This is a genomic window from Prosthecobacter sp. (assembly GCF_014879935.1).
Lineage (GTDB): Bacteria > Verrucomicrobiota > Verrucomicrobiia > Verrucomicrobiales > Verrucomicrobiaceae > Prosthecobacter.
This window is the reverse complement of sequence record NZ_JACSRD010000100.1, coordinates 1-45,984: the sequence shown is the minus strand read 5'-3', so window position 1 is coordinate 45,984 and position 45,984 is coordinate 1. Positions and strand designations below refer to the sequence as shown.

General features: G+C 60.4%; 30 protein-coding genes and 1 pseudogene. 15 read left to right on the top strand and 16 right to left on the bottom strand.

The window, feature by feature from the left end:
• Nucleotides 1-144 precede the first annotated feature (144 nt).
• From IAE77_RS06505 to IAE77_RS06495, 3 genes are all read left to right on the top strand, one after another.
• On the top strand, nucleotides 145-750 hold the full coding sequence (locus IAE77_RS06505; RefSeq protein WP_294223551.1) for a hypothetical protein: 606 nt from the start codon (nucleotides 145-147) through the stop codon (nucleotides 748-750).
• Nucleotides 751-845: 95 nt separating this feature from the next.
• Nucleotides 846-2,429, top strand: a complete 1,584-nt coding sequence (locus IAE77_RS06500) for a hypothetical protein (protein ID WP_294223548.1) — start codon at nucleotides 846-848, stop codon at nucleotides 2,427-2,429.
• A gap of 45 nt (nucleotides 2,430-2,474) precedes the next feature.
• Entirely contained in the window at nucleotides 2,475-4,148 is a 1,674-nt protein-coding gene (locus tag IAE77_RS06495; protein WP_294223545.1) for an FAD-dependent oxidoreductase, read from the top strand.
• A 22-nt stretch (nucleotides 4,149-4,170) separates the two neighbouring features.
• Here IAE77_RS06495 and IAE77_RS06490 read toward each other — a convergent pair whose 3' ends face one another.
• The 7 genes from IAE77_RS06490 to IAE77_RS06460 form a co-directional block, all read right to left on the bottom strand.
• Nucleotides 4,171-7,932: a WD40 repeat domain-containing serine/threonine-protein kinase gene (locus IAE77_RS06490; RefSeq protein ID WP_294223542.1), complete on the bottom strand. Its 3,762-nt coding sequence runs from the start codon at nucleotides 7,930-7,932 to the stop codon at nucleotides 4,171-4,173.
• A 23-nt stretch (nucleotides 7,933-7,955) separates the two neighbouring features.
• Complete coding sequence (locus IAE77_RS06485; RefSeq protein ID WP_294223539.1) at nucleotides 7,956-8,702, bottom strand: sigma-70 family RNA polymerase sigma factor; 747 nt, start codon at nucleotides 8,700-8,702, stop codon at nucleotides 7,956-7,958.
• A 120-nt stretch (nucleotides 8,703-8,822) separates the two neighbouring features.
• Entirely contained in the window at nucleotides 8,823-9,215 is a 393-nt protein-coding gene (locus tag IAE77_RS06480; RefSeq protein WP_294223536.1) for a type II toxin-antitoxin system VapC family toxin, read from the bottom strand.
• On the bottom strand, nucleotides 9,208-9,432 hold the full coding sequence (locus IAE77_RS06475) for a hypothetical protein (protein WP_294223533.1): 225 nt from the start codon (nucleotides 9,430-9,432) through the stop codon (nucleotides 9,208-9,210). Before IAE77_RS06475 ends, IAE77_RS06480 begins: the two co-directional genes overlap by 8 nt.
• A 41-nt stretch (nucleotides 9,433-9,473) precedes the next feature.
• Nucleotides 9,474-13,007: a hypothetical protein gene (locus tag IAE77_RS06470; protein WP_294223531.1), complete on the bottom strand. Its 3,534-nt coding sequence runs from the start codon at nucleotides 13,005-13,007 to the stop codon at nucleotides 9,474-9,476.
• A complete protein-coding gene (locus tag IAE77_RS06465) occupies nucleotides 13,004-16,414 on the bottom strand; it encodes a hypothetical protein (protein WP_294223524.1) in 3,411 nt (1,136 codons plus the stop codon). The genes IAE77_RS06470 and IAE77_RS06465 overlap by 4 nt, the downstream gene beginning before the upstream one ends.
• A 22-nt stretch (nucleotides 16,415-16,436) precedes the next feature.
• The gene (locus IAE77_RS06460; protein ID WP_294223522.1) at nucleotides 16,437-20,498 is read right to left on the bottom strand and encodes a hypothetical protein; all 4,062 of its coding nucleotides are present in this window, start codon (nucleotides 20,496-20,498) and stop codon (nucleotides 16,437-16,439) included.
• A gap of 203 nt (nucleotides 20,499-20,701) precedes the next feature.
• Between IAE77_RS06460 and IAE77_RS06455 the strand changes: the two genes are divergently transcribed.
• Nucleotides 20,702-24,130, top strand: coding sequence for an FAD-dependent oxidoreductase (locus IAE77_RS06455; RefSeq protein ID WP_294223520.1), 3,429 nt, complete (start codon nucleotides 20,702-20,704; stop codon nucleotides 24,128-24,130).
• A gap of 47 nt (nucleotides 24,131-24,177) precedes the next feature.
• On the opposite strand, the gene IAE77_RS06450 is transcribed toward IAE77_RS06455, so the two are convergent.
• Genes IAE77_RS06450 through IAE77_RS06440 form a run of 3 tightly spaced genes read right to left on the bottom strand, consistent with a single transcriptional unit; the run spans nucleotide 24,178 to nucleotide 27,805 of the window.
• Nucleotides 24,178-26,316 carry a protein kinase gene (locus tag IAE77_RS06450; RefSeq protein WP_294223518.1) on the bottom strand — a complete coding sequence of 713 codons (2,139 nt, stop codon included), beginning with the start codon at nucleotides 26,314-26,316 and terminating at the stop codon, nucleotides 24,178-24,180.
• Nucleotides 26,303-27,070 (bottom strand): PP2C family serine/threonine-protein phosphatase, encoded by a 768-nt coding sequence (locus tag IAE77_RS06445; RefSeq protein ID WP_294223516.1) that lies wholly within the window; start codon nucleotides 27,068-27,070, stop codon nucleotides 26,303-26,305. Before IAE77_RS06445 ends, IAE77_RS06450 begins: the two co-directional genes overlap by 14 nt.
• Nucleotides 27,071-27,076: 6 nt before the next feature.
• Nucleotides 27,077-27,805 carry a VWA domain-containing protein gene (locus IAE77_RS06440; protein WP_294223513.1) on the bottom strand — a complete coding sequence of 243 codons (729 nt, stop codon included), beginning with the start codon at nucleotides 27,803-27,805 and terminating at the stop codon, nucleotides 27,077-27,079.
• A 91-nt stretch (nucleotides 27,806-27,896) separates the two neighbouring features.
• On the opposite strand from IAE77_RS06440, the gene IAE77_RS06435 reads away from it, so the two are divergent.
• Nucleotides 27,897-28,025: a DUF1016 N-terminal domain-containing protein gene (locus IAE77_RS06435; RefSeq protein ID WP_294223511.1), complete on the top strand. Its 129-nt coding sequence runs from the start codon at nucleotides 27,897-27,899 to the stop codon at nucleotides 28,023-28,025.
• A 37-nt stretch (nucleotides 28,026-28,062) separates the two neighbouring features.
• On the opposite strand, the gene IAE77_RS06430 is transcribed toward IAE77_RS06435, so the two are convergent.
• From IAE77_RS06430 to IAE77_RS06420, 3 genes are read right to left on the bottom strand one after another with little or no spacing between them, the layout of a single operon-like run.
• On the bottom strand, nucleotides 28,063-28,236 hold the full coding sequence (locus IAE77_RS06430) for a hypothetical protein (RefSeq protein WP_294223508.1): 174 nt from the start codon (nucleotides 28,234-28,236) through the stop codon (nucleotides 28,063-28,065).
• A 43-nt stretch (nucleotides 28,237-28,279) separates the two neighbouring features.
• On the bottom strand, nucleotides 28,280-28,531 hold the full coding sequence (locus IAE77_RS06425) for a hypothetical protein (RefSeq protein ID WP_294223507.1): 252 nt from the start codon (nucleotides 28,529-28,531) through the stop codon (nucleotides 28,280-28,282).
• A complete protein-coding gene (locus IAE77_RS06420; RefSeq protein ID WP_294223504.1) occupies nucleotides 28,528-29,148 on the bottom strand; it encodes a hypothetical protein in 621 nt (206 codons plus the stop codon). The genes IAE77_RS06425 and IAE77_RS06420 overlap by 4 nt, the downstream gene beginning before the upstream one ends.
• 319 nt (nucleotides 29,149-29,467) lie before the next feature.
• Between IAE77_RS06420 and IAE77_RS06415 the strand changes: the two genes are divergently transcribed.
• From IAE77_RS06415 to IAE77_RS06370, 10 genes are all read left to right on the top strand, one after another.
• Complete coding sequence (locus tag IAE77_RS06415) at nucleotides 29,468-30,844, top strand: right-handed parallel beta-helix repeat-containing protein (RefSeq protein WP_294223501.1); 1,377 nt, start codon at nucleotides 29,468-29,470, stop codon at nucleotides 30,842-30,844.
• Entirely contained in the window at nucleotides 30,841-32,373 is a 1,533-nt protein-coding gene (locus IAE77_RS06410; RefSeq protein WP_294223498.1) for a hypothetical protein, read from the top strand. The genes IAE77_RS06415 and IAE77_RS06410 overlap by 4 nt, the downstream gene beginning before the upstream one ends.
• 3 nt (nucleotides 32,374-32,376) lie before the next feature.
• A complete protein-coding gene (locus tag IAE77_RS06405; RefSeq protein WP_294223496.1) occupies nucleotides 32,377-33,603 on the top strand; it encodes a sialidase family protein in 1,227 nt (408 codons plus the stop codon).
• Between the two features lies 1 nt (nucleotide 33,604).
• Entirely contained in the window at nucleotides 33,605-35,461 is a 1,857-nt protein-coding gene (locus IAE77_RS06400) for an FAD-dependent oxidoreductase (protein ID WP_294223494.1), read from the top strand.
• 112 nt (nucleotides 35,462-35,573) lie between these two features.
• Nucleotides 35,574-35,786, top strand: coding sequence for a hypothetical protein (locus IAE77_RS06395; protein WP_294223491.1), 213 nt, complete (start codon nucleotides 35,574-35,576; stop codon nucleotides 35,784-35,786).
• A gap of 48 nt (nucleotides 35,787-35,834) precedes the next feature.
• The gene (locus tag IAE77_RS06390) at nucleotides 35,835-35,990 is read left to right on the top strand and encodes a hypothetical protein (protein ID WP_294223489.1); all 156 of its coding nucleotides are present in this window, start codon (nucleotides 35,835-35,837) and stop codon (nucleotides 35,988-35,990) included.
• Between the two features lie 128 nt (nucleotides 35,991-36,118).
• Entirely contained in the window at nucleotides 36,119-37,360 is a 1,242-nt protein-coding gene (locus tag IAE77_RS06385; protein WP_294223486.1) for a site-specific integrase, read from the top strand.
• Between the two features lie 36 nt (nucleotides 37,361-37,396).
• Entirely contained in the window at nucleotides 37,397-38,323 is a 927-nt protein-coding gene (locus IAE77_RS06380; RefSeq protein WP_294223483.1) for a hypothetical protein, read from the top strand.
• 606 nt (nucleotides 38,324-38,929) lie between these two features.
• The gene (locus IAE77_RS06375; RefSeq protein WP_294223481.1) at nucleotides 38,930-43,372 is read left to right on the top strand and encodes a DNA polymerase; all 4,443 of its coding nucleotides are present in this window, start codon (nucleotides 38,930-38,932) and stop codon (nucleotides 43,370-43,372) included.
• A 34-nt stretch (nucleotides 43,373-43,406) separates the two neighbouring features.
• Nucleotides 43,407-43,928, top strand: coding sequence for a hypothetical protein (locus IAE77_RS06370; protein ID WP_294223478.1), 522 nt, complete (start codon nucleotides 43,407-43,409; stop codon nucleotides 43,926-43,928).
• Nucleotides 43,929-44,416: 488 nt separating this feature from the next.
• Here the strand turns inward: IAE77_RS06370 and IAE77_RS06365 are convergent, their stop codons facing one another.
• The 3 genes and pseudogenes from IAE77_RS06365 to IAE77_RS30895 form a co-directional block, all read right to left on the bottom strand.
• A complete protein-coding gene (locus IAE77_RS06365) occupies nucleotides 44,417-45,337 on the bottom strand; it encodes a nucleotidyl transferase AbiEii/AbiGii toxin family protein (RefSeq protein WP_294223476.1) in 921 nt (306 codons plus the stop codon).
• Complete coding sequence (locus IAE77_RS06360) at nucleotides 45,334-45,768, bottom strand: type IV toxin-antitoxin system AbiEi family antitoxin (protein WP_294223474.1); 435 nt, start codon at nucleotides 45,766-45,768, stop codon at nucleotides 45,334-45,336. Before IAE77_RS06360 ends, IAE77_RS06365 begins: the two co-directional genes overlap by 4 nt.
• Nucleotides 45,769-45,792: 24 nt before the next feature.
• Nucleotides 45,793-45,939 (bottom strand): annotated as a pseudogene (locus IAE77_RS30895) (type IV toxin-antitoxin system AbiEi family antitoxin domain-containing protein); the annotation flags it as partial.
• Nucleotides 45,940-45,984: the final 45 nt, after the last annotated feature.

The window sequence follows — 45,984 nt, the reverse complement described above, 5'->3', positions numbered from 1 at the left end:
ATCCGTTATCCAACCCGTGAGTACAACTTCTTTCTCTCGCCTTTTGAGGTTTTAAAACACTGCCTAGGCTTTAGCCGATCAATGACATCCCGAACGTGCCAAACCGTCGGCTAAAGCCTAGACTCCAACTCACCCATTCGACCCATGTATCGCTGGCGAAAACTCAATGAGGAAGAGCGTGTCGCAACGCTCGCTTGGCGTCGGCAGATGAAGCGTCCGCCGCACAGCCCGCCTCATCTCGATAGCGGTCAGCGGCATTACTTGATCACCGCCGCCTGCTATGAGCATCGGCCGCATATCGGTCACACGGTGGAGCGCATGAATGCGTTCGCCGCAGCGTGGCTCGACGCTCTCCAGGAGCACAGCATTGGCATCGCTGCCTCGGTGGTGCTGCCGAATCACTATCACGCGCTCGTCTGCACTTCCGAGGTGAACATGCTTCTCAAGCGACTCGGCCGGCTTCACGGCCGCTGCTCCTTCGAATGGAACGGTCAGGAAAACACGAGGGGCCGCCAAGTCTGGTGCAACGCCGTCGAAACCGTGATGAAGAGCACGGACCACTTCCACGCCACGGTGAATTACATCCATCACAACCCCGTGAAACACGGCTACGTCGAAAAGTGGACGGATTGGCCTTGGTCCAGCGCGTCTGATTTTCTCTCCGAAACCAACCGCGACGAAGCAGAGCGCCTGTGGAAGACCTACCCGATCGACCGCTACGGCTCTGGCTGGGACGATCCAGGAATGTGATCGCGAATTCCGACGTTGGAGTCCAGGCTTTAGCCGATCAATGACCTCCCGCACACCCCAAACCGTCGGCTAAAGCCTGGACTCCAACTCACCCCATGAAGCGCCGCCATTTCATCCACACTCTCGCCGCCACGCCGCTGCTGGCGGTGGATGCGCCGCGCAAAGCGCCGTTTCGGGTGATCTACAGCAATGACCTCACGAATATCACCTCGTGCGTGAGTCCCTTTCATGCCGCCCGGGAGCCGTTTCGGCCGGAGATGCTCGATGCGTCAATTGATGAGGTCGCTGGCTTGGTGGATGCGCACTTTCTCCAGCCGGGGCTCGGCGTGGTGCCGCTGTGGCCGAGCAAAGTGATCGACCTGAAAGAGCACTTTGCGTGGATCAAACAGCGCTATGGGCAGAAACCGGATTCGTTCAGCCAGTTCGTGCTGAATGGTGGCGACATCGTGCAACGCTTCATCGACCGCTGCCGCTCCAAGGGACAAGCGGCTTTCGTCTCGCTGCGAATGAACGACGCGCATCACAAGGAGTTCGTCGATCCGAAGCCCGGTGACAAGCCGGGCAGCAGCATCGGCATGAGCGTCACCCGCTGGTATGCCGAGCATTCCGAGCACCGCATCAAGCCGGGCTCGCTGCGCGGTGCAGACCTCGTTTTGAACTGGGCGGAGCCCGAAGTGCGGGCGCAAAAGCTCGCCATGCTCCGCGAGCTCATCGAGAACTACGACCTCGACGGCCTCGAACTCGATTTCCTGCGCTTTTACAGCTACTTCCGCCCCGAAACGCCCATCGAGCAACGACGCGTCATCATGACGAACTTCGTCCAAGACGTGCGAAAGCTCCTCGGGCCGAAAAAATGGCTCTGCGCCCGTGTTCCGTGCTACTTGCCCGCTTTGGACGAACTCGGTCTCGATCTCAAAGCTCTCGTCGCCACCGGTCTCGACATGGTGAACGCCTCCGCGCACTACTTCACCACCCAGCAGCACGATCTCGCCGCGATTCGGAAAATGACCACCGGTGCGACGCTCTACTTCGAACTCTGTCACACGATCTGGAAAGGCGACAAAGTGCAGGCCGGTTACGACGTGTTTCCCTTCCGCCGTGCCACCCGCGAGCATTTGCACACGAGCGCGCATCTCGCGTATGGTCGCGGTGCCGATGGCATCAGCCTCTTCAACTTCGCCTACTATCGCCCGCACGGCCGAGGCGAAGGCCGCGGCGAGTTCGGTGAGCCTCCGTTTGAGGCACTGAAGGCTCTGCGAGAACCGCAAACGCTGGCGAAGGAGCCACAGCACTGGTTCATAGCCTCCGGGTGGCGTTCGCCGGGCGCCAGACCGCTGCCAGTGCCACGCAAAATCGAGCTGAACAAGCCCGCGAAGTTCAACTTCGATCTTGCCGCGCCTCGCGGTGAAGCCCGAGTCCGGATTCAAACCGACAGGAGCCTCGCGGGCAGCGAGTGGACCGCCGTTTTCAATGGAGAGCCGCTCTCTGCGACCAATGACGTTTCCGAGCCCTTTGCCGTGCCCTATCCCTCCATGCTGGGCAAGCCGGAGGAACTGCGCGCATGGCAGATTCCGGCCCCCATGCTGCGCGAAGGCAAAAATAGCCTCGAAGTCACGCAAACCTCGGGAGATCCATGCTCCGTGATCTTTGTCGATCTGGCGAGTGGTCACACGCCTTGACCAGCAAGGCAGGCGCGGTTGGTTCGTCTCAAACCGACCAACCTCATGAAGACTCTTCTGTCCGCCCTTGCCCTCCTGTCGTCACTTGCCGCTGCCGCGGTGGTGGAATCGGACGTGTGTGTCTATGGCGGCACCTCCGGTGGCGTGGCGGCGGCGGTGCAGGCGGCCCGGATGGGGAAGTCGGTGGTGATTGCGGAGCCGGGACGGCATCTCGGCGGGATGACGAGCGGCGGGCTCAGTGCGGTGGACATTGGCGATCCGCGTTCCGTTGGCGGCATCGCGCGTGAGTATTTCACCAAGCTGGCAGCCACGGTGGGCGTGACACTGGCGTGGGACAAGCCGTTCGAGAGCAAGGGCGGCGGGCCGGCCACGGGCGGGGCGTATGCCATCGAACCACACAAGGCGGAGCAGGTCTTCACTGACATGGCGAAGGAAGCGGGCGTGAAGGTGCATGTCATGGCACGCTTGGCGTCTGTGAAGAAAGAGGGTGCGCGTATCACCGAATTCGTGACGGAAGATGGCACCGTGTTTCGCGCGAAGATGTTCATCGACTGCACCTACGAGGGCGATTTGATGGCGAAGGCCGGTGTGAGCTACACGATCATGCGCGAGGGCAACGCGAAGTATGGCGAGACCTACAACGGCATTCATTACAATGAGAGGTTTCTGCCGCGCACCGGGTTTGAGCAGCCGGGGCCGACTGGACGCCTGAAAAATGGCCTCGGCGCGTGGGATCGCGACTTTCCGCTCGATCCTTATGTCGTGAAAGGTGATCCAAAGAGCGGACTGCTGCCATTGATCAATGAAGGCGAGCCAGGCACGCCCGGTGATCCTGCTCCAGGAGTCCAGGCCTACTGCTACAGGCTCTGCCTGACGACGAACCCGGCGAACATGATTCCCATCACGCCACCGTCGGACTATGATCCCAAACGCTACGAGATCGTGGTGCGATTCATCGAGGCCTGCATCGCCAACGGCGACGACATGGACCTGCGCTGGTTTTCCAAGCACGATCCGCTGCCGAATGACAAGTGGGATTTCAACACGGCCACCTTCGGCGGGAACCTGCCCGGTGCTTCGTGGGCCTGGCCGGAGGCCTCGTATGCCGAGCGCGAGAAGATCGCGAAGCAGCATGAGAACTACCATCGCGGCCTGCTGCACTTCCTCGCCACCGACTCACGCGTGCCGGAAAAGGTGCGCAAGGACATGCAGCGCTTCGGTCTGCCGAAGGACGAGTTCACCGACAACGGCGGCTGGCCTCATCAAATCTATGTGCGTGAGGCCCGGCGCATGGTCAGCGACCTCGTGCTGACGGAGCATCACACGTTTGGCCTGAAGGTTGCGCCGAAATGCGTCAGCCTCGGCAGCTACGGCACGGACACGCACGAGATCCGCCGCATCGTGAAGGACGGCGTGGTGACGCGCGAGGGCAAGACAGCCGGAGGACGCGATGGAGCGCCGCCTTATCCGATCGGCTACGACGCCATCCTGCCGAAGAAGAGCGAGTGCGAGAATCTGCTCGTCACCTTCGCACTCAGCGCCAGCCACACAGCCTTCAGCAGCATTCGCATGGAGCCTGTTTTCATGTGTACCAGTCAGAGCGCAGCGACGGCCGCGGTGCAGGCGATTGAGGAGGGTGTCTCGGTGCAGGATGTGGACTATGCGAAGCTGAAACTGCGGTTGGAAAAGGACGGCCAAGTGCTGGTGTGGCACCGCTGACTGCAGCCGGGTCTGATGACGCTCACGGCGGCAGCAAATTCTTCGCAGGATCGGAGGTGAGCCAGGCGGCCCAGGCGGCGATTGTTTTGTCTGTGTCGGGCGGAGGCTGGCGGGCCGCTGCGCGGGCTTGCTCAAAGTGGGCGTAGGGCACGGATTCGAGGACGTTCTGATCGTTGAAGCGGCGGCCGAACCACGTTTCGGCGAACCGAAGGAACCATTCGGGCAGTGGCGCGGTGAGGCGGGGCAGATTCCACAGGATCGGCGGGCCTCCGGTGCGCAGGCCGAGGAGGCGGTTGCTGTCGGAATGGAAAGCGACAGCATCAATGAGGCCGCTGGCGGGCAGATGGAGCAAAAGGCGGCCGGTGGCGAGTTCGCCCACGCGGGTGGCTCCGGCGTCGTCGCCTACGGCGAACCAGGAGCCGTCACCATTGATGGCGAGGGAACGTCCGCGGGCGTTGAGGTAGAGCGGCGTGATTTGTTCGCGGCCCGTCGCGATGTCCCAGACGCGGGCGGTGAGATCGTGAGAGCCAGTGGTGACGAGGTGCCGCGCATCGGGCGTGAGGGCCACGAGGATGCCGGTGTCCTCCATGGCACGGTCACCATGGCGCAAAGGAGCAGTCACGGGGGCTCCGGTGGCGGTTTCCCAGACGCGGGCGGTGTTGTCGAGGGAGCCGGTGGCGAGGCGTTTGCCATCGACACTGAGCACGAGGTGCTGGATGGCGGCCTCGTGGCGCATGGGCGGGCCGGCGGGCTTGAAGATGGGCAGCCACCAGACCTGCGCGGTGGCGTCATCGCCTGCGGTGATGGCCTGGGTGTCGGCGGGATTCAGCAGCACGCGATTCACCCGGCCGCGATGTCCGGCCCGGCTGGCGAGCGTTTTGCCCGAGGCGGTTTGCAGGAGGGTGAGGAGGCCGTTTTCATGGCCGAGGAGGGCCAGGGTGCCATCGTGAGAGAGTGCGGCGGTCTGGATGCGGGCGGGCAATTCGATCGGCGGGCCCAAAGCGGCCCCGGTTTTCACCTGCCACGCCTGCAAATCTGCGCCGTTCCAGGAAACCAGGGTGCTGTCATCGCCCGAAACGGCGAGGCGGGCGGGATCGCCGCCGGCGTGCTGGTGCCAGGGCTTGTCCGCCTGATCGTGCAGGTGCTGCGCGGCGCGGAGACTGGTGCCGGTGGCCGTCGTCTGGCTGCCAGCGGCTGGGAACAGCCTCGCGCGGGCGGCTTTGGCGGGAATGAGGCTCTGGCGCAGGCGATGCACGGCGGCTTCTGGTCCCAAAGTGCGGCGCAGGTCCCAGAAGCGCACGAGACCATCGCGGGCGGAGGTGATGAGCGTGCGGCCCTGATCGGCGAAGACGATGGCATTCGGGCTGCGGGTGTGGGCCAGCGGCACGGGCTGGCTCACTGAGGGATCGGAGTTCCAGGCCCAGAGGCGCACGAGCATGTCCCGCGAGGCGGTGGCGAGCGTCTGGCCGTCCGGGCTGAAGACGGCGTCGTAGAGGTCATCGCCATGCAGCAGGAACTCGGAGAGCGCCTCGCCGGAGCGGGTGCTGAAGACGCGGGCAGTGTTGTCGTAGGAGGCGGTGGCAAAGCGCAATCCATCCGGACTGAAGCGGATGGCGTGGACCTCGCGCACATGGCGCGGCGTGCGGCCGATGGCGGTGTTTTTGGCCACATCCCAGAGGGCCACATTGCCCCGGGCGGTGCCGAGGGCGAGCTGGGTGCCATCGGGCGACCAGACGAGCTGCGTGATGCCGTTTGGCAATTTGTCGCGCACGACGTTCAGGAGGGCCAGCAGGCTGCCCGAGGCATCCAGCAGGACGATCCGGGCATCATTGAGGCCTGCGGCGATCCGGCCGGAGCCAGCCGGGCAGACGGCGATTTTGGTGACGCGAAGGCTCGGCAGTCCACCGGGGGCTCTTTGCAGCCAATCGGCCGTTTTGACCATCCAGCGCTGTTTGCCAGAGGCCAGATCCCAGGCCGCAAGATGGCCGGAGGCGTTCGCGGCGATGACTTGATCCGCCATGAAGGCCAGGGCGGGCCAGCGGGCGTCATTGCCGGGCAGCGCGGCATCGAGATGGAGCTGCTTTTGGCCATCGGCGATGCGCCAGACGGTGAGGCGGTTCGTGGTGGCCATGCCGCCGAGCCATTGGCCGTCGGGGCTGAGGTCCAGGGCCTCGATGTAGGGAAAGGGCAGCTTCAGACGCGGCTCGTTGCCAAAAGGGGTCGTCCAGAGCCAGAGGTGGCCATCGCTGCAATGGGTGACGATGTGCTGCTCGTCCTTCGTCATGCGCATGGCCATCACCGTGGTGGGATGCTGCAAGGGGGCGCGGAGCACCTGTGGCGTGGAAACAGAGGCCAGGGTGGCGATGAGGCGCGTGGCGGCTGCGGTGTTCGCGGGATTCGTGCGCAGGGAGCGGCAGAGGTGCGCCACGGCATCGCTGGCACGCTCACTGGCCATGAGTTCCTCCGCCATGCGGAAGTCGGCCTGGCTGTACACCTCCCGCATCCGCTGCTGGGCAGATTCGGCTTCGGCACGGGCTGTTTCTGCCTTCACCGCCATGCGCTGGCTGACGAAGGCGGCGGCGATGAGGGAGCTGGCGGTCAAAATGATGCCCGCGGCCATGGCGCGATGCCTGCGGGTGAATTTCACCAACTGATAAAGCGTGCTCGGCGGCCGGGCGGTGACGGGCCGGTGCTCCAGGTAGGCGCGCACATCCTCGGCCAGGGCACCTGCGGAGGCGTAGCGGCGGTCACGCTCCTTCATCAGGGCCTTCAGCACGATCCAGTCGAGCTCGCCACGCAGGCTGCGGGCGGCGTTTTTGCGCAAAACGAGGGCCACACGGCTGGTGGCCGGCCCCTCCGAGGTGCCGACGCGGGTGGAGGGGCGCGGCGGGTCCTCTTCGCGCTGGCGGCGCAGCAGCTCGGCCTCGCTCACGGGCGTGCCCAGTGTCGGGCGAAAGGGCGTGGTGCCGGTCAGCAGCTCGTAAAGCACCACGCCGAGCGAATACACATCGCTGCGCACATCCACATCCACGCCGCCGGACACGGCCTGCTCCGGGCTCATGTATTCCGGCGTGCCGAGCACATGATGAAAGCGGGTCAGCAGCGTGCGCTCCGTCAGCGTTTGGGAAAGAGCGCGGGCGATGCCGAAGTCGATCAGCTTCACCACGGGCTCACCACCCTGCTCACCACGCACCACGATGATGTTTGAGGGCTTCAGGTCGCGATGAATGACGCCTTTTTGATGCGCATGATGCACGGCATCGCAGACCTGGAGGAAGATGAGCAGCCGGTCACGCAGCGCTGGATGATGCTCCTCGCAGAAGGTGGAGAGCGCCTGGCCGGGCACATACTCCATCACAAAGTAGGGCCGGCCCTCCTCCGTGGCACCGGCGTCAAAAACCCGCGCGATGCCGGGGTGATCCATCAGCGCCAGGGCCTGCCGTTCGGCCTCGAAGCGGGCGATCACCTGCCGTGTGTCCATGCCGGGCTTCAGCACCTTCAGCGCCACGATGCGGCGCACGGGGCGGAGCTGCTCCGCTTTGAAAACCTCGCCAAAACCACCTTCGCCGAGCCTGTCCCGCAGCTCGTAGGGGCCGATGCAGCGCGTGCCGTTGTCGCCAAAGCCCACCGACGTCTCGTCTGTCTCCGCCACATCGGAAAAGACGGACTCAAACATCCTCGCGGCCACACAGGCGGGGCACAATTGCTCCCGAGCATCCGCCGGCAGCGGCTTTCCACAGGTGGGGCAGATGGCGGACGCGACGGTGGCAGCTTGGGTGGACATGCGCGGGATGTTTTGCAGGTCTCTCAGGCGCCCTCGGCCACCACCGTCATCAGGTAGCGCATCTCGTCCGCCACATCGGCTGGGTTTTGCACCGTCTGGGCCACTTCCTCCTCCAAAATGGCCCGCAGGTGCTGGCGCAGGCGGTGGGCAGCCACGCGGGCCGCGCCCTCGCTCATGCCCGTGGCCTCCGCGATGGTTTGGAAAGAGGTCTGTGCCCCGGTGAGAGCCAGCGTGGGCTTCAGCGCATCGAAGAGCGCACCTTTGCCCGCGGCCTCATACTCCTCGCGCAGGCGTTTGATGCACAGGTCGAGCCAGGCCATGGCCCAACGCTTCTCAAAGAGCCGCTCCGGCGTGGCGTGGTCCGCCGGTTCGCTGAGATAGGCGGCCTCCGCAGCCTCGGAATCCAGCGAGACAAGCGGCTCGATGCCCGCGTGGCGCTGCGGAGCCTGGCGGGTCCACTGCTTCGCGGCGAAATTCCCCAGCGCGGTGAGCAGGTAGGACCTCAGGCGGCCCTTGCTGCCATCGGTGCTGATGTTTTCCAGACGGTCCCCGGAGAGCATGCGGGCAAAGAAGCTCTGCGTGAGATCCTCCGCGTCCTCCGGGCTATGGCCGCGACGCCGCAGGAAGGCGTAAAAAGGCATCCAATACATGCGGCAGAAGGCATCCAGCGCCTTTTGCCGCGTCGTCGCATCCGCGCTGCGGGCATCCAGCAGCACACTCCAGCGGGTGGCTGGGAGCTGGGACGAGCCTGCGGCGGTGGTGGCGGCCATGATGCCCGCAACCATAGCGTGGGTGACGGTGCGGCAAAAGTGAATGCTCCTTGATTCGTGCATGCCAAGCGAAGAGAGCAAGGCTCGGCTCCACATCCTCCACATCCCGTTTATGCCCAGTTACCACATCTCGTGGTTCAGCCCGTCGATGCGCTGGTAGTGCGCGTCCGTAGTGGCCACGGTCAGGCCCAGATGCATCGCACATGCGGCGATCCACATGTCATTGAGCGGGATGGGCTGGCCTTTTGCAGCGAGGCTCGCACTGATCTGCGCATAATACTTCGCTGTTTCATCATCGACGTTGACGAGGGTGACACCGCCAAGAAACTCGTCGATTTGGGCCAGATGTTTGGCGGGTCGTGCGGAGCGATATGCTCCGTCGTAAAGCTCGCCAAGGGCGATGCTGGGAAGGTAACGTTCGGAGAGTGCGGCAAGTCGTGAACTGATCTCCCCGCCTTGGCGAAAGTGGCGGATCACCACGCTGCTGTCCAGCAAACGGATGTCGTCATTCATGGGCATCAATGCGGTCGGCAGTTTCACGCACGGCACGCTCAAAGTCCTCGCCTTCCTGGCCTGTCATGCAGCCAGCGGTGGCCAGGATGGCGGCACGCTGACGGCTGGCGTTTTCGTTGCTGGGATGCAGCGAGTGGATGTAACGCGAGACTTCCACCAGCTTGGTGGCTGGCATTTCGCGAAGGTCGCGCACGATGGAGTCAAAGATGCTCGTCATGGTCAGATTCTAAGTGGCATCGGTTCTCTTTTCAATCGGCCTCAACGCAGTCGCGTGACCACGCGGAAGAACTTCCTCATCGCGGTGCCGCGGGGGATGTTGAGCGAAAACTCACCGGGCGTGGCTTCGGTGCCTTCGCGGCCGCTTTCGCCGAAGCTGCTCAGGTCTGCCGACTCCTGGATGCCGAAGCGGAAGTAGCCGCCGTAGCCGGCGGGGAACCTCCAGCGCAGGTCGATGCCTGGCCCGGCGTCTGGCGTTACTTCCAGGCCGGAGATGAGGAGGTCCACGGGCGGGTAGGCGGGCTGGTCGTTGGTGAGGTCGGGATCACTGCCGAGGAGGTATTCCTGGAGCAGCGAGTGCGCGGAGCCGGGGGCACGCGAGAGCGGGTCAAAACCGGTGGAGCCGAGGAAATAGCGCTCCCAGGCATCGGCGAGCAGATTACCATCGAGATCGACAGGCGCACCGAGGTCGAAGCTGGTCACGCGGGCTGCGATGACCTCCAGATTCTCCCGCCCGGCCGTGCTGCCCATGTCCGCAAAGGCGGTGACCTCCACCTGCGTGCTGGCGGTGAGGCCAAAGCTGCCCGGAAAGAGCCATTGGGAGCCGTTCGGCTTCACGAGGTTCCAATCCGTGCCGCTGCGGAAGGTGGTGTGCAGCGTTTCATCGACCGCGGGCAGGTGCGGCGTGCCCGTGCCCTGAAACACTGGCCGCGTTGGGGCGGCAAAGGTGATGGCATACATGCCAGCCATCACGCTCATGCGTCTCGCTTCCGGCACGGTGCTGAGCGTGGCATAGGTGGCATCGAGCATGCCATGGGAGACAAACTCCCGCAGCACGTCGAACGGCGGGCGGTAGTGGCCGGGGTTGGCGTTGTTGTAGGTGGCGCTGATGCGGTAGATGTCCTCCGCCACATCCAGCACGGCTTTGAGCGGATCAGCGGCGGTGTCCACGAGGATGGAGTCGATGTGCGCGACGAGATCGGCGATGCGCCAGGCGCGGATGTCCGTGGTGCTGGACCAAAAGGTGGGCGCGGCGGCCAGTGCTTCCATGGCGGCAAAGGACAGGCCTTTTTGATCCGCCGGGAGCATGTCGAGATCCCGGAAAGGCGTGAGCGTGCCGTTGAAAAACACGCCGTGCATGGGGCCGAGATCATGTAGGAAGCGCTCCAGCATCACGAGCCGGGCCGTGGTGCGGTGGTCGATGGTCACCTCCTGGGCAGGACGCTGCGGCGGGGCGGCGGCACGGCGGGCGGTGATCCAGCGCTGCGCCTCCGCAGCGGCATCAGTGGTGGCATTGTAGCTGAAGGTGAAGGCGGTGGGCACCACGGCAGGCACGCGCACCACGCCGAAGGTTTCGCGCCCGGCTGGGCTGGGTTCACCAACGGCGGCTGGAAGCGTGAAGATCGGCTGCGTGCTGACGATGAGGATGCGCTGGCGGTCATGGATGCCGGTGCAGACGAGATCGCAGCGGCGCTCGCCACTGATGACTTCCACGGTGCCTGTGCCGAGCAGGACGCCGGTGGTGTCATGCACCCGCACCTCGGTGCCAACGGCGGCGGCTCCCGTGCCGATGATGCCACCTGCGGCATTCACGCGGTTGCCACGCGGGATGATGGTGAGCGCAAGTGTGTCGCCCGCAGCGGTTCGTGCCGTTTCGGCGGGTTTCGCGGCTGGATTGGCGGGATCGGCAGTGCCTCCGGCGAGGATTTCATCCAGATCGCTGAAGCCATCGCCATCGTAGTCGCTGGGCGTGCCGTTTTCTGTGAGCGAGCCATCGGGGTCGAGGCCCAGCGCACGCTCGACGAAGTCCGGCACGCCATCGCCATCGCTGTCCTGATCCTCCGGGGTGCGGCGGAAGGTGTAGCTGGCAGTCTGGCGCGGGGTGAGCGTGCCATCTGCGGCGCGGCCGTAGAACTCCAGCGTGGTGTCCGTGACGAAGGGCGAAGGCTGCGCTCCGCTTTGGAAGGCGGAGGTGGGAGAGGTGCGCCAGTAAAGCGTGGTGGTGCCATTGCGGGCGCTGAGGGTCACCTGCACGCTGGTGTCGTAGTCGCCGCCGGGCGGATCGGCGCTGACTTCGTCGCCCGTGGTGCCGAGCGTGGCATCCAGGGTGAAAAAGGAGAGATCGGCGGTGATTTGGTTCGTGATGGGGATCTTCGGCGGTGGCGGTGGAAAGCGCCCTATGATGCGCGGATCGCCGAGGCCGCCGTTGGCGCTCTGATAAGCCTCGGCGGTGACGTTGATGCTGCCATCGCCCTGCGCCACGGCGTTGCTGCTCCAGTGGCGGGCGCGTTCGGCGCTGAGCAAGCGGGCGCTGCTGTCGGCGAGCGGGTGTTTGTCATAAAACAGCACGTTCCCGGCGAGCTGCGTGGCATTCACCACCGGCAGCGTGCCCTGCCAGGTCTGCACATAGCCGCTGCCATCATGCTGGAAGCGACGCGCGATGCCAGAGAGGCCGCTGCTGTCTCCCGAGGCCGGCGAGAGGGCAATGAAGCCCGCGTCATGCAGCGGCACCGCGCCGGAGACGCCGAGACCGGTCACGGGGAGCGATTGCTGGGGCGAAAAGCCTCCTGCGGCGGTGAAAGTCTGGATTTGGGCACTTTGATCCGTGAAGAGCACGAGCAACTCCGTCTCCGCACCACGCGAGAGCGTGTAGATGGACTGCACGGGCTTGGAAAAGCTCCATGAAGCCGGGGCGCTCATCGTGTAGAGGCCCCAGATGAAGGAGGAGATGCGGCTGGTGCGGACCGTGGAGCTACCACGCACATAAAAGACCACATCCGTGGCCGTGGTCTCCAGCGGACCGCTGGTGAAGCGGCAGTTCGCAGGCAGGCCGGTGACGCTGGCGGAGGTCGTGAGCGCATCCGTGCCAGCGGTCCACAGCTCAAAGCGGCTGCCAGTGCCGTCCGCCAGGATGGCTCCGAGCGCCCGGGTGTCTGCCGTGGCCAGGATACGGCTGAGGCGCAGCGGCCGCCGCGTCATCGTCGTGCTGCCGGAGGGAGTCCAAGCACCGCCGGCATCCTGGCGCAGGATGTGGCGCGGGTAGTTGCCTGAAATGCCGAGGTCGCAGGCCAGGTTCACCTCTTCGAGGGCATTGTTCACCGCGCCGGGCACATCCAGCGGGCCGACCACTGCCGGACCAGCCGAGGGCAGCGTGACGACGACCGGCTGCGGTGCTTCCTCGTTCATCGCGAGCAGATGCATCCGGTTGGCCGTTGGCGAGGCCACACCGAGGGCGGGATGGTTCACGTCGAGGAAATTTCCCACCGCCATGCCGCTGATGCCCGTCATGCCGGCGGACTGCACCTCGCCGAAGGTGAACCCGGCACCCGCCGCATTCGCCAGCGCCATGCGCCAGGCTCCGGTGGCCTTGTCCAGCACCAGGAAGTCCACGCGGCCATCGCCGTTGAAGTCGGTATTGGCGGCAAATTCGCCCGTGAGACTGCCATCGGGGCCGTTGTCGTAGGTTTGGCCGCAATCCGGGCACACCGGGATGGGTGGAGCCGGGCAGATGCGCGGCAGCAACACGCACAGCAGGAGCAGGAAACCGCGAGGAAGAGGCAAAACGGAGGTTTTCATGGCGGCGGTGAGATGGTGACGGTGTTCGTGGGGATCACGGCGCGGACCTCGTGGGTCGTTTTGTTGTAAAAGACGACGTAGTATTGGTATTGGGCGTCCTTCACGACGGGATGGCGGTCCACGATCCAGAGGCTGCCCTTCAGCTCATCACCCGAGCGCGGCAGCAGGGCCATGACCCACGGATCATGGATGATGGTGTGCGGCTGGTTTTCAGGAGCCGGGCCAGCGGGTTCGTGGCTGTAGGCGATGTCCTCGATCAGGGGCGTGACCTGCACGATCTCGCCATTTGGCAGACGACGGCGGTAAAGCGCACAGGGCAGGGGCGTGACGCGGTCGGTGAAGTCGCCGAGCATCCCGGTCGTGTTTGAGCCCATGAGGCCATACTTTTTGGTCACGTAGTCCAGCGGGTTCACATGGCCGTGGAGGTAGCTGGTGAGCACGGAGCCACTTCTTCGGGCTCCGCCCCAGGTGGTGTGGGTGAGGACTCCCCACTCGCCGATCTTCACCCGCGGCCCCACGCGCACCTGGCTCATGGATTGGTTGATCACCTCGTCATACTTGGCCTCCAGGCCTTCGGAGTTTGGCAGCACGGGAGCCAGCGGTCGCGCAGGCCAGGCCAGGTCTCCCTGCGGGACGACCGGCTGCGGCTCGGAGGCGGAGACCCAGCGATGCAGTAGCATCTCGCTGAACTCACCGGCTGGGCGGCCCTCCACCGCGTCAGCAGGGTCCGTGGGCTCCATGACATCGACAAACGGCCCGGGACCCACGGCACGGACAGCCACGAGATAGTTCCGGTTTTCCTCAATAGGGATGGTGGCGGTGAACTTATCCGAAGGGCCGGTGGCCACCTGGACGACAGCCACGCGCGGCGTTTCATACGCGCCCATGGGAATGCTGAAATCGCCGGTGCTGCCGTAGGGCGGGAGGTTGGGGCGCAGATTGGCGGAAAGCTGGTTTCCGGCGGCTGCGGGTGGATTTGAGGCCTCCTTGGCCAGCCAGACCTCAAAGCGCTCCACACCGTGCGGCGGGCACACCCAGTCCAGCCGCATCGCCGGGGCGTTCCCGTCCGTGGTGGTGGAGGTGATGGGCTTGAGCTGCACCTGCGGCAGGCTGCCGGAGCGGGATTCGAGGCACTTGATGAGCGCCAGCGGCGAGAAATGGCCGTGCAGGTCATCCACCTGCGCGTAGTAGCAAAGCCGGGCGCTGTGCGCGGGCGGGTTCTTGTCCAGCAGGGTGACGTTTTCGTTGTTCACCGGCCTTGTGCCCTGGTGAATGAGCGTGAGCGGGCCTTCGTTGACGCGGCGGTAGAGGCGGTAGCGCTTGCCCTCGGCCCCGCACATCAAGTCGATCTCCGGCCCGACGAGCGTCTTTCCATCCAACCCCGGCCCGACGTGGTGAACGACGTGATCATCCGCCCCGGCGGGCACATCCACCGACGCCACCGTGAGCTCCCACGGCACGATGGTCATGGTGCTGCCGACATTCGCGGGCATGGCGAGACTGGGTTCCTTCGCCGTGGTGATGCCGACCCGCAGTCGGGCGCGGCACCAGAGCTTGTCTCCGCCTGCGGCGTTCACAATCGGCACTGGCACCGTGATGGAGGCCACCTGGCCGTTCATGGGGGCCGAGCCGACAAAGTGCTGGCTGGCGTCATAAAACTCCACGCTTTCCACCAGGGGCGCGGCAGTGCTGGTGCATTGGAAGATGACGTAGCGCACGTTCCCGGCGGGATATTCAGGCGGGATGATGACCGAGCCCTGAAGCGGCTTCGCCACGAGTGACGCCGTGAAGCGTTTCACGTTCACCGTGCCGATGGGTGGATCGATGAGGCCCAGATTCGGCAGATGGCCGACGCTGGGGGCGGAGTTCTCGGAGATGTTGGGGCCGCACACGCCATTGTCCACGGCACGGACGCTGTAAACCCAGGGCTGGCCGGCATTGGTGGGCGTGACGGGTGCTTTGGCACCAGTGTCCTCATACACATACCGCAGGGTGGCACCCACATGCGGCACGAAGGCGATGCGTCCCGTGCCCACGGGCACCGGGTCACCCACGGGCGCGTGGATCAGGCCATCCGACTGCACCATCGGGGCGAAGTGCTGCATCTGCTCGACGCTCTGCCAGCGATAGACGTGATACCCGGCGATGGCGCCGATGCCTTCTCCCGGCTCCGCAGGCAACCAGCGCAGGCGGAAGTGCTGGTGGCCGGTCTTGGTGACCGTGTTGTAGTCGTAGAGCGGCTCCACCCGCAGGTCCTCCGGCGGAAACGGCGGCATCCAGCCGCACACGGTGACGAGCGTGCCGAGCGAGAGCTCGCCATCGCGCCCAAGGACATCACGAGCGGCGATGTAGTAGTAGAACTGCTGGCCGTCCTGGAACGGCGTGCCGCCGCCGAAACGGTCGTTGTCATCCGTGAAGAAGCTGGTGGTGGTGTCCGCGGCCTTCCAGGCATCCGCATTCGTCAGTTCGCCATCTGGGAGCACCGGCAGGCGGTTCACCCGTGCTACCTGACCCGGTGCGGCGGCCATGTGAGCCAGCAGCGTGGCCGCCGTGGTCTGGGGAGCGAGGCCCTTGGACTCGGCGTAGGCTTTCTCCACGCGATACACATTGAAGCCGAACTGGAGCAGGGACTTCACCCGCAGATCATCCGGGGTGCCCCAGCGCAGATCGACGGACAAGTGGCGCTTGCGGGCCTCCTTGCGCGTGGTGTCTCCCGCGCCCTCACGCACCAGCGGCAGCAGTTTGAAAGGCGGATCTGGCTGCGGCAGCGGCACGACCTGCCCGGCGGTGAGCGTGACACGGCCGATGACGCCCAGATCCGTGCTGCTGGCGGGGTCAAACTCCCGCAGTTCATACGTCACCTGACCCGCTGCCGGCAGTTCGCCCACATAAGCACGACCCAGCACGAGCCCGAGGCCCGGATGACGACGTGCGAGCAGCTTCAGGTTCTCCCGCAGCTCCTCCTTGTCCAAAGAGGCCTGCACGCAGAAGAGCACCTTTTCCGCGAGCTGGGTGCCGCCGGGAGGCAACACCTGGCGGAAGTTTTCCTGAAGGGCACTCTCCAAGGCACCGAGGTCCTCCCCCACATTTTGCGCCCGGCCCAGCACCGCCGTCACCATGCGCAGATCCCAGGCCGGGCCGATGACCGACTCCCGCTGGTAGGGCTGCACGGAGGCTGCATCGCCTGATTTGCGATAGATGGCCAGCGTCTTCGTGCTGAGCAGCGCCTCGTCCCCCGGCTGCCAAAGCAGGTAGGACCAGTTCCGCCCGCCGGTGGTGATGGTGGTGCCGCCAAAGAGCACGGCTTTGGAGAGATTTGTCTCCGCCGCGACCGCCAGACCGGTAGCCAGTAGCAGAGCCGCCAGCCCAGATCTCCATGGAAGGTTCCTGCGAGTGTTCGAATTCATGACAAGAAGGTGGGTGAGGGGCTCAGTAGTCCGCGTTCCAGCGCTGGTTGAGGCATTCAAAGGTCACGCTCTTGCGGAAGCGCACGCAGCACGGGCACCAGCCCGCTTTTCCACGGATGCGGCCGTGACCGCGATAGCTGAAGCCGTCCGGCGTCATGCGGCCCACCATGTCCACATCTCCCTTTACCGAGAGGGTGCAGAGCGCCTCGCCCTTCACCTCCGCATGGATGCGTCCGCCGAGGGTCGGCCCCTCCAGGAAGGCAAAGAACCCCACGCCGAGGCCTGCGGATACCCGGAAGGCGCAGGAGTAGTCCACCAGCGGCACACGGCCCTCAGCGTATTGGAAGTAACCGGTGAAGGTGGGGCTCGGCTGGCCCAGGAAGTCCGCCACGAAGGGATCAATCATGGCCAGCGGCTCCAGCGAGCGAGTCCTGCCGGCAAAGAAGCCGCCTTTCAGCCCGGCGCTGCCCATGTCCATGTCCGCTGCGGCGCTCACATACTGCTCCATCGTCGAGGCCATGAACGAACCCGTCATCTTGTTGATGGTGACGCCTCCGTTGTCCATTTTGCCGTCCAACTCCACACCGCCGCCAAAGCCGATGAAGTCCTCATTGGTATCAAAGGCCAGCTTGATGCGGATCGTGCCGGTGACGTCCTTGCCGAGGCCCGTCCAGTCCAGCGGCATCTTTTCCGTGCCAGCCTCCACGAGGTAATAATCCGCCGGAGCCGTCGCACCTCCAGTGGCCGCCGGACTGGTCACCCGCATGTCTCGCACGAGGAAGTAACCGCTGAAGGTCATGTCCTTCCCCATGGTGATCTTGAGGTTGGAGTTCACCCGCAGCTCCGCCAGCGAATCGCCGCGCATGTGCGCGTAGCCGTCCACCGCCGCCGTCGCCATCAGGCCTTCGAGCGCGTCGGTGAAGGCGGAGTCAAAACCGGGCATCGAGCGTGTGATGATCTTCACCAGCATGCCGTTGAACTGCGCCAGGAGATCGTCCAGCACCTGCCGCCAGGCGGACTCCGCCATGCTCACACGCTGGCGCATCGTCGCCTGCACGCGGCCTGTGTAGTCCGTGGTCGTCACCGCCGCGTCCATCAGCTCGCGCAGGATGATCTGCCGCCACTCCGCATCCGTGAAGTCACGCACGCCGCCGCCACGCGCCATCGCCAGCTCCACACGCTGGCGGATGCGCACCCGTGCCGCGTCCCACGCCGCGATGATGTCCGGCCGGGCGGCCGTGGCCAGATCCTTCAGCTCCTGGGAGAACTCGCCGCCTTCCATGGCGTCCTTGATCTCCTGCAGCCGGTCTTTGACGATTTTGAGCGCGTCCGTGATCTGGCCCAGCGCCGCCTGCGCATCCCCGAAGGCCCCGCTGAAGTCCGCTCCGCTGAACGCATCCGCAAACTCCGGCGCAAAAGCTCCCACGAGGCTCTGGAGCAGGCTCCGCGTCACCTCCGAGTTCAGCAGGCCGCCCCCGTCCTCCACGAGGCCCGCGATGGCATCCAGCCCCTTTTGAATGTCACCGGCACTCGCGGTCAGCACGGCGGGGGTGACATCGTTTTTCAAGCCGATGGAGGCGAAGAGCTTCTGCGTCATGGCACCGCCATCGCCTGCGGTGGAGAGATGTGCGTCCACCACATCCAGCACGTCCTGTACATCCCCGCCAGCGCCAGCGTTCTGCATGGCATTCAGCAGGTTCGTGAAGGCCGCGCCACCGAGCTCCTGCTCCAATGCCGCGCCCATGAAGGTCTCCGCCTGCTCGGAGGACACACGCTTCAACGCGTTCACGCCGGAGGTCAGCTTGGCCGCCACCGCGTCCATGGCATCCTCCAGCGATGCATTCACGCCCAGACCATCCGCCAGGGCATCGAAGCCTATGTTTGCCAGGGAGATGCGTGGGATGAGGGTGTACTCCTTGCCGAATTTGATCTCCGTGTCCTGCGGCGTGATGAAGGTCACCCGGCACTCGGCATCTTTGATCACTGAGAGCGACTGCTGCACCGGATCGACGCCTTCAAAGATATGCCGTGAGGCGTTCCACTTCAGCGGCAGATCGAAATTCGTGCCGCCGATCCAGGTTTGCAGTGCTCGTGGCAGATACGGACCATTCGCGCCGTCATGGCCCACCGTGCGATAGGCATCTCGATTTATCCCCGCAGGCACGCCGGTGTTCCCAGCGTCGGCGATCTCGCGATCGAAGAAGTGCCCGCCATCCGCATCGCGAAAACCTCCATTCGGCCAGCCGCCCATCAGGTAGAGCTGCGCCGGGTCCGTGCCTGTGCCCAGCGACCGGGCGGTCACATGCAGATGCACCGGGATGTCCTCAAAGAACGGCACATTCACCGTCGCCGCCAGATTGAAGTAGCCGCCGTGGTCCGCTCCCGCAGGCAGATGATTCAGATAAGCCCCCTCGCAGGCAGTCAGCTCGAAAGACGTGCCGTTCGGCCCCGGCAGCGTGAACTGCAAGGGCAGCGGAAAGCGCCCCGGGTTGCTCATGTCATCCATCGGCCGGCTCAGCGGACCGTTTTTCTCAAAACCCAGCTCCGCGAACAGCATCTGCGGCACAAAGGACGCCCTCGCCTTCAGGCTCACAAACAACCGCGCATCCCCGGTGCCGCACTCCGCCCCGGCGCCTTCTTTGAAACGGATCCGCGATGCCGCAAACTCCATGCCCCAGGCCAGCAACGTGTCGCCTGTATAGCTCGCCGGTGGCGTGAACTCCGTCACACCGCCCACACAGTTGAAGTTCAGCTTCTCAAACGGGATCGTGATGTCCGACGGCCTCGGCACATACAGCGTGCCCGCCACCCGCGAAGGCAGCAGCCGCCCGGAGAAGGTGTCCGTGTTCGAGTTGTCCAAAAACGCCAGGCCGAAGCTGCTGAACTGGCAGTCGTAACCATATACCGGCACCACCAATGGCACGCCCGTGTCCACCGCATTGTGCCTGCCGGAAACCCCGCCCGCCCGCACCACATACTTGCTGCGGGAAGTCAGAGCGTACACGTCCGATTCCGCCCCGCCGAGGATGCTCACCGCCTGCATCACCGATCCCGCCGGGCAGCGCAGGTTCATCCCCGCGTAGTCGCCATCCCCATTCGCATACGCCTGCGAGCCCGGCCGCTCCGCCACCAGCGTGCCCGCCTGATTGCGAAAACCCGTGAGGTGCAGCGCACACGCCAGATCCTCTGGCGACGACTGCGCCGTGCCCGGCATGCACGACCCCGCCACCACCATCGTCCCCGTTTCAAAGAAGCCTACCAGCCGGTGCGCATAGTCGGCACTTGCTGGCAGGTAGCCCCACTGAAGCGCAGCCTCTGCATTCAGCGTCCCAGGAATCCAAAGCCCGCCATCCGCCGTGACGATCGCATTGCCACCGGTCGGCGTCAGGCTGTAGCTGCCCGAGGGCGGCCCGCCCACCGGCTCATCGCATCCCGCACAGCCCTTGGTGTAGCTGATCGAGACCGCGTTCACGCCGGTGAGTTCGCTTTGAGACGACACCACCGCGTCCGAGCTCACCCGGACCGATCCTCCGCCATGGGAAATCCCCACGTTGTAAGGGAAATGCGCCGCGTAAGCCCCGCCAGCGAGCGTCAGCGTCACATTCAGCTTCGCCGAGCCATCCGAGCCCTTCGTGATCGTCGGGTGCGCATCACTCGCCGTCACGCTGTTGTAGAGAAAGGCATTCGAGCGCTTCGTCTTACCCTGGGCGTTTTCCAAATCCAACGACACCGCATTGAGATGCGCCAGCAGCGGCGTGTTCTCAGAGATCGCATCGGTGGCATCCAGCGTGAAGACGCCGGAGCTCTCATCGTAGTGAACCTTGCTCGCCTTGATGAAGACAGGCTTCGATTCCTCCGCCAGATAGATCGCGAACTGGTTCGTGCTCGTCCATGTCCCCGAACCCGCCGCGTCCTCGCTGAACTCCAGCTCCTTCTCCAAAACCGGATCATCCACACTGTTTGTCCATCCGCAGCCTGCCGGTAAAAGCATTGCCTGCAACTGGGCGGCACCGGCCACGGTGTGCCCCGTCAGCAGCAAAGTGATGACGGGCACGAAACGACGAAAACAAGAGAGGCGTGACATGTGAACGAGAAGAATTCATCCTCCCGTCACACCTGGCGATGCCGTCTCGTTACAAGATTTTGCGATTTCCCCGGGCGAAGCCACACCTTGGTAAGCTGAATTGTCCAGCAAGCCTCGTTTCACATGCTCGTTGTCCGTAAATGAACCTTTATCGGACACTCGCTGTCTTTCTCCCGGCCCTGATTTCGCTCGCAGCGGAACCATTGCCTGTCGTCGATCTTTCTCAAGACACGCAGCGCCACGTCATCATCTCCCAAGGCACGGCAGAGGTCTATCAAGGCCATCCGACGACGCTGCTGATGCCGGATGGCAAAACGATGTTCTGCGTGTGGACGCATGGGCATGGCGGCACGGCGGGGCCTCTGAAGCGCAGCGATGATGGCGGCAAGACATGGAGCGAGGAGCTGCCGGTGCCGGAGAACTGGTGGAAGGTGAAAAACTGCCCGGCGATCTATCGCCTCACCGATCCGCAGGGTGTGGCGCGGCTCATCGTGTATGCGGGTCAGGGGCCGGATGGCACGATGCAGCAGTCGGTTTCCACCGATGAAGGCAAAACGTGGTCGCCGATGCAGAGCAACGGCCTCGTGTGTGTGATGCCTTTTTGCACGATCATGCCGGTGGAGGGTGGCAAGAAGCTCATCGGCCTCTCGAACATCCGACGGCCCGGTGAAACGAAGGACAAGCGGTCGAATGTCGTCACGCAGAGCGAGTCGCTCGACGGTGGGCTGACGTGGAGCCCGTGGCGCATCCTCGTTGATCTCGGCGATTTGAAGCCCTGTGAGCCGGAGGTGATTCGTTCGCCGGACGGCAAACAACTGCTGTGCATGATGCGCGAAAACATCCGCACGGAACCTGCGCACTTCATCACGAGCGATGACGAGGGCAAAACGTGGTCTGAGGTGAAGGCGTTGCCGGTCGGTTTGCACGGTGATCGGCACAAAGCGGTGTATACGAAGGATCGGCGGCTCGTGATCGCCTTCCGCGACACCGGCTTGAAGAGTCCGACAAAGAATCACTTCGTCGCGTGGGTGGGTCGCTACGAGGACATCGTCAGCGGCAAGGACGGCGAATACAAAATCAAGCTGTTGCGCAGCTACAAAGCCAGCGATTGCGGCTATCCGGGCCTGGAACTGCTGCCGGATGGCACGCTCGTCGCGACGACCTACATCAAGTATCGCGAAGGGCCGGAGCAGAACTCAGTGGTGAACACAAGATTCACGCTCGCGGAGACGGACAAGGCCGAAAAAACCACGCCGACCTCGGTGGAACGCAAATCGGCAGGCATCGTGCTCGATGACGATGCGGCGGAATACACTGGCGCATGGAAAGTGGCCGACAAACTCCCGGCGCTCGTCGGTGCTTCGTATCGTCATGATGATCGGGCCAAGAAGTCGGACGCGGTGGCCAAGTTCACGCCGGAGATCCCAAGCAACGGCAAATACGAGGTGCGCTTGCTTTACGTGCATGCCACGAATCGCGCCCAGAAGGCGCAGATCACCATTCGCGGTGCTGACGGTGAGAGAACGGTGACGCAAAATCAACGCGAGGCGTGCCTGGAAGATGGCATACCGCGTTCGCTGGGTGTGTTCGCCTTTGCCAAAGGCAAGTCGTGCAGCATCGAGATCTCCAACGCAGGTGCGGATGGCTATGTGGTCGTCGATGGTCTGCAACTCGTGCCGGAGGCCGAGGCCATCGCGGAACGCAACACGCGAACGGATGCCGGTTTCCCGGCAACCAAGGCGAGCGAGGCCACCCCGGTGACAATTCCGCCACCGATGCTTTTGAAGAGCGCGGCGAAACCCTCGGATGTGGATGGCAAGTCGTATGACCTCGTCGTCATCGGTGGCACGCCGGGCGGCATCGCCTGCGCGGTGCGTGCGGCGCGTGAGGGCTTGAGCGTGCTGCTGGTGAATCACACGCAGCATCTCGGCGGCTTCTCCACCAGCGGCGCAGGCGGCTGGGAGGCACCGTATGACGGCCTGCGCTCGCCGATCTATGGCGAGATGATCACGGGCGCGGCTCAGTATTACGCGAAAACTTACGGCGAGAACTCACCGCAGTACATCGTCTCGATGCCGAGCAAGACGAGCCGTGCGCACATCGACCGTCCGAAGATCGAGCCGCGCATCGCGGAGATGCTTTTCAACGAGATGGTCGCGAAGCAAAAGACACTGACCGTGTTGCTCGGTCACATCGTCACTCAAGCGCAGCGCGAGGGCGCTTTGATCCAAAGCGTGACGCTCAAGCCGATGCATGGCGAGAAAGCGATCACGGTGAGCGGCAAGATTTTCGCTGACGGCATGTATGAGGGCGATTTGATGGCCGTGGCCGGTGTGAAGACTCAAATCGGCCGCGAATCCCGTGCGCAATACGGCGAGAAGCATGCTGGCGTCATCTACACGCAGGAACGCCACAAGGAACCCGGTCAGCGCGGTTTCCCCAAAGCCGCCGATGAAGGCACGCTGAACATCCGCTACAACAGTCATGCCACCGCCGACATCGTCGAAGGGCCGCAAAGCGGCGAGGCCGATGGCAGCGTGATGGCCTACAACTACCGCCTCATTCTCACACGAGAACCATCGAACCGGATCAGGGGCGAAAAGCCCGCGAACTTCGATCTCGCCATCGCCAAGCAGGCCATCGGCGGCGGCTTCGTGCCGAACCTGCCAAACAAGAAGGTCGCGTGGAACGGCGGACGCCTCATCGGCCCGCAGAACGAGTATCCCGGTGCCGATTGGCCCACGCGTGAGGCGATTTCAAAGCGTTACCTCGACGCCATGCTCATGCGTCTCTGGTGGGTGCAAAATGATCCCGAGGCTCCAGAAAAGGAGCGCAAGCAGTTCGCGAACTACGGTCTCGCTGCCGATGAGTTCCCCGACAACGGCCATGCGCCGTATGAAATCTACGTCCGCGAAGCGCGGCGGCTTGTGGGGCGTTATGTCTTCAAAGAGCAGGACAACGTCGTCGCCGCAGGCATCGCCCGCACACCAATCCACGCCGACAGCATCGCGATGACCGATTGGCCGGTCGATTCCGTCGCCTGCCTGCCGCGCAAGGCACCCGGCGGCAACACCGACGGCATTCTCTTCCTCGGCGAAGAATCCCGCCCCGCGCAGGTGCCGTATCGCTCGATTCTGACCAACGAAGTCGATAACCTCCTCGTCCCCGTCGCCATCAGCGCCTCCCACGTCGGCTGGGGCAGCATCCGCCTCGAACCCGTCTGGATGCAACTCGGCGAAAGCGCCGGATTTGCCGCTGCGCTCGCGGTGAAAGGCAAAACGACCCCTGGAAAGCTCGATTCCGATGCTTTGATCCGAAAACTCGCCTCCAGCCGCGTGATGGTCTCGTTCTTCAACGATGTCGATGTCACCTCCGATGCACCCCAAGTGGCCGCAGCCCAGTATTTCGGCACGAAGGGCTTCTTGGCGAGCTACGATGCCAAACTCGATGAACCGCTCACCGCGGCCGTGAAGGCCGCTTGGGAGAAAGGCCTCGCCGATCTCCAAAAAGGCAGGCTGGAGCCGATGAAGCTCTCGAGGGCTATGAATGTGGCTGAAGCGCAGAATTCTACGGCCATGAAGGAGACGCGGGGTGTGGCTCTCGTCACCATATGGAAGACGCTATCGCCATAGGGCATCTTAGAGAAGCACCTTTTGCGACTTCAGTCGGGAATGAACGCTCAATTCCACTTCTTGACTGGTTGTGGGCACACTTGAGCGTCAGCTATCGCTTGTGCATACAGCTTGACCTGTTCTTCCAGCTTAAGCCGCATGTCCTCGTAATCCTTTTTTGTCTTCGTGACCAACGCATCAAGATTCCGAGCCTCTTTAGCTACTGCTTCACCCAGAACTCCGTGAACACGATTCCCGTCAGCCGATTGTTGAAGGGTGATCCAGCGAGCACGGAGCTTTTGATACAATTTGAGAATTTCCTGCTCCTTTGCTTGGACGCTCTTGCGGACTTCCTGCTCAGCCGCGGAAGGCAGGGGTGCAGATGAATTGAAATGGAACCGCCCTTCAATTCGCCGCAGCCAGTCTCGTAACTCTGCGGCTCCTTGCCCCAGTCCTGGCACACCTCGCATGTGCCTCACATCCCATGCAGTAAAAATGCCATAGGATACCAGTGTGTTATAGCGGACAGGGCCGATTTGAGGAATGCCGTGACTTGGGACCCGCACACTACGCAAGTGTGCTTCGAGTTGGGCCTTTTCGGCAAACTGACGGCGCAGCGAATCCCTCAGCTTTGGGAGGCTCTTTGTCTCATCGCGAAGATTTCTCAGTTCTTGTCGCACGAGGCTTATCTGAACATCAAAATTGCGCTTCTCTTGATCGAACATGGAAGAGACCCGCTGGGCAGCTTTTTTCCTCTCATCTCTAAAATCTCCCAAACTCCGAGTGGAAAGCTGCTGCATGTATTGCAGCAGGCTTTCGAGGTCAGCCGTCATTTGAGCTGGCGCATTCTTCCGCTTCTCGATCTCCTGATTGTAGGCAGGGTTCGCCGTCCCTGGCGCGATCAACGACCAGCCCCAAACGATCCCGATAATCCAAACAAAAAAGGCCGGAGGTGCGACGAGCATCATCACCACGCTTATCAACAGCACAAAAACGCCGCCAACAAAACCCATTCGCTCCTTCGGAATCGTTGGGAACGGTGCGGCTTGAAGGGATGGCACATTCAGCGATGACAATGCAGGAACAGCTAAAGTGAACGCTTCCTTCTTTTCAAGACTCGCCCAGAGGTTCGCGGTGGTTGGGAAAGACGCAGCCTCTACAGCCGAAAGGAGCTTTTCGACTTCGGTCAGGGATGATCCCGAACCGTCACCGCTTGTGATGACCACAAAGAAGTTTCCGCCGCCATGATTCCAAATCGCACACCAAGGGCATTCATTCAGTCGTCTGTAGAAGACATGCCCCCACTGGCATTTCTTTAACTCGATCCGTTCCAGTTCACGGCACCACTCGTCTGCTGAGGGGCGAACTCTCGTGAGGAAGGCGCGCTCAAACAAGTTGGCGACTCCATCTGGAAGGGCTTGGAGCGTCAGAAATTTTGGTGGGGGCTTGAAGCTTCCACGCCTGCTTTGCGAGTATGGAAATATTGCCTGCTTAATGAGGTCTTCCAGCGAGGGTGAATTCTCCAAAAGGTGGTCGGGCGGAACCCCCGCGAATGGGTGCTTGCCCATGAAAAGGAGATGAAATATCATCACGGCAAGGCCGAACAAATCATGCTGCACCGTGCGTCGAGAAATGAGCGATGGAGCTTCTATCAATTCCGGTGGAGCCCAACCGGCTGTGAACACCGAGCAGGGAAAGACTTGCCCGTTCGCCCCTTGAATTTGGAAGGAGTCACAATCAATGAACCGCACTTCGCCGGTTTCGGCAGTAACGAACACGTTGGTCTCGTTCACATCGCCCATGATCACGTCGTGTTGATGCAAGCAGTGGAATGCGGCAGCCACGTTCCTTGCGACATCAATCAGACTTTGCCAGGTGGCCTTGGGGAAGTGATGGTTTCGATCATCCGGTCGGTATAGGAGGTGAATGCTTTTTCCCGAGATTCTCGGCATGAGAAAGCCCACGGCTTTCCCGTCACTGAAAATCAGCTTTTGAGGCCATGCGGCAATCTTCCGAACATGAGGCAGTTGTGCGGCCGTTTGGATCCTTAACTTCTCGCACTGATGCCGATCTGGCAGCCGATGCGCATGGTATATCTTTGCGACCATGTCGCTACGGCCAACAACGGCATGAGTTGTGCCCTCGCCGCCCGGGCTTCCAACGCGTTCGCCAAGAACGATACGGTTGCGATGTTCATCCAGGAGCATTGGCCGAATTCTTCCAAACTAACACCAAGGTCAAATCGTCATCTTCGCGTTCGGTAATCACCGGCGAAGTGAGCATTTGCTCGATTCTCAGGGCAATCTCTGATTCAGAGGGCTGACTTCGTAGCGCAGAAAAAATCCTCTCAACGAAAGGAAGATGAGGTTTCCGTACGGCAGCATCCAGGCAAAACATCTCCATGCCATCAGTGAAACCTAAAGCAGCAACGGCATCTTCAAAGATGGCGGGCGTCCACTTAGATTCCCAATTATCAGATGTGATGAAAGCTGTCTGATTGTTGAATTCTCCCTTGTAGGGCCAAGTGGCACATTCGATCCCTTGTGTTGTCTCGACAATCCAGGCTCCATCGCCGACCTGCCAGAAGTAGCTGCAATCATCCTCAAATGCCGCAGCCAACAGCGTGCAGGCGTAGTCACCGATCTCATTTCCATCGGCTTTGCTTTTCTCGATAAGTTCATGGCGCACCTGCCTGCCGAATTCAAGGGCCGCGACATCCGTTATGTCCTTCAAGCTGCCAGGGTGGCTGGCGATGGCGCTGATGATTGTTTCAACCGCCAGTCTCGCACCCGTTTTGCAGCATTTGGCACTGCCTGCACCGTCTGCGAGCGCTACCACACGACGGCCATCTACAACACTCGTGAGTGAAAAGAAGTCCTGACATGGCAGGCCAGCCTGGATGTGTGCGCCACCTGCAATGCTGTGACCAGCGCAACTCCATAGATTTGTTGCGATGTTCATTGAGCATTATGATTGTCCTGCTGCCCAACCCGAGATCGAAGGGAAGCTAACCTTGTCACCAGGATTGGATTGTGTGATGGCCTTCTGTGATTGGGTAATCCACTGGAAAAGTTCTCTGAATCGAACTCCTTGAAGTTTCAGCGGTGGTCGTGCCTCCTCATCTGCGGGGCGCGTCTCATCACATAGCTGTTTGAGCTTTTCCATATTCGCGCCCTCCACAGCAACAGCGAAGAACTGTGCTCGATTGTTTCTGCTCTCTCGGAGGCGGCGAACTCCCTCATGCCAAATTTCCCGTCCATCGTCCGTTGGACCTCCGTCTGTGATCAAGAAAACCCAAGGCTTGTATTGAGGAACGGCTTGGCGGCTCAATTCGATTCTTCGGTCTTTCAGCAAGTCCAACCCAGCCACAATTGCTTGGCCCATTGGTGTGTCTCCACTGGCTGAAAGCGTCGGAATCAACACTCTGTCAGGTGTGGCAAATTCTTGGACCACTTGAACCGTTCCGCCAAAAGTCACGATTGCAATTTCAAGGCGACGTTTTGCCAGACTGTCAGCGGCCACCTCATCAATGTATTGTGTCAGCCCAGCTTGAAGCTCCTCCAGCGGCTTGCCAGACATCGAACCCGAGACATCAAGCAATAGAACCGTTGGGCAACGTCGGTCAGCGTTACCATGAATGTCGCCTTCGTCATGGCCGAAGCCGACTGCTATTTTTTGATCAATCTGTTCGCTCATAAGGTTTGTTCACTTGTTGCTTTTTCCAGTTTAGCCAGTCGTGTGCTTCGATCAAGAACGATGCTCTAGCAGTGCCCTTGCCTGCTGCGAGTTGACCATCCGAGTCCGAGCTGCGCAGGTGAAGGCGGCGGTGTCGGTGAACCGGGAGTTGATTCTGCTCTACTGGCACATCGGGCAGGAGATTTTGCGGGCACAGAAGGTGGAGGGCTGGGGCGCGTAGATCGTCGAGCGGCTGTAGGTGACGTTTCTTGGGCCGCCTACTCCCTCGGTCCGAGCGGCACATGGTCCATGGGATACACGGGCACGGTGCCATCGGCGTTGAACCAGCCGAACTTGATCATCTCGGCCTTCTGCTTCTTTCTGGGCAGGGCGTCGAACTTCTTCAGATAAGCCGTGATGCGGGCGGAGAAGTCCTTCTCGCTGAGACGCATGGGGTCGGATGGGCGTTTCGGTTTCATCGCCGAGAGCGGGCCGTCAGTCCTGCGGACCATACGGCACATGGTCCATCTTGGGGCGGTTGAGCGTGCCGTCGGGGTTGAGAATCTCCATCTCAATGAGCATCTGACGCTGTTTGGCCGGGGACATGCGAAGGCGGCGGGCGCAACCTTCGGCAGAGCGGCGCTCCATTTCGGCGGGCGTGAGGTAAGGGAACCCCAGCGTCCGCGCGGGAGCGGCGGTTCTTGTCCTGGCCATGGTGCGAGAGGATGAGGAGCGGCGCTTGTTCATGGTGTGCTTAAAGAAGTTTGTAGCATGGATGAGTCTGGAAGGAAATAGCCAATGATGGCCCGCGGATCACGGACGGCGATCTGGATATGGGATTTGAGCTTGATGCCCGCGCCCTTGAACGCTGGTGCGCCTTCCTGGAACACACCTCGCACGGAGTCGAACTGGCATCCCCAGTCAACCTCAACGGCGGGAATGGCATACTTCAGGACGAAGCAGTCGCGCTCCCGCCGCAGCCAGTCGCCGTCACGGATGCCAATGCGTTGATTGCGTGGCAAGGACTGGCCCTTGCTCTCCATCATCTGCTCCAAGCTGGCGGCGTAGCGTGCGAGTTCCCTTGTGAATCTCACATCCAGCAGATCAAAGCAGGTGCCGAGCTGGATCACCGCGCCGATGACGGCAGGCTCCTTGATGTGGCTGTTTTTGCGCTTGGACTGCTGGATGGCCCACTCAAGCGCTCGCATTGGGCCGTGCTCCCAGAAGTAGATGCCACGGGCGAGCCAGTCGTAGGTGTTCTCGCTGGCGCTGAGCTTGGCCTTGCCGGTGAGGACGGCATCGGCCACGCGTTTGTCACAGCCGTGGAAACCGAAGACGGTGCGCTGGTAGGAGAGAAGGTCCATGTGTGGTAGGACGGAGGATAGCGGAGCAGGTTGAGCTGCCAAGCATGGTTTTTTGAAGCTGCGGCGAGTGGTCTGCCACACTAACCAGCAAGCCGGGTGACTTTGAGATCGTGTAATGGGCAATCTTCGCCCAGGCTCTCTGCCCATGCTCCATCGCTGCTGTTTACTCGTCCTGCTTTTCCTTCGCCTCTCACCGTTTGGCGAGAGGCCGGCTCTTCGCGCTGCTGAACTCCCCAACTTGTCGGGCCGGGCCCCCCATGCCGCAGGTCCGACTGAGCCAGCAAAAGCTCCAGCTTCGGCCAGCGGATTTGAGCTGCGGGTGTCAGCTCCAGGTCCTGATGCCATCGCTGATTCCATCCTGCAAGAGGCGATCGACAAGGTGGCTTCAGCGGGTGGCGGAGTGGTGTTGCTCGGTGCGGGGGATTTCAAGCTTTCGCGGCATGCGGATGACGAGACGGTGATCATCAAGAGCAATGTCACCCTGCGCGGCCAGGGTTACGCGACGCACATCTATCTCGATCCGAAAACGCCTCCGAATGACCTGCGCTATTTCCCCGTGCGCATCGGGACCAGCAAGGTGCCGGCGCACAATGTGGTGATCGAGCACCTGCGCTACACGGGCCATGACAAGGCCATCGGCGGCGGCTCGATCATGGGTTTCAATGCGCGACTGGATGAAAAGGAATCGCTGCTGCTGTCCTGCGACAACATCACCGTCCGCCATTGCTGGATTTATGATGCGAAGCAGGCGGCGGGCTGCACCAAGGCGGCAACGGCGATCTATCTCGCCAAGCATGTCATTCCGGCCGCGGATGCCAAGAAAGCGGCGACGGACAAGGAAATGATGCGCACGGGCTACTTCGACGCCGACCGCATGGCTGCGCAGTTCAAGAACTGGCAGGTTCACAACAACTACATCGACACCTGCGGGAACAAGGCGGTCGAACTCGCCGAGTGCAAAGGCGGCCTTATCGCGGACAATCACATCGTCAATGTCGTCGATGGCCCGCAGGTCATCTTCGGCAGCCGCAATGTGCAGATTCGCGGCAACACGGTGTATTTCACGCGGACCGGCATCAACATCACGCAGGGATCGCATCACATCCGCGTCAGTGGCAACCACGTCGAGCCAGCGCCGGACATGAAGAAAAACCCGGCGAACTCCTGCCTCCTCTTCCGCACCGAACCCTTGCCGCTGCACTCGACGGTTTCGGATGTCGTCGTCACCGGGAATGTCTTTCGCAACCAGAATGCGGCATCGCGATGCACGGTCCGTCTCCAGACGCAGGCCGAGGCGCTGTCCTGCTCCTACACGGGGATTGTTATCACGGGGAACACCTTTGACGGAGACATCGAGTTCATGGACAGGCGGAACCCCGCAAAGACGACGCTGCAGGACATTCTCTTCGCAGACAACCTCTGCAACGGCACCCTCTTCTCCGCGCCTGCGGCCACGATGGCTTCGAGCATGGTGGTGGTGCGCGGCAATCTGCTACGACATGCCGGCTCCATCACGCTGAATGCCAGCGAGTGGATCTGGGACAGCAACACGCACACCCAGGGCACGTTGAAGGTCGCTGCTGATGCGAAAGCGAATCTCTTGATGGGAAACATCACCACCTCTCCCATCATCGACGACGGCACGGAAACCATCCTGAGCGGCAATCTCGTGAAGAAGCCATCCAACAAGCCATGAAACACATTCTTTATCTCGGCGCACTGATGCTAGCCGCGCCGTTGCTCTCGCAGGAAGCCGCGCTCAAGCGTCCGCCTGCGCCGGTTTTGAAGAAGGGTGAAAAACAGCTCATGGTGGACAGCGTCATGATTCGCAGCAAGCAAGGAGTCACGCGCGTCATCCACCCGGCGAAGAAACTCGAGCACCCTGTGCTCACGGCTGAAATGCCTTGGGAAGTGAGGGCTGAGAGCGGCATCATCGACAAGCGGGTGAACATTTACGGAACAGTGCTGCGTGATGAGAAGTCCGGCTCCTTCCGAATGTGGTATGCCGATGCTGGCAGTGTGCTTTACGCCACCTCCAGCGACGGCATTCGCTGGGAGCGACCGGTCTTGAATGTGAAGGGGGCGACGAATGAAACGGATCTGCGTCTGCACAGTCCCAGCATCATTGAGGACAAGTTTGAGACGGACCCGGCGAAGCGCTTCAAGGCGGTTGGCAATGCGAGCACCGGAGTGGACGACGCCAAGCTGCAGCGGCTCAAGGGCAAGTTTGAGATGGTGGACTGGTATCGGGACAAAACGCAGCGCCTGTATTACGCGGCTCATTCGGCCGATGGCCTGCGTTGGAAGGTGGATCCCGAGCCCATCCTGCTCGGCTGCGACACCATCACGCTCTCGCAGGACCCGGTGACGGGCGAATACCTCGCCTTTCACAAGCGCCAGGGCGATCCGCGGGTAATCGGCATCCGCCACATTTTTCTCTCGGTGAGCAAGGACATGAAGCACTGGTCCGAGCCGCATCCCGTGGTGGTGGCCGATGAGGTGGACAACAAAGCGACGCGCAAGCTGAAGGGCGGCACTTACTCGGAATACTACAACCTTTCCGCCTTTCCTTATGCGGGCCAATGGTTGGGCTTTGTCACGCATTTCCGACGTGTCGAGCCGCCGTCCGCCTTGTTCGGCAATGACGAGGTGAATGGCCGCAAAAGATCCGCCACTGGCATCATCGATGTCCAGCTCGTCACCAGCCGCGATGGCCGGCATTGGCACCGCTGCTCGGATCGCAGTCCCGTGATTCCGCTGGGGCCTCATGCCTATGATGCCGGCAGCATTTTTGGCCTGTGCAACGCGCCCGTGATCGTCGGCGATGAGATGTGGATGTATTACACCGCCGCCACCACGCCGCACGGTGGTCTGGCACCGGAAAAGGAGCAGTCCATCGCCCGTGCCGCCTGGCGGATCGACGGACTGGCTTCGTTGCAGGCCAAGGGCAAGCTAGGGAGCATCGAAACGCATGATTTTGTCCCTGAAGGCAGCCAGCTCACGGTCAATGCGGATGTCAAAAGCGGCAGCCTCGCCGTGGAGGTGCTGGATGCCGACGGGAAGGTGATCGAGGGCTACGACAAAGCATCCAGCCTCATCGAAAAACAGGATGGCGTGAAGCTGGCCGTCCGCTGGAAAGATAAGATGGCTCTTCCTGCGAGCACGCCTATTCGTTTGCGGTTTCATCTCTCGAATGGAGACCTGTTCAGCTATGTGATTGATTGACTCATGAAGCCGCTCCTTATCGCCTGCCTGCTGCTCACTCCGCTACTCATTCATGCGCAGGCGAAACCGCTGGCGCAGGATTATCGCATCGTGTTTCACAATCCTGATCCTGAACGCTATGTGGAAGGGCCGGGGCTCGTGAGGCTCGATGATGGGTCGCTGCTCGCGGTGGTGCCGGTGGTGCCTCGTGAAGAATGGAGCAAGGAGCGGCGTGCCACGCAGAGTCGCACACACATTCTGCGCAGTGGCGATGGCGGGCAGAGCTGGGCGCAGGTGTCGGAGTTGCCGTATTACTCCGCTGCGCCGTGGGTGCATGGAGGTGCGTTGTATCTCTTCGCGAACAAAGGCGGCACGAGGGTCCGCAATGACGATCTGCTGCTTTTGAAGAGCACGGATGGCGGCAAGACGTGGTCGGAGCCGGTGACGTTGTTTGAAGGGCACTTCTGGAACTGCCACACGGGCATGGTGCAGAGGGCGGACCGGCTTTACTGGGCCACGGATGATCTCGCGCTCGGCAGCAAACGCGGGCCGCGTGTCATCGCGGGCGATTTGACCGGCGATCCGATGAATCCGAAGGCATGGCGCTTGTCCGAGCCGGTGCCGTTTCCCGGTGTGCCAGAGATGATGACGAATCCGCAGTTCGACAAGCTCAGCAGCCAGTATCTGGAGCCCAATGTCATCGAGGTGCGGGGCAAGCTGCGCGTGATGATGACGGTGAAGCCGAAACGCCAGTCCACCGCCGGACTCGCTGCCGTGCTCGACTTTGAGGACAAGGGCGGACCCATCGAGCTGAAGTTTACGCAGTTTCACCCGATGCCGGGCGGGCAGTTGAAGTTCTGCATCCTCTACGATGAGACATCGAAGCTGTTCTGGGCCACGGCCAATCTCGTCGTCGATGGACAAGGCGCGTTCGACTGGTTCCGCGAGGGCGAAAAGCGCGGCAATGTGCGTTACGCCAGTGGCCTCGGCGGCAACGACCGGCGCTTCCTCATGCTGCAATACAGCGTCGATGGCCTGAACTGGTTTCAAGCCGGCTGCGTGGCGCAGGCGGGCAAAATCTCGCAGTCCTTCATGTATGCGCGGCCTGTCATTGATGGCGATGACCTCGCGATCATCGCGCGCAGCAGCATCAACGCACCGAACCAGCACGATGCCGATCACGCGACGTTTCATCGCGTGAAGAACTTCCGCAGCCTCGCGCTGAAACTCACACCGGAGCCTGAGGAGTAACATGAAGGCTGTCTTTCTCGGATTCATGGTTGCCGTGGCGGCTTCTGTTCATGCAGAGACGCTCCAGGCGGACCTGTGCATCTATGAAGCCACGCCTGGCGGCATCGCGATGGCGGTGCGGGCGGCGCGCGAGGGGCTGAATGTCGTGCTGGTGAATCACAATGATCATCTCGGCGGCATCCTCGCGAATGGACTCGGCGTGTGGGACACGCTGTGGGAGGGAAAACGGGCGCCGATTTATGATGAGGTGAGGCAGGCGATCTTTGATCACTACCGCAAGACCTATGGCGAAGACTCGCGGCAGTATCGCGATGCCTTGCCCGGAAAGAGCGGGCACACGAACGGGAAGTTTGAGCCGAAGGTGGCGGAGAAGATTCTCACCGAGCTGGTGACGAAGGAAAAACGCATCCGCTTGATCACTCATCGTGTGCTGGGCGGTGTAAAGCGTGAGGGAGCTTTGATTCAATCCGCGAGCTTCATGAGCCTGTGGGGCAATGTGGAAGCCATTGAGGTGCAGGCGAAGGTTTTCGCGGATTGCAGTTACGAGGGTGATCTCGCGGCGATGGCGAAGGTGCGGTATCGGCTGGGGCGTGAGGCGCGGACTGAGTTCAATGAGCCGCACGCGGGCGTAATTTTCATGTCGCCAGTGAAGGCGGCTCCGACGCCGGAGATGGCGCGGGCGGCGGAGCTGCATCACCAGCTCAAGCTGCGGAAATTCAGCGGCTTTCAGAGCATCAAGCATCCAGAAAGCACGGGCGAGGCGGATGGCTTTGTGCAGGCATTCAACTACCGCACGATCCTCAGCTCTGATCCGGCAAACCGGCTGCCGGTCGAAAAGCCGGCGAACTACGATCCAGAGAAGCTCAAACTGCTCGAACACGGCTCCATCGTGTCGCCGATCCCGAACTCGAAGCGCGGCTGGAATCGTCCGCAGCTCGTTGGATTGCAGACGGACTATGTGGAGGCCGATTGGACCGGGCGGCAGAAGATCATGAATGCGTTTTGGGACACGACCATGGCGCTGCTGTACTTTTTGCAGAATGATCCATCCGTGGAGCCAGCGCGGCAGAAGTCGTGGCGTGAGTTTGGGCTGGCGAAGGATGAGTTCACCGACAACGGGCATCGTCCGCATGAGTTTTATGTGCGCGAGGCGCGGCGCATCACCGGGCGCTATATCTTCACGCAGCATGACGCGATGCTTGCCAACGGCCTGGAGCGTGCGCCCGTGAATGAGGACAGCATCGGCGTGACGGAGTGGTATCTCGACACGCATGCCTGCACGCCGCGCCGCATCGACGGTGCGCTGGAGGAAGGCAAGATGATGCTCGATGTGGAGACCTTTCCCGGGCAGGTGCCGTATCGGGCCATTTTACCTCGAGGCGTGGACAATCTGCTCGTGCCTGTGTGCCTGAGCAGCACGCACGTCGCGTGGGGCACGATTCGACTGGAGCCAACGTGGATGAACCTCTGCGAATCCGCCGGACACGCCGCCGCTCTCGCGATTCAAAACAAAGTCACGCCAGCGGCACTCGATCCCGACGTGCTTCTGCGCAAAATCGCCGCGAGTCATGTGATGCTGAGCTTTTTCAATGACGTGGACGTTTCCTCCGATCATCCGCGAGTCGCCGCAGCGCAGTATTTTGCCACGAAGGGCTTTTTTGCCGATTACGATGCCCGCCTCGACGAGCCGCTGACAGAAAGCGTCCTCGCGGTCTGGGAGGAAGGGCTGGCTGCGTTGCGTGAAGGCACGCTGAAGCCGATGGATGTCATGAAAAAAGTGCGCGAGGCCGGGCAGTCGGGTGTGGAGGTGTCGAAGCGCACCCGAGGCGAGACGTTGCTGCGCATGTTCGCCCGCTGAAGTGAAATCGGCGCGGGGCAGGCGCGGGTTTTCCGCATTATCAGGGAACCGTTTTCAGGGCGAAGGACGATCAAGGGGTAGGAGCGCAATCTCACTTCTGCTCCCCTCGCTTATGAAATCACCCACCCTTCTTGCGATCGTCCTGATAGTACTCGGCGTGGTCGCCCTGATTTACCAAGGCATCTCCTACACGACGAGAGAGAAGGCCGTTGACCTCGGGCCCATCCAAGTCACCGCCGAAGAGAAACACACGATTCCGCTGCCGCCTGTCGTGGGCGCGGTGGCAATCATCGCCGGCGTCGTGCTGCTGGTGCGTGCCAAGTAAGCCGCGCCGTCCGTCTCAACCTCACTCATTCAGAAAGGGAACCAGACCATGAACATCACCAAGAATCGCGGCATGCTGCTGCTCGGCATCTATCTCATCGTGATCGGGCTCATTGGAGCTTTTGACATCAGCCTCGGTGTCCTGAGCATCCTGGTGCCTGTGCTGGCGGTGGTTGCAGGCATCTTCATTTTGATGGGAAAATGAAGGGCTGGCCGGGAACGGGCCTCGTCCGCCATGAGACACGGCTGTCAGGGCCGTGGAGCGGGTGATGGGAATCGAACCCACGTTTGCCCAGGCGGTTGTTTGGGGATGTTTGGGAACGTCTGAAACCCTTGATTTACAAGGAAGAGCGCGATTTCCGAATTTCGCTGGACATCCCGAAACAAGGTTGGATGTTCTTACTCCTGTTCTTACTTTTTTCGGTTATGGCCTCTGTCTGGAAACACCCCAACTCGCCCTACTGGACGGCGTGCTTCACGGACCTTGATGGGAGGCGAAAAAAGCGCTCCACGAAAGAGACGAACCGCAGGAAGGCCGAGAAGCTGGCGGAGCAGTATGAGCAAGCTGCCCGGAAACGCCGGACGTTTAGCCAGGTGCGCACCGTCCTCCAAGATCTGCACCGGGAGATCACTGGAGAGGATTTGAAGTCTGTGACTGTCCGGGAGCATGTGAAAAACTGGCTGGCCGAGAAAAAAGACGAAACGAAGCCTGCGACCATGCACTTCTACGGGACATCCACCACGAAGCTGTTGGATTTCCTCGGAGAGCGAGCAGACCAAGAGATCTCCTTGGTGACTAGAGGCGATTTAATCGGCTACAGAAAGGCTCTCGCCTCCACCCTGTCTTCCACGAGCACCAACCATCACATCAAGTGCGCCCGAATGATGTTCAAGACGGCACGGAGGGACACTCTGATCGCAGAGAATCCGGCCGAGTTTGTGGAGCGGGTCAAAAAGAAGGGGGGCTTTGAGCGCAGGCCATTCACGCAGGAGGAGATTCGCAGTGTGCTGGCTCAAGCTGACGATGAATGGCGCTCGATGATTTTGTTTGCTCTCTACACAGGACAGAGACTCTCGGATGTGGCTGCCTTCACTTGGGCACAGGTGAACCTGGAGAAGGTTGAAATGCGCTTCGAGACGGCCAAGACAGGACGACGCATGATCATCCCCATTGCTTCGCCTCTGCTCTCCCATCTGAAGTTGCTACGCAAGAAGGATACTGGCACCGGCCCCATCCATCCTCGTGCTGCTGCCACGTTGAATAAGAACTACAAGACGAGCACTCTGAGCAACCAGTTCGCCAACCTGCTGGCGGCAGCAGGGCTGCGCGACAAGGTGAGCCACAAGAAAGAGAAGGAGAAGAATGGCCGCACAGGAGCCAAGACCGGTGCCCAGTTGTCTTTCCACAGCTTGCGTCACACCGCTGTCACGCTGCTTAAGGAAGCCGGCGTCCCTCATGCCGTGGTTCAGGAACTGATCGGGCATGACAGCGAGCAGATGTCGGAACACTACACTCACGTTGGCAGCGAGGCCCTGAAGAAGGCGGCGAGTGCGCTGCCTGATGTGACAGTGTAACACCACTTTGTTGAACACCCTGCTGATGATTTCGCCATGAGGAAAAAGCCGACAGGCAAGAAGCCACCAACGAAGGCTAAGCGCTCTAGATCCAAAGCGAAGAAAGCCACACCGACGAACACATCGCCGGAATCAAGGTCTGTGACGGTCGCGAAGAAGAACATCGGATATTTTAGAGAACTGTTTGCCGACGATCTTCCTGGGACGCTCGAAGTTCGCCCTCCGTTTCAAGATCATCCCATCGCCGTTCTGCTGCGTCACGCCGGTGAGCGGCTATTCTACAACCTTAGTTCTATGCGCCCGCCTGATTCTATCCAGGAGGATCTCATCGAGATCATGAAAGCATCTGGAGTGAAGGACATTGAACAGCAGTATGTGGAGGCTCGTCGGTCGGCTCGCGGCATTCTTTTCGACTGTGCCACAAACCAAGCCATGAGATATTTGAAGGACGAGGATGGGGCTATGAACAAGGCGCTTTATCGGGCACTGTTGATCGAAGATCCCGGCATTCAGATCAGCAGTGAAAAAGTAAGTGAGTTTCTGGCTGACGGAATAGGCAGCGGTGGCTCCAAGTTTTTGAAGCGACTGGCAGAGGACTTCAAAAACGCTGAAACGCGAGCCGATAGGCTTGGTGTTGATGACCAAAGGTGGATCATGGCAGCCAATTGGACGAACCCCCACTGTCCGCTCTGGTTGATGGAAAGACCGGCCATTTTTCAGGCATGCAAAGCTCTTCCCCCTCGAACCAATATGACTCAGGAGGCGGTCAACAACCGCCTCAGAGGAAAGAGGTTTAAGCGTAGTAGTCAGACGCCAATAACTGCCGCTCACGCACAGGCGGGAGTCTTGTCCATCAACGGATATGAGATAAAAGGAAGCGTATTCACCTCACTTCACGGGAAGGCTTATCCAGCCCCCTCGTTCCAACCGAACGGCTACCAAATAGTCGTGAGAAAAAAATAGTGCAGGATGGTCAGTGAGCTGGAACCCTTATTCTACGGGGGTTCCATCCGCGTGGGTTAATTTCACCAGGCGACGATGACCCGTGCTTCGGGCGGTGGTTCAGGCACGATAGCGTCGCCATGTTTCAGAAAATCCAAGATCACCAACGACGTTTCGCGACGATGACGGCAGCCCATCTGCCCGAGCCTTCCGTCGCCTCTCTCTCATTGCCGTTAACATCAAATGTTGGGCCGGAACTCATCCGAATACCGAGGTTACTCCCACTCAAAGAGGACTTCGACATCGCACGCTTTCTGCCCGAGTTCGTGCGTCTCCCAAAGTCAGGAACGCGCTGTCCGTGGACAGGTCTTTCAAGGTCTGCCATTTGCGAACTCATACTGCCAGCACGAGCCCCTGTAAAATCTGTTGTCCTGCGACGACGGGGAGCAACTCGAGGACAAAGACTTATCCATCTTCGCAGCCTCATCGAACACCTGCACGCTCAAGCAGCCACGGACCTTTCCGAGTCGGACCTCGCTCAAAAATCCACGCCAACCAGTTCCGCCCAATAAAAAAACGGGGCGCGCCCGCCGGTCAGCAAAACGCGCCCCATTCCTACTTCAAACGATGAAAATTTACACCAATTCAGATAAATCGCAAGGGGTCTCCAAGCAGCAGGATAGCCCAAGAATTCTCATCCCCTCAAGCTTTCCGACCAGCCCACTGGAAGCGGCGGAGATTTATGCCGACATGGGCATCACAGTCTTCCCTTTGCATCCTCCCGGTTCAGGACCTGGTCGACAGGATGGAAAGGTACCCGCCATCAAAGGTTACCGCGACCTCCAGCCCGACTGGAGCGACAGCGCAACGCAGCACCGCTACTGGGGTGGTGTGAATCCGCACAATGTAGCGATTCTTCTTCCGCCACAGCATGTCGTTGTGGATCTCGACAGTAAGGTGGACAAGGGCGCAAGCGCACGGGGTTGGGCCGATTCACGACCCGAGTTGAGGGGGGCGCTCAACGTCTCGACACGCGGCGGGCGGCACGTCTATTTCCGATGCCCGGACCTGCCCACCATACTCAAACCCGATGGCACGCCAAGAGGCACACCACTTCGTTCGATTCTGCCCGGTGCCGTAGGCGCGGAACTGTTCTTGTCGGGCATGCACATCACTGTCCCTCCATCACGGCGGGAGTGCGGTTTTGTTTACGAGTGGGTGGGGTGCGGTGAGCCCTGGGTCATTTCGTGGAAAACTCTTCAGGATGTGTTTGGCTTTGAACTTCCGCACCAAGCTCAAGATCATGGACATGACATCGAGCTTGCATGGGAACAACTTCAGAGGAACCACAAGGGAGACCTGCGAACACTCGACATTGTCGAGGTGTTCACGCGGGCAGGGAAATACGGCAAAGCGCTTGGGGGGCCTGAAAAGAAGCACACCGTGAGGTGTCCCTTTTGCGAAGAGCACGGGGACGGGGGCCTGAAATGGTCTCCCGACGACAGTTCGACTGTAGTATTTGAGGGAAATGAGGGGCGACGTGCTGCCTTCCACTGCTCACATGCGCATTGTGAATCTCGGAAACTACCGGAGGCCATCGCTGCATTCGACGCCAGCCACCCCGATCTTATCGACGACTGTTGCGGCGAGCGATACCGACCTCGCGTGATTCTTCCTGGTGAAGGGCAACCCTTGAGGCTGTTTGTGCGGGACGTTACAAAGGAGCTATCGTGCTTGTCTGGCTACTATGTGCGCGGGGAGGAGGTTGTTCAGATCCGCTCACATCCCACGAGTGGATCCAGGACCAAGCTCCAGCAACTGACTCCGAGGGCTGCCATCACGGCATTCGAGGAACACATCGAGTTTGGCATTCATAAGCCGGCGAGGGACGGAGAGTCGCGGTTCGTGCCAAAATCAATGTCCATGGATATCGCATCCACCTTGTTGGAGTCGCACTCGCTGAAGGACAAACTTCCTACCATAGGCCGCGTTCTTCAGGTTCCCATACCGGTGCAAGGAGAAGATGGGGGCATTGAGTTTCCAAGGCATGGCTATGATCCCCGGCATCAGACGTACCTTGACCCGAAAGCTCCGCAAATCGCGCAGGTCAGTTATGACGAAGCCTTGACAATCATCCACGATCTAATGGGTGATGCTGAGTCGGGTGGGTTTCCTTGGCACGATGAGCTCTCCAAAACATCAGCGATCAGCCGGTTGCTCACCCCTTTCTGCCGAGGGCTTATGCGGTGGGAGAAAACACCGGTCTTCATCATGCTGGCGAACCAACCACGGCTTGGCAAGGACACCATAGCCATGATGGTATCAACCCTTTACACAGGCGAAGGCGCAGTAGCTCCGCCGTTGGAAAAGGATGGTGACGCCGAGATGCGAAAACGCATCACATCAGCACTTCGGACAGGAAATCCGTTTTTCCATATAGCCAACCTCCGGGGCCACATCAACTACCCCTCCCTGGAAGCGGCTACCGATGCTTCACTGCTGTGGAAAGACCGCTGCCTTGGACACTCCCGCGAATTGGAGCTGCCCAATGAGGCTGAATACTCATTGTCAATGAACGTGGGGGCAACGCTTACCGTTGACCTTGATGCGCGAGCGATCTTTATACGCCTTCGCTATCCCGGGGAAAACCCGAACGCCAGAACATTCAGGCATCCCAATCTTCAACAGTGGGTCAGAGGCAACCGGCCCAGATTGCTAGGAGCTCTCTTTGCGCTTTTAAAGAGGTGGCAAGAGATGGGAAGACCTGAAGGTCCAACTCCTTTTGCCTCATTTCCAACATGGAGCAGGATAGTGGGCGGTATCATGACAGCATGCGAACTTGGTGATCCCTGCATACGACCACCAGACATCAAGACACAAATTGGCGATCGCGACACGGAAGATATGCGGAGGGTTTACCTCTCAGCGCACGAACGGTTTGGAAATGCACCCATCAACAAGACCCAACTGTACGAAATCATGCGGACCGGAGAAGAATGGCCTTTTCCCTACCTGAAGCTCGACAACAGGGACGACCAGACCAAACTGGGCAAGATTCTGGCACGTTTTGATGGGCGAGAGTTGTCCGGAATTGAGATGCGAATTGATGCCTCGGACCCACATCGCAAAAAGTTCGCTTTTGTGCGGGCCAAGGAAAATCAGGATGGGCCAGAGCCAGTCAGCCCGTCGATGCAAACCTCGCAAACCTCGCAAACATGCAATCAGGATGCTTCAGCGGTCGGCACAGAGGGAACGGGGTGTCCTTCCTCGTCTCACCATGCTTCGGAGGGTGATCCCCCATCAACGCGTCAGTTTGAGGTTTGCAATGTTTGCGAAGTTGCAGGCTCCATTCTGAATTATACATACGTTCATACGCAGGACGGCTTGGCGTTGGCCGAAGCAGCCTTGCGTAGTGCACCGGAAAAAGCTGTTGCCTTGGACATTGAAACTTTTGGAAAGGAGAAGGGCGATGCTCTTGACCCAAGGAAAGGTGACATCAGGCTGCTCCAGTTGGCCGTTGATGACAATGTTTATGTAATCGACCTGCAAGCCGTCAATGCTTCGATAGGGCCAGTTCTGGAGGTGCTGCGGCATTGCCACCTGATCGGCCACAATCTTCGCTTCGACCTCTCGTTCCTGGCGAAGCGTTACGGATTCACAGCTTCATCCGTATTTTGCACGATGACGGCATCCCGCATCCTCCACGCCGGGGATGACGCACCTGCGCACGATCTGGCCTCCGTGCTGGATAGGGTGCTCAACGTAAGGATCCAAAAAGAACACGGAGCTTCCGATTGGAGCGGCGCGCTTGCACCGGAGCAACTGGACTACGCTGCCCGGGATGTGGTGCATTTGGTGAGACTCGCAGATGAACTCAAGGCCAGTTTGCGTGCGGCTAGTCTGCAGGACACCGCTGATCTCGAAATGTCCACACTATTGGTGGCTGTATCCTTACAGAACGAAGGCATTGAGGTTGATATTGAGCACGCTAAATCACTCCGTGACCGTTACCAGCAGGATGCAAGTGCAGAAGAGCAAGAACTTGGCAAGCTCGCCGGATCTTCATTCAATCCTGACAGCCCTCAGCAGGTGAAGGCGGTCTTGGGCCAACGGGGCTACGCGATTAAGGACACAAAAGAAGACACCTTGAGCCAAATCAATGATCCAGTGGCGTCCAAACTTGTTCGCTACCGCCGGTCCAAAAAATCGGTCGAGGCTTGTGACGCTTTGTTGGATCACATCGAAGCCGATGGGCGTGTTCATGCATCCTTCGACCCTCTGAAGGCACGAACAGGTCGTTTCAGTAGCAGCAATCCCAACATGCAAAACATTCCTCGCGGAGAGTTGCGATCGTGCATCCGGGCAAAGAAGGGGCATAAACTTATTGGTGGTGATTACTCCCAGATCGAGCTGAGGGTGGCTGCGGCCTTGTCAAAGGAGATGAGAATGATCGTTGCATTCGCGGCTGGCACTGATCTCCACGTCCAAACTGCTTCACTTGTGCTCAACAAAGATAAGCTCCTGATTGGAAAAGAAGAACGTCAGCTCGCAAAAGCCGTGAACTTTGGTCTGCTCTTCGGACAACGAGCCGAGGGGTTGGTTGAATACGCACGGAAAAGCTACGGGGTTACTTTGACCAGGGAGCAGGCCGAGTCTTACCGCAGCGCTTTTTTGAATGCATATCCTCACTTCGCCAACTGGCAATCCCGTCAGGCAGATGCAGCGAACAGTGCAGAGGAAGTGCGGACTATTCTCGGCAGGAGAAGACTACTACCCTCAGGTCGGGAGAACTGGTGGAAGCGATACTCATCGCTTCTGAACACGCCGGTTCAAGGTTCCGCTGCAGACGGCCTCAAGCGCGCGCTTTGCCGCCTCCATACGGAGTTGCCTACAGGAAGCAGGATCGTCAGTTGCATTCACGATGAAATCCTTGTCGAAGCTCCTGACCAAGAGGCGGAGACTGTCGAAGCCATGGTCGAACAAATCATGGTGGAAGAGATGAAGAAGCTCTTCCCTGATGTCCACATCACAGTGGAGGTCAAAACCATCGAGACCTGGGCGGAAAAATAGCCAGCCCATCAAACCAATTTACAAGCTGACAAACATGAAACCAAAAATGAAATTCAACACTCCCTCATCCTCGTCGCCCAGACATCGCCGTATTCGGCCACCATCTTTGCATCTCCACCGACCACGCTTCATCATCATGCCATTTTTTGGCTCGCGGATTCGAGCCATTCTGGAAGGGGAAGAGACTTGGTATTTGCGCGAGGATGTATTAAACGCGTTGGGCCTCAAGGAAGCCCCTCGTTGGAACCAGCATCTGTTTGCTCGCACGCAACGAACTACGGCAGTATGGACTGACTCGGAAGAACGAACCAGTAGGTATTGCGTCATCAGCGAGTCCGGCTTTTACAAACTGCTTTGCCTTGGTCGCCTGAACGATGTTGGGCGCACGTTCAATCATGAAGGTGGCAACCTCATATATAACATGCCTGGACCAGGAGAGGGGTTTGATACTGAACAGCGTGAGTTCTTCAGAAACCTGCTTCGTAGTCTGCATTCAAATTGGTTGCGCTATGACGCTCCGGCAGACGATCTTGATGAATGGGACCTGCCAGCGTAAATTATGAATACACAAGCTGCGGTTTTCGATTGTCGCTCTTCACCCCAATTTTGAAAAGCTAATCAAAACGGGCGCTTTTGAGGGCAAAAATGGGGGCATCCGAAAGAGAATTTATTCCCTATCAACTTCGTGGCCTTTACTGTCGGTAGTGAAACCTCACGGTGCTCTCCTGCTTATCGTGGCGCATGCCTTGGATACAGCTGGTGAGAACCTCAATTTTTGGAAAACCAAAATTATCGACAGTTCCCTGATGAGGGCACCATAACAGTCGAAATTGGCGCGCGCTGGCGGGTAGTTCTACCGGGAGTATTACCTGCACTTCCCCCGGCTAAAAAAAACGCTGCGTATTTCGCGAATTGTCGCGCATTTCAAAATGATGGGGGAATTTTGAAATTCGGTTTTAGTCGCAGTTGTCGATGCAGAAGCTGCATCCATTCCTTACAACCGCTCATTTGCAAATTGAGCCGAAAGTTCGTTCTGAAAGCGGCTCACTCCCACGGTCCTCCCGGCTTCCAGTGAAGTTTAAACTTGGACTTCTTGGCGGCGGCAGATGCGGGCGGGAGCAAGAATGAAGCGGCAAACTGGACAACCTGATCAAGTGAAAGTGCTGGTTCTGTTTTGACGGACTTCTTCCAGAATGCTTTCCATATCACCTGCCGGCTCGGGTCGGACCAAAACGAGTCACTGAAGCCGATGGGCGTATCGGATGGCAGGCTGCTGCCACGTCTGTCGAAGGTGGCACGAATGGAGTCTGCCAACTCTTGTCCATCGAACCTGTGATGACTCGCCAGGAACCAGAAGTCGTAATAATCCTTCATTCGTGAGTTCAGGATGCCGAGTGTCACGGCTGCCTCGAATTTTTCGGCGAGGGCGGTTGCCATGCGATACGCACGAAGCTTCGGAGTCGGCATGTCCAGCAGGCTGGGAAATTCCACCTCCTCCGGTTTGACGGCTGTGGCGTCACCAAATCCCACGTCGATCTGCAACGGAGTTCGTGCGTTGCCAATCTTGCCATGAACCGTCACCCGGACGCCTGCATACAGTTCCTGGGATCGAATGGGTTCAGCCATTACTGAGGCAGAATCAAAGACCAGGCCATCGTCAGTCACTTTTTGCCCACAGATCTCCCGGAAGACTTCGATCAACTCATCAATGGAAGACTCACCAAAGCCAAGGAGGTCGAGGTCACGCGTCACCCGATGAGGGGTCTCCTGCCAGAGGGCGAACAGTATGGCACCTTTGAGCACAAATCGTTGCCGGTGCTTTGAGGCTGCCAGACGGAACAGCAACCGTTCGATGGCATACCGGGTGAGCAAGGTATTGAAATCCTGCCCGGTCTCGACGGAGATCTTTTTCAGCCGGTCACGGACGGAGGCCGCGACGTTGGTGAGCGCGCCCTTTTTGTTCATGCCACAATGCTTTCAAAGTAGGGGCGCATGATGTTCGTCATCCGGCAGAGACGAGCGATCTTCCAAAGCTCATCGGCACTAGCCTTTTTCTTTCGCCAGGCATCCCGCAGGGCTTCGACGGCCACGTTGATGCCGACCTTGCTGCGGTATTTGAAACAATCGACTACGGTCTTGGCCGGACTTGTGATCCTGACCTTCACTCCGGAGATGAGGTGTTCCTCGATGCCAGCATGATACGCATTGGGAGACGCCCAGAAGACCTCAAGCCGGGGATTCGACATCCGAGGTCGCTGGACACCCACGGGCAGCATGACATACACATTCACGGGGTTCTCCGTGGTGAGTTCATGGAAGCGGAGGGCCGAGAGCAGGCAGATCACCGCCTTGGGTGAGCGGACTGCCACCTCAGCCAGGGAAACATGGGCGTCCATATGCGCATTCGGAGCTGTGTAGAGTCCACGCTGTGCTTTTTGAAGCACTCCTTGATCCACAAGCTTCCGCAACTGCATTCGCGACACCCCACGCGCTTCCAGATCCCTTGTGCGGACAAGGCGCTTTTGCGCCAGGTTCAGCACCTCGCGCTTTTTGGTTTCTGGCAGCATGCCTATATCTGTCTCTTATACACATCTGACGCTGCCGACGACGGA

What these genes read in the sequence shown, in the direction of transcription:
- IAE77_RS06505 (WP_294223551.1), top strand. Translation starts at nt 145, where the DNA reads ATGTATCGCTGGCGAAAACTCAATGAGGAAGAGCGTGTCGCAACGCTC.
- IAE77_RS06500 (WP_294223548.1), top strand. Translation starts at nt 846, where the DNA reads ATGAAGCGCCGCCATTTCATCCACACTCTCGCCGCCACGCCGCTGCTG.
- IAE77_RS06495 (WP_294223545.1), top strand. Translation starts at nt 2,475, where the DNA reads ATGAAGACTCTTCTGTCCGCCCTTGCCCTCCTGTCGTCACTTGCCGCT.
- IAE77_RS06490 (WP_294223542.1), bottom strand. Translation starts at nt 7,932, where the DNA reads ATGTCCACCCAAGCTGCCACCGTCGCGTCCGCCATCTGCCCCACCTGT.
- IAE77_RS06485 (WP_294223539.1), bottom strand. Translation starts at nt 8,702, where the DNA reads ATGGCCGCCACCACCGCCGCAGGCTCGTCCCAGCTCCCAGCCACCCGC.
- IAE77_RS06480 (WP_294223536.1), bottom strand. Translation starts at nt 9,215, where the DNA reads ATGAATGACGACATCCGTTTGCTGGACAGCAGCGTGGTGATCCGCCAC.
- IAE77_RS06475 (WP_294223533.1), bottom strand. Translation starts at nt 9,432, where the DNA reads ATGACGAGCATCTTTGACTCCATCGTGCGCGACCTTCGCGAAATGCCA.
- IAE77_RS06470 (WP_294223531.1), bottom strand. Translation starts at nt 13,007, where the DNA reads ATGAAAACCTCCGTTTTGCCTCTTCCTCGCGGTTTCCTGCTCCTGCTG.
- IAE77_RS06465 (WP_294223524.1), bottom strand. Translation starts at nt 16,414, where the DNA reads ATGAATTCGAACACTCGCAGGAACCTTCCATGGAGATCTGGGCTGGCG.
- IAE77_RS06460 (WP_294223522.1), bottom strand. Translation starts at nt 20,498, where the DNA reads ATGTCACGCCTCTCTTGTTTTCGTCGTTTCGTGCCCGTCATCACTTTG.
- IAE77_RS06450 (WP_294223518.1), bottom strand. Translation starts at nt 26,316, where the DNA reads ATGCTCCTGGATGAACATCGCAACCGTATCGTTCTTGGCGAACGCGTT.
- IAE77_RS06445 (WP_294223516.1), bottom strand. Translation starts at nt 27,070, where the DNA reads ATGAACATCGCAACAAATCTATGGAGTTGCGCTGGTCACAGCATTGCA.
- IAE77_RS06440 (WP_294223513.1), bottom strand. Translation starts at nt 27,805, where the DNA reads ATGAGCGAACAGATTGATCAAAAAATAGCAGTCGGCTTCGGCCATGAC.
- IAE77_RS06430 (WP_294223508.1), bottom strand. Translation starts at nt 28,236, where the DNA reads ATGCGTCTCAGCGAGAAGGACTTCTCCGCCCGCATCACGGCTTATCTG.
- IAE77_RS06425 (WP_294223507.1), bottom strand. Translation starts at nt 28,531, where the DNA reads ATGAACAAGCGCCGCTCCTCATCCTCTCGCACCATGGCCAGGACAAGA.
- IAE77_RS06420 (WP_294223504.1), bottom strand. Translation starts at nt 29,148, where the DNA reads ATGGACCTTCTCTCCTACCAGCGCACCGTCTTCGGTTTCCACGGCTGT.
- IAE77_RS06410 (WP_294223498.1), top strand. Translation starts at nt 30,841, where the DNA reads ATGAAACACATTCTTTATCTCGGCGCACTGATGCTAGCCGCGCCGTTG.
- IAE77_RS06405 (WP_294223496.1), top strand. Translation starts at nt 32,377, where the DNA reads ATGAAGCCGCTCCTTATCGCCTGCCTGCTGCTCACTCCGCTACTCATT.
- IAE77_RS06400 (WP_294223494.1), top strand. Translation starts at nt 33,605, where the DNA reads ATGAAGGCTGTCTTTCTCGGATTCATGGTTGCCGTGGCGGCTTCTGTT.
- IAE77_RS06395 (WP_294223491.1), top strand. Translation starts at nt 35,574, where the DNA reads ATGAAATCACCCACCCTTCTTGCGATCGTCCTGATAGTACTCGGCGTG.
- IAE77_RS06390 (WP_294223489.1), top strand. Translation starts at nt 35,835, where the DNA reads ATGAACATCACCAAGAATCGCGGCATGCTGCTGCTCGGCATCTATCTC.
- IAE77_RS06380 (WP_294223483.1), top strand. Translation starts at nt 37,397, where the DNA reads ATGAGGAAAAAGCCGACAGGCAAGAAGCCACCAACGAAGGCTAAGCGC.
- IAE77_RS06375 (WP_294223481.1), top strand. Translation starts at nt 38,930, where the DNA reads ATGAAAATTTACACCAATTCAGATAAATCGCAAGGGGTCTCCAAGCAG.
- IAE77_RS06370 (WP_294223478.1), top strand. Translation starts at nt 43,407, where the DNA reads ATGAAACCAAAAATGAAATTCAACACTCCCTCATCCTCGTCGCCCAGA.
- IAE77_RS06365 (WP_294223476.1), bottom strand. Translation starts at nt 45,337, where the DNA reads ATGAACAAAAAGGGCGCGCTCACCAACGTCGCGGCCTCCGTCCGTGAC.
- IAE77_RS06360 (WP_294223474.1), bottom strand. Translation starts at nt 45,768, where the DNA reads ATGGACGCCCATGTTTCCCTGGCTGAGGTGGCAGTCCGCTCACCCAAG.